The following is a 57,671-nucleotide window of genomic DNA, read 5'->3' on the forward strand; positions in this document are numbered from 1 at the left end:
ATTATTCTTCTCTGATCGAGGCTGCATTAAGGAACGGGCTTGTGGATGAGGAAGAGATGTCACGTCTTGAAAACTGGAAAAAGAGTCCGGAAAGTTGGCTTTGATACTTGATTTTCACCTGTAAATCCTGTAGTATTTGTATAGTGTTGACAGAGTCTGCACGCTGACCTTTACTTGGTTTGTCGTTTCACCAGCGCTTACTCAGTAAATGGAGTCATAAACAGGAAAGAGGTGGAAAACATGGCAGTTTCAAAAGAACAGAAACAACAGATCATTACTGATTACGCTCGTCACGAAGGAGATACTGGTTCTCCGGAAGTACAGATCGCAGTATTGACTGCTGAAATCAACGAGTTGAATGAACACGCAAAGACACACAAGAAAGATTTTCATTCAATGCGCGGACTAATGAAAAAAATTGGTCACCGTCGTAACCTTCTTGCTTATCTACGTAACAAAGACATTACCCGTTACCGTGAATTGATCAAGAGACTTGGTTTACGTCGTTAATTTTGTCCTGTCACATCACGCTGATCTTCATGCTTACGCATAAAGAATGAGCGGGACTACAGACAAATTAATCTTACTAGTTGAAGCGGGATTCTTAGGAATCTCGCTTTATTTACTATAACAAACACTCAGGGGCTTAATTGTCTACTATGCAAATGTGAGCAGATGAAAATGAATCTGATCTGCTGACCTTTGTCTAGTAGGTTAGGCTGCCTGAACAAAGGAGAATATCATGTCAAACAAACAAGTGTTCAAGACAACTATCGGCGGCAGAGAACTGACCGCAGAAATCGGACAAATGGCAAAGCAGGCTAACGGGGCAGTTCTTGTCCGTTACGAAGATACTGTTGTTCTATCCACTGCTGTCGGCAGCAAGAAGCCAAGTAGTATGCCGTTCTTCCCGCTTATGGTTGTATATGAAGAAAAAATGTACTCAGTAGGTAAGATTCCAGGAGGCTTCATCAAACGTGAGGGCCGTCCTTCAGAGAATGCAACATTAACAGCGCGTCTGATCGACCGTCCCCTTCGTCCAATGTTTGCTGACGGATTTAGAAACGATGTTCAAATCTTCAATACAGTTATGTCCGTAAATCCTGATAATTCTCCGGAAATGTCAGCCATGTTCGGATCATCCCTTGCTCTATGCATTTCTGATATTCCATTCAACGGACCAATCGCTGGAGTCACTGTCGGACGAGTAGACGGCAAATTCATCATCAACCCGACTGAAGAGGAAACTGAAAAATCAGATATCGAACTGATCGTAGCCGGTACCAAAGATGCTATCAACATGGTAGAAAGTGGAGCGGATCAAGTTGCTGAAGAAGATATGCTTGAAGCCCTTCTGTTCGGACACGAAGCAATCAAAGAGCTCGTTGCTTTCCAGGAAGAAATCGTTGCTGCAGTCGGACAGGAAAAAATGGATGTCACTCTAATCCTTCCTGATGAAGCAATCAAACAGGAAATCATCAGCAAGTATAACGATCAGATGAAAGAAGCGATCCAGACTTTCGATAAACAGGAACGTGCTGAGAAGACTGGTGCTTTGAAAGACCAGATCATCGAAGTCTACGAAGAAGAGTACCGTGATTCGCCAGATCTTGATTCTATTGTAAAAGATGTCAAGACAATCGTCGACGGCATGGAAAAAGACGAAGTCCGTCGTCTGATTACAGAAGAGAATACCAGACCTGACGGCCGTAAAGTAGACGAGATTCGTCCACTTGAATCCGAAGCAGGCATTCTGCCTCGCGTTCATGGGTCAGGCCTGTTTACTCGTGGTCAGACTCAGGCGTTGTCAGTTGCTACGCTTGGACCATTGAACGAACATCAGATCATTGACGGATTGAGCAGTGAAGACAGCAAGCGATTCATTCACCACTATAATTTCCCTCCATATTCTGTTGGAGAGACGGGGCCTGTCAGAGGACCAGGTCGACGTGAGATCGGTCACGGGGCTTTGGGTGAACGTGCACTGTCTTATATCATCCCTAATGAGGAAGACTTCCCGTACACCATTCGTTTAGTAGCGGAAGTACTTGAATCAAACGGATCCTCTTCTCAGGCAAGTATTTCTGCCGGAACACTCGCGCTGATGGATGCCGGTGTGCCTATTAAAGCACCAGTCGGCGGTATTGCCATGGGCCTAGTTATGGATGGAGAAAACTATACAGTACTAACTGATATCCAGGGACTGGAAGATCACCTTGGCGATATGGACTTTAAAGTTGCCGGTACAAGACAAGGGATCACCGCTCTGCAGATGGATATCAAGATCGAAGGAATTACGAAAGAGATTCTTGAAGAAGCACTTGTACAGGCTAAGAAAGCCCGTCTTGAGATCATCGATAACATCGAAGAAGAAATTTCAGAACCTCGCAAAGAACTGAGCAAGTACGCTCCTAAGATCGAATCAATCAAGATCAAGCCTGATCAGATTAAAGTCGTTATCGGTAAAGGCGGCGAAACGATCAACAGCATTATTGATGAAACGAATGTTAAAATCGATATTGATGAAGAGGGTAATGTTTCTATATACGGTCAGGATGCAGAAGGTATCAAGCGAGCGATCGAACTTATCGAAGAGCTGACAGAAGAAGTGGAAATCGGCAAGGTTTATACTGGAACGATCAAGCGAATCGAGAAATTCGGTGCATTTGTGGAGATTATCAAAGGTACAGATGGTCTGGTTCATGTATCGGAACTGTCTGATAAGTACATTAAGGATGTTGCCAAAGAATTTTCTGTCGGCGATGTGCTTGATGTCAAAGTGACGGAAATCGATGACAGAGGCCGTGTCAACTTGTCCCGAAAAGCTGTACTGAATGGGAACAACGACGAAGCCTGATTGGACTCAGCTTCCATTATTTAAAAGTAAAAAAATAACCCGCATGGCTATCCTTACGAGGCAACTGCTTATCGTAAAGGACAGCCATGTGGGTTTTTACATAATTGCATCAGAGGTAACCGGATTGCCCTCTGACTGAGAAATTCAAAGAATTGAGATGGTCTGTTTCGTTAGTATTCGGATAACGGATGACTAGTTCTCCTTCATCGCTGATGTCCATGACACGGGCAGATTTTGAGATCTGTCCATGATGAACGGTGATTTCCCGACCTATAAGTCCAGACTTTTCTCTGCATACTGAAATGAATGTAGACGCATCCATCGACTCGCTCCATGCTGTATAAAAGGTGTCGAACCAGGATAGAAAGCTGGTGATGATCGGATTAGGATCGATGACTCTATTTTTTTCAATTGCCAGAGAAGTGGCTTTAGCTTTCAACTCTTCAGGGAGTTCTTCTATGGACAGATTCGTGTTTATTCCCGTCCCAATCACGATGCCGGTCAGTTCTGATCCGCTGAAGTGGGATTCGACCAGAATGCCAGCCACTTTACGGCCGTCGATGAGAACGTCATTTGGCCACTTGATAGAAGCAGACCAGTCCGGTTCAAGTGCTTTGACCAGAGCAGCAGCAGTCAGCTGAGTCAGAAGGACAGCCTGCTGATTGTCGAATTTTGGTTTGAGTACGATAGTCAAGGCAACGGATTTTCCTAGATCAGTATGCCAGGAACGGCCCAGCCTGCCTTTTCCTTTGTACTGATAATCAGTCAGGATGACCGACCCATGAGCCAGTTCTTGAAGGTTTTTTAAAGCATAGGTATTTGTCGAATCGATTCTGTCGAAGAACTGGAACGATCGCCCGATAGAATAAGATTGCAGGTTTTCCGCTACAGACTCTTTACTGACTAGAGGGAGTGTCAGTCTGCAAGTGTCCTGTTCAGTCTGAATCGAGTAGCCCTGCATTTCAGCGTCATTTATAAGCTGATTTATCTCTTCTGTCTCTATATGAAGGGTCTTACTGACGAAATCAAAAGAAACGAAAGACGGATAGTCTGCTTTAAGTAAAACAATAAAAGAAGAAATTAGTGACATGAGAGACTCCTTTTTAAAATTAGTTAATTAAGGTCAGTATACCTGATAAGTAGGCATTTGCCTATATCTATGCTATACTGAAATTGTTAAGCACATAACGGGCGAACGTACATAGGTGAAATAAACTATAAAATCAAATGCTGTAACAAGCGTATTAGAGGTGGAAGATTGTGAGTAATATAAAGATTATTCCTCTTGGAGGAGTAAGAGAAAATGGTAAAAATCTGTATGTACTGGAATCTGGAGACGATATTTTCGTCCTGGACTGTGGACTGATGTATCCTGAAGATGAACTGTTCGGAATCGATGCGGTCATTCCTGATTTCAGTTATCTTGAAGAAAACAAAGACAAAATTACCGGAGTCTTTCTGACTCATGGCCATGAAGATGCAATAGGCGCACTGCCTTATTTCCTTGATACATTTAATGTTCCTGTATTCGGTTCAGAGCTGACTATAGCTTTAGCTAAGCTGTTTGTGGGTCAGTCCAATCTGTCGACATCTTTCGATGACTATCATGTGATCGATGAACACACTGAAATCGACTTTAACGGAACAACAGTCAAGTTCTTCCGTACGACCCATACGATTCCAGATTCAATGGGAATCGCCGTTCATACAGAAGAAGGAAACATTGTCTACACCGGGAACTTCAAGTTCGATCAGAGTTCTCAGGACATGTACAGAACAGATCTTTCTCAGATCGCAGACTTAGGTAAAGAAGGCGTTCTGGCCCTGCTGAGTGATTCTGGGGACGCAGAAAGTCAGACTGAAAATGTGTCTGAGAAAAAAGTCCAGGAAGAAGTGCTTGATATCTTTCAGGATACCAGCAGCAGGATTATCGTGGCTGCAGTAGCAAGCAATATTTTAAGGATTCAGCAGGTGTTAAATGCGGCGCACAGTTCAGGTAGAAAAGTGTTCATCACTGGAAAGAACCTGGAAGCTATTCTAGAAACAGCCATGGATCTTGACAAGCTGACACTGCCTGATGAACATCTGATTGAACCTATCAGTAAAATCGATAAATATGATGACGACGAAATTCTGATTCTCGAAACGGGATCAGCGGGTGAGCCGATAAAAACACTCAACCGTATGGCTACATCTAATCATGATCAGGTGAACATTAAAGAAGGGGATCTTGTGTTTATTGCTACCAGCCCATCTACAGCAATGGAAGTCATGGTAGCTGAGACAGAAAACCTGATTTATAGAGCCGGTGGGACAGTAGTCAAGTTATCCGGCAGACTGAAAGCGTCCGGGCATGCGACGCCTATTGATCTGCAGCTGATGATCAACCTGCTGAGACCGACTTATTTCATACCGATTCAGGGTGAATACAGAATGCTTGCTGCCCATGCAGACCTGGCAAATGAGACAGGGATCCCTTATCAGAATATCTTTATTTTGAGTAATGGTGACGTCGTTAGCTATGCTAAAAATAAAATGACACAAAGCGGACAGGTATCTGCAGATAATACACTGATCGACGGGATAGGTATCGGTGATATCGGGAACATTGTCTTGCGTGACAGACGTCTGTTGTCAGAAGATGGTATTTTCGTTGCAGTAGTTACAATCGACCGTAAAAAGCAGCGTATCGTGTCTGATCCTCATATCGTTACGCGCGGATTTGTATTTGTAAAAGAGAGTCAGGATCTGATTAATGAATCGACGGAAATTGTGAAGAGTATAGTCAAAAAGAATCTCAAGCATAACGATTTTGACTGGGGTTCAATCAAACAGGATATTCGTGAAGGCCTGAATAACCACCTGTTCAAGAAAACGAAGAGAAGACCGATCATTCTTCCAGTAATTATGGAAGTCAATCAGAACAGACGCTTTACAAGATAATTATTTTGTATATAATTAAATTCAGATACTGTACTAGGGGAGTCAATATATTGGCTGAGAGTGAACTGTGAGTTCAGACCCTTCGAACCTGTACGTTCATACGTGCGCAGGAAGAGTACTTAACTGAGATCGACAGATCAGAGTAGGCATGAGCGCGCTCTCATAAATGTCATAATCTCCTTCCCTAGTTCAGTAAACTAACTAGAGGAGGAGATTTTTTATGCAGAACAGACAGTTGAGGATCTATCTTGAAGGGACTTTATTTGCCGCACTTGGGATGGTGCTGTCCTGGATTCCCTCAGGAATAGGGTCGTCATTCAGTGTTTCCTTAGGCATGATTCCGTTGACTTTCTACGCTATCAGAAGAGGATTGGGGCCAGGGATATTTGCCGGTTTTTTATGGGGGATCCTTCATTTTGTTACAGGATCGGTATATATGCTGAATGTGTATCAAGTCATTATTGAATACACAATCACCTATGCGAGCATTGGGCTGGCCGGATTCTACTCCAAAGACATTCTTGAGGGGATCAGAAACCAGAAAGGAAAACGGGTAAACATGACTATCGTCGCTGCTGTTCTAGTTGGAGCTGCCGCTCGGTATTTCTGGCACTTTATAGCCGGCTGGATATTCTGGGGAGACTATGCTTTATGGGGACTCAGTGCCTTTACATTTTCACTAGTCATGAACGGTCTGAGTATGATCTCGACCGCCTTAGTGACCATGATCGTATTGCTGATGCTGTATGACCGGTCTCCACTGATTTTTGTCCCTAAAGGGAAATAACTGCTGCCGGCTTAAGATAGTGGACAGGAGGTTACAGGCTAATGTACACTAAGATAAATAACATTACCTTAGTGTATGAAGGAGACCTGTATGACGATTTTAAGCACGATTTTCTGGGGGTTTATTTTTCTGAACTCGGCTTTAGCCATATTTACTGTGTTTAAAGAAAAGGAACGGGACATCGCAGCGATTTGGGCTTGGCTGCTGGTCATTACGATGCTGCCAGGTTTCGGATTTGTAATCTATCTTTTTTTGGGAAGAAAAATATCACAAGAATCCATTTTTGATCTTCGAAGTCAGGATCGTATCGGCATGCATCAGCTGGTCGAGTCACAGAAGAGTCTGATCGAATCAGAGAACCTTGATGTTCCTGAATCAAATTATCAGGATAAGACATTTGAAATGGTCCGTTTATTTCTGGAAAGTAATCAGGCTGTTTTAACGAAAGGCAATAAAGTAAGAATCATAAGTGATGGAGAGGAAAAATTCGACCAGCTCATAAGAGATATTGAGAAAGCAGAGCATCATATTCATGTGACGTATTATATCTTTAGAGGGGATAATATAGGTCTGAGACTCTTGAGGGCTCTAGAAGAAAAAGCGAAACAGGGAGTTGAGGTCAAAGTATTGTACGACCCGGTTGGGGCCCGAGTACTGGGCAAAGATTTCTTCAACAAACTGAGAACATACGGCGGCCATGCTGAACCGTTTTTCGGCTCGAAATTTTTCCTGATCAACTTGCGTCTAAACTATAGAAACCACCGGAAGATTGTCGTAATTGACGGAAAAGTCGGCTACACTGGAGGATTTAACGTTGGCGATGATTATCTGGGGATGTATGAGAAAATGGGCTACTGGAGAGATACCCATCTAAGAATAGAGGGGAACGGTGTCCTTACTCTGCAGACTCGATTTTTAATGGACTGGAACGCATCAGCTAAAGACAAGCAAGTAAACTATGGGGAAGCTTATTTCCCGTTTTCAAGTCTAAAAGGGTCTACAGATATGCAGATCGTTTCCAGTGGTCCGGACAATGAGATGCATGCTATCAAGAAAGGGTTCATCAAAATGATCAGTATGGCTAAAGAATCCGTTTTGATCCAGACACCTTATTTCATTCCTGATGAAGCATTGATGGAAACAATCAAAATAGCCATCCTGTCAGGCATCAAAGTGAAAGTGATGATACCTAACAAGCCGGATCATCCATTTATTTATCGTGCCACTCTAAGCTACGCAGAAGAACTGGTAAAGAGTGGGGCAGAAGTTCATATTTACGACAATGGATTTCTTCATTCCAAAGTTATTGTGATAGACGGTGAGATTTTATCAGTAGGGACTGCAAATTTTGATATAAGAAGTTTCCGTCTGAATTTTGAAGTCAATGCATTTATTTATGATCGTTACCTCGCCAAAAAACAGGTCAGACTTTTTGAAGAGGATGAAAAGAAATCGTATTTACTGACAGAAGACATGATTAATAATTATTCCAGATGGGAAATTTTCAAACAGCAGTTTTCCCGACTTTTTTCACCCATACTATAAATAATATTAACGTCTGTTCATCCTGTTCAGAAGACCGTCCGGTTCTTCCTATGGGTTTGAACAGACGTTATTTCTTGGTAGCTTTACATTTTCTCATTTCATTGTAATTTAACAATCTAAAATTATTTTTTATATGCAAAATTATAAAAAGGCTTTCAATACTGATGAGGAAGCTGAAAAAGCTAATAAACGTATCATTTGCAATTGTATCATCTTTCTGTAATAATTAATAAGGATCTTTTATTTGCAACAAAATGCATGATAGGATGCATATAATTGCTTATGGAAACTAAAATAGCCAGAAGGTAGTCATAATTATTAAAAAATGTGAGAAACCTACTGGTACATAATTAAGTTATGTGTTTGAGTCTGTGTGATGGTGAGGAAGGTCTATTCCTTTGGTGACTTCATACAGTTTTTTTATGGGTTAAACTCAGAGCATAACAGAATAAATGTAGAGGAGATACAATCATGATCGAGTTCAAAAATGTATCAAAAGTATACGGAGATGGAACGAAGGCTGTTGACGATGTATCGTTTACGATCAACGAAGGAGAATTTGTCGTTCTGATCGGAACGTCCGGGAGTGGGAAAACGACGACCATGAGGATGGTCAATCGGATGATTGATTCGACATCCGGAGAGATTCTTATTGACGGAAAAGACATAAAAAAAGAAGATGCCGTTCAGCTGAGGAGAAAAATCGGATATGTTATCCAGCAGACAGGCCTTATGCCTCACATGACAGTATACGAAAATATTGTAATGGTTCCAAAATTATTAAAATGGGAAAAAGAAAAAATGCAGGAGACCGCAGAACGTCTACTGAAGCGAGTCGATATGGGTCCTGAATTTCTTGACCGTTACCCACAGGAACTTTCTGGCGGACAACAGCAGAGAATTGGTGTCATCCGAGCACTTGCCGCCAACCAGGATATTATCTAATGGATGAACCGTTCGGTGCACTGGATCCGATCACTCGAGATGCCTTACAGGAACTGGTCAAGCACCTTCAGGAAGAGATGGGCCGTACAGTCGTATTCGTTACTCATGATATGGACGAAGCACTTAAGCTGGCAGACAAGATTGCGATCATGTCAGAAGGAAAAATCATTCAGTATGACACACCCGACAATATTTTAGCCGAACCTGCAAATGAATTTGTCGAGAGCTTCCTGGGTGAGGACAGACTGCAGCAGCGTTCAACCATGCAGACGGTCGATCAGGTCATGGTGAAGAGACCCATTTCAGTTACATCGGATATTACGCTGGGAGAAGCCATTCGTGTCATGAGAGACAGAAGAGTAGATACGTTATTTGTAACTGATATGGATAATGTCCTTCAGGGGCTGGTCGATTTCGAAGCAATCAACAAAAATAGAAAGACAGCCTCTACAGTGCAGGACATTATGTCTCATGTCTATTACGTAAAATCGGGAACCTTACTGAGCAGTGTGGCAGACAAGATGCTCAAGCGTGGATACAAGAACATTCCTGTTGTCAGCGAAGAAGGGAAACTGGAAGGTCTTGTTACACGGGCATCACTGGTAGATATCGTCTACGATACAATCTGGGGAGATGACGAAGAAGTGGAAAGCATTCCTCTAGAGACGACCCAGTTTTCAGAATCAGAATAGGAGGAGACCTAAGTGATCGATTTTTTTAACAACTATGGTGCTCAGATAATGAGACTGATCTGGGAGCACTTATATATATCAATAATAGCATTAGGTTTAGGGGTGATCGTAGCTGTCCCAGTCGGCATCCTGCTGACACGGACGGATAAGCTGGCAACGTTTTTCATCGGTCTGGCATCCATACTTCAGACTGTCCCGTCACTGGCACTGCTGGCACTGATGATTCCTTTTCTTGGGATCGGTCAGTTTCCGGCTATCATGGCACTGTTCATTTACTCTCTGCTTCCGATCCTCAGAAATACGTATACAGGCATGAAGGGTGTGAATCCGGACCTTGTAGACGCAGCTAGAGGTATGGGAATGACAGAATCACAGCTGGTCAGAAAAGTGGAGCTCCCTCAGGCAGCCCCAGTTATAATGGCGGGGATCAGACTTTCAGGGACATACGTTATTGCCTGGGCAGCTCTTGCTTCATATATCGGAGCAGGCGGACTTGGAGATTTCATTTTCAATGGGTTGAACCTGTATATTCCTGAGCTGATCATAGGAGGGACGATTCCTGTGACCATACTAGCTTTACTCGTAGATTTTGTATTAGGTCGTGTAGAGAAGAAGGTTACACCTAGAAACCAAGTCATAGACTAGAGAAAGGCTGATAATAATGACGTTTAAGAAAAATATGAAACTTGCTGCTTTAAGTTCTGCAGCAGTAATGATGACAGCTTGTTCTCTTCCTGGCCTTGGAGCAGGTCTGACCGAAGAAGGGAATATTACCATTGCTACTCAGTCTTCTACTGAGATGGTAATTTTAGGCTACATTGTTCAGGGGATGGTCAATCATTACTCAGATATCAATGCGGATGTTATTCAGAACCTCGGCTCATCCACAATGGTTACACAGGCTTTAGCCCAGGGTGATGCGGATGTAGCTGCAGCAAGTTACACAGGGACTGCTCTCACAGGTGAATTAGGGATGGACCCGATCACGGACCCTGATGAAGCCAGAGAGGCTGTGACAGAAGGATTTAGAGAACAGTATAATATGAGATATTTTCCATCATATGGATTTGAAAACACCTATGCCTTTCTCGTAACCAGTGAACTGGCAGAAGAGCATGGACTCGAAACAATAAGTGATCTGGAGCCCATTGCTGGAGATCTGACTGCTGGAGTCGATAATTCCTGGATGGAAAGAGAAGGAGACGGGTACCGGGCGTTTCTTGAGACTTATGAATTTGACTTTGACACCGTCTATCCTATGGAAATAGGTTTGGTGTACGATGCGGTTCAATCAGGTAATATGGATATCGTCCTGGGATATTCAACGGACGGACGTATCGCCAGTTACGATCTGGTCTTCCTTGAAGACGACCTCAACTTCTTCCCTCCATATGACGCAAGTCCATCTGCCTTATATGATACGCTTGAAGAATACCCTATGATTGAAGACATTCTTCTAAAACTTGAAGGCATGATTGAAACTGAGCAGATGCAGGAAATGAACTTCATTGCCGATGAATATTTAATCGAGCCAGCAACTGTAGCTGTAGAATTTCTTGAAGCCAATAACTATTTTGAAGACAGAGAACCTTATCTCGAACCAGCAGGAGGGGAATAAGATGCCAAATATAGAAGGATTAGATGAATTATCACAAATGAATATTGTTCAGCAGCTGATTTACTATGTACAGCAGAACGGACCCTATTTATGGGATCAGTTTGTCAGACACTTTCTCATCTCGATTTACGGTGTGCTGTTTGCAGCCCTTGTTGCCATTCCTCTGGGATTTTATATAGCCAGACACAGTAAGCTGGCTGACTGGGTCGTCGGAGCAGCTAACGTCATACAGACAATACCGTCACTGGCGATGCTGTCGATTCTTATGCTAGGATTTGGGATAGGAGTCAATACAGTAATTATTACAGTATTTCTATATTCGCTGCTTCCAATCGTTAAAAACACATATGCGGGTGTGAAGAATGTAGATCATGCGCTGATGGATGCTGCGAAGGGCATGGGCATGACTCGCTGGCAGCAGACTTACAAAGTTGAACTACCTATGGCTTTATCAGTAATCATGGCTGGTCTTAGGAATGCTCTGGTTGTGGCGATCGGGGTAACGGCTATAGGGACATTTGTTGGTGCGGGAGGCCTTGGAGATATCATACAAAGAGGTGTCAATGCTTCTCAAGGAGGAGCTATCATCCTGGCCGGTGCGATCCCAACTGCACTGATGGCTGTTGCGGCCGATTTGGTCCTGGCGTGGCTTGAAAGAAAACTGAATCCTGCAAGTCGGATAAGCAGATAAAGTGAAACAGCTATGGAGATGGATGGACTATCTCTCACAGCTGTTTTTTATTTTGCTAATTTGATATGCCTGATATCTTTGGCATTGATTAAGTAAGTCGTGCGTGATGAAGCGGTTTTTATAATGATTTGAGTTGAGTGAGGTGAAAATACTGGTATCCCCATATACTCGTGGATCTGATCTGAATGAGCAGTAGGATTGACCTGAATGATAATACGCTGCTGCTTTTTAACAGACTGTTTAAGGAATAAGCCCAACTGACCCTTGGGCATCTGTGGCTGTACTTTAGATAAATTGGTCGAAAACAGGGCGCCGTATCCTTTCCTGAAAACCTCTACAATATGCTGTGTTTCGATGGCTAATTTACTCATGATCGTCCTCCCCGAACATATGTTACCTTTAGTATAACGTGCGAACATACATTCGTCAACAGTATCGTGTAGTTTTTTTAAATAATTGTCTGTCTAAAATTCTGGAGCATGATCAAGTCAGATAAAGAGAAACTGAAGATAGATCCGAACTGGGAGGATATTTTAGTGCTTTTGTTTCTATTTAACTAAAAAAAACGTATAATAGAAATGAATACATTATAAGGAGTGGGTATTTTATGGATTATCAGCTGATAACTGATTCCTGTTGTGATCTTCCGCTGGAACTAGTGGAAAGATTCGACTTGGATATTGTCAACTTCACAATTACTATCAGTGGAGAAGAGCTGGTCGATGATATGGGAAAAACGTTTGATAAGACGTCCTTTTTTAATCGGCTTAAAGAAGGAGAGATTGCTTCAACCTCACAAATAAACGTTCATGCCTATCTCGAAAAATTTAGGAAGTATGTAGATGAAGGTAAGCCGGTTATTTACCTAGGGTTTTCTTCTGAACTTAGTGGGTCACTTAATAGTGCCCGTCAGGCTAAACAGATGCTTGAAGAAGAATATGATGATGTGGATCTGACCATTATCGACACAAAGGCAGCCAGCTTGGGAGAAGGTCTACTGGTCTATGAAACTGCATTAAAAAAAGAGGCAGGTATGGGTAAGGAAGATCTGGTCAAGTGGGTCGAGGATAATAAGTTGAACTATCACTCCTGGGTTACCGTAGATGACATTAAACATCTTCAACGTGGGGGAAGAATCTCAGCTACTGCAGCGACAGTAGGTTCACTGCTCAATGTTAAGCCCATCATCATCATGAACCGTGAAGGGAAGCTTGTCCCGTTATCAAAAGTTCGAGGCAGGAAGAAGTCGCTTCAGTTCCTTATCGATCAGACAGTTAAAAACATCAGAGATGAAGTGGATCATGCGGTCTTTATCGGTCATGTTGGAGTACCTGAAGATGCTGACTTTGTCAGAGAGAAACTGCTTGAAAAAGTGAGCCCTAAGGAAGTCATCATATCAAGTTACGGTCCCACAATCGCAGCCCATACAGGATTTGGCTCTTTATCCGTCTTCAGTTATGGAGAAGAACGGTAACCGTTTAGATCCTTCGTCACCGCAGTCATGAATAAAGAGACTGTTGATAAGTTTAAGTTGACACTAATTTTGAGAGTATGCTATTATAAATTTTGTTAGTACAATTTATATCAATGCGGTTGGGCGTGAGCTTTCAAGGTTATTTTCTTCTAGGGCGAGAAGAAGGCCTGTTAGCCGCGCCCTTTTTTTGAAAGGGGGAAGATAAAGTGAACCGTGAAGCAATTAATTACGTTAAAGACGCTGAGGCTAGAGTTGAAGAACTTAGAGCTAATGCGGAAAAAGAGATAAAAGACATCAAGGATGGGACTGCTCTTCGAAAGGATAAAATAACCGAACAGACCGAACACGAGCTGGCCGCTTTTAAAAAAGAGCTGCAAGAACAAGTCGAGTCCAGGCTGGAAGAAGACGAGAAAGTGTTTGAAGAGCAGATCAATGAAGATATCAACCGTTTCAATGGCACCTATGAATCGGAAAAAGACAGATTAGCCAGTCGAATAGCAGAGGAGGTATTGCGTCGATATGGCAATAGCTAAAATGAAAAAACTGACTTTATTAGCAGAACATACTAATAAAGAAGCTGTTTTGAAGAGTGTCCAGGAAATGCAGAGTCTTGAAATCATTCCTGTAGCAGAAGTTCTGGAGGAAAGTCTGCTGAATGACTTCGATACGAGTGCTTCGCGTGATTTGTCTAATGACAGTCAGGCCAGACTGCAGGATATTGAATATGCAATCAATTACTTACAGGACTACGTCGAACAGCCGGGTTTGATTGAGAGCCTTAAAACTAAGAAAGAAGTATTTTCATTAAAAGAACTTGAAAGCATTGTAGAGAGTGCAGACGTTGATGCTCTTCTGGAGCAAGTATCCCTGAAGGAAAAGCAGCTCAACAATCTGGATGAGAAAATGAAAGACCTCAAACAGGAAGAAGAATTCCTGAGAAAGTGGCGGGCACTTAGTTTCAAGGCTGAAGAGGTCAGTCATTTCAAACTGATGGATGTTCTGGTGGGGACCGTTGATAAAGAACAATCAGAAGCACTTGTTGAGGGTTTACGTGATAATGGCAGAATATATTATGACGAAGTATATAGAAGAAGTGATGAAGTCGCCTATCTCATCATTCTTCCTAAAACCGAGAGAAAGCAGTTTGATGATCTTGTCGCTCAATACAGTTACAGAGAACTGACATATACACATGAACTTCTTCCGGAAGATGAGTTATACCGTAATCTTACCGAACAGAAGCAAGTCAGAGGTGATAAAGAAAAGATAATTGCTGAGATGAAGAAATGGACAAGTCTCTACAGGAACCTGGAGCTCGCTGAGGAATATTACTACAATCTGTCTGAACGAGAAAAAGCACACAATCTTCTTATAGACAGCCATCACCTGTTCCTTCTATCTGGATGGATAGAAGAAGAGAAAGTGGATTCTTTAAAGGCTAACATCGATCAGACAATCGGCGAGAGCGAAGTCGCTGTTCTATCCGAAGATATAATGATGAAGGAATACAATGATGTTCCTGTCGTGCTGAAGAATAACAGTTTTGTCCGACCATTCGAGATGATTACAGAGATGTTCAGTTATCCAAAATACAACGAAGTCGACCCCACACCGTTTATGATGCCGTTCTTTATGGTATTCTTCGGCATGATGGCCGCCGACCTTGGCTACGGTATGCTGCTCTTTGGAGTCACATTGTTCGCCTTGAAGGCATTCAATATAGAAGGGTCAATGGGAAACTTCTTAAAGTTTCTTTACACCCTCTCGTTTCCGACGATGGCCTTCGGAGTATTTTTCGGAAGTTTCTTCGGAATGGAGCTGCCCATACAAGTCTTCTCCTTACAGGATGATGTACTTGAAATTATGGCATTTTCAGTTGTGCTCGGACTGATCCAGCTGCTTTACGGGCTCGTCTTGAATGGAATCATCAAAGGAAAGCAGGGACAGAGAGCCTCTTCATACGTCGATGGCTATGCCTGGTTCCTTATGCTGATCGGTTTCATCCTATGGGTCGGTGGGGCTATGCTGCTGAATATGCCGCTGCTTACGCAGATAGGTATCGGACTTGTGGTTCTTAACGCAGTAGGGATCCTTGTCGTATCAGCACTTTCCAGTTCCAACAAAGCACTGGGGATAGGACTCGGGGCTTACAATTTATATGGAATATCTGGTTATGTAGGAGATATCGTCAGTTACACAAGATTGATGGCTCTTGCAGTAGCCAGTGCAAATATTGCGATGGCATTTAATATGATCATCGGCTTCCTTCCGCCTATAGCACGATTTACGGTTGGGGTTCTAATCATTATTGCCCTGCAGGCACTGAACATAGCACTGACATTCTTAAGTGCTTATGTCCATACTTCCAGACTGCAGTATGTTGAGTTTTTCGGCAAGTTCTTCGAAGGCGGAGGCAGACCACTGACTCCACTCAAAATGCTTGAGAAACATGTCTGGATGGAAGACAATAACAACGGTTAAAACTATATTTTATAATAATGGAGGAAAAAATAATGAGTAACTTTGAACTGTTTTTTGGAGATAATTTAGGTTTTGTATTTGGTGCAGTAGGTGTCGCTCTGGCAGTTATTCTTTCTGGTATCGGATCATCAAGAGGAGTAGGATCTGCAGGTGAAGCAGCGGCTGCCTTAACAAAAGAACAGCCGGAAAAATTCGGTCGTGCGCTTGTTCTGCAGATGCTTCCAGCAACGCAGGGACTTTACGGTTTCGTTATCGGACTGCTGATTCTTATCAACTTGTCTACTAACATTGACGTATCAACTGGATGGTACTATCTGATGGTCGGACTTCCTGTAGGATTTACTGGACTGACATCCGGTACGCTTCAGGGTCGTGTATCAGTAGCTGCAATGCAGATCCTAGCTCAAAAACCTGAACACACAACTAAAGGGATCATTTATTCAGCGATGGTTGAAACATATGCAATTTTAGGTTTCGTTATTTCCTTGATGATGATAATCTTCATGTAATAAATGAGAGAAAGGAATTTAGAATTCAGTGATCAGACAGCCATCTGTCACTTAATAAACTGAATTCCTTGTTTCATTTCATTATTATTACTCTGAACAGGAGGGAAATCATGGCAGATTTAAAATTACTGACTGAACGAGTCGTTGAAAAAGAAAAAGCGGCTATCCGAAAGGAAATTGAAGAAGCTAAAAAACAAGCTGAAGATGAGATTCAAGCTGCCGAAGCAGAAGAGGTACAGAAACGCCTACAAGCAAAGGAGCAGATCAAAGCAGATGCCGAACATGATTACACGATTCGAAGAAACACATTGGACATCAGACGGCGCAATGAGGTGCTGGCTGCGAAACAGTCTATTCTGGACAAGATGTTCAAAGAGGCTAAAAACAGACTGGATAATCTGGATGATGAGACATTCAGACAGTTTACTGCGAACGTATTGAAACAGTTCGACAAAGAAGGACAAGTGACGTTGAAATTGGGAGAAAAGTCTGCCCATTCTATTGACGAAACTTGGATAACTTCTAATAAACCTGCTGAGCTTGCTGTTCTGGTATCCAAGGACACTGTAAAAGGACAGTCCGGCTTCCTTATTGAAAAAAATGGCATAGAATACAACTTCTTATTCGATTCTTTAGTGGAAGATGCCAGAACGGACATTTTACCAGATATATCTAACGAATTATTTTAAGGAGGAGAATACAGTTGAAAGATACCGCTTATGGGTCAAGCAATGTTCTCATACGGATTTACGAGAACGATCTCCTCACTCGATCTCATTTCGAACGCATGTTGACTGCCGATTCTTTTGAAGATGCTGTCAACGTGCTGAGAGAAACACCTTACAGGAATGACGTCGATAGAATCAAAGAAGATAAAAGTTATGATGAGATGTTCATGAATGAGCTCCACCAGACATTCGAGGAGCTGTTAAAGATTGTTCCCAACAAGGAACTTATAGAGCTTGCTGGATTGAGGTATGCTTATCACAACCTGAAAGTTCTCTTTAAAGAGGAGTTTACAGATCAGGATCTGGATTATTTATTCATCCCGATCGGCCGTTATCCTGTATCAGAATTGAGACAGGCAGTCAGAACAGGTGAATCTGATGTCCTTCCTGCTGAGTATATGGACAGCATCCATGAACTTCAGGAGGATTACGATCAGTATCAGAACGTTCAGTCTGTCGATATCATACTCGACAGACGGTACTTTACACATCTTCGTCTTCTGGCTGACCAGACAGGTGAAGAGGGCGTGCCTGAACTGATAGAAACGCTTATAGATTATAACAACATATCTACTTTGGTCAGAGGAATGAAACAGAATAGAACACGCAATTTTCTACTGACTGTTCTTTCAAGTTCCGGATCTATTCCTAAAGAAGATCTGCTCGAAATTGCACATAATGGGCAGCAGTATGCGCTACAGTACTTTAAAACAAGTAAATACAGAAAACTAATTGACCAGTCGGTCGATACTGAAACAAATGAATTATCATCTGTCAGGATCGATCATCAGACAGATGATGCGTATATGAATACGATGAGAGATGCCAGACTTCAATCTTTCGGTCCTATGCCGGTGCTCGCTTATCTCTATGCCAAGGAAATAGAAGTCAAAAATCTCAGACTCATTCTATCAGGTAAGGAAAATGGTGTACCTGCTGATGCGATCAGAGAAAGGATGCGATTGAACTATGCCCAATAAAATTGGAGTTGTCGGAGACAAAGATTCCGTTCTGGCATTCAAAATGCTCGGCTTTTCTGTTTACTTCGCATCTGAAGCGAAAGAGACCCGTCGAATCATCGACAATCTGGCAGACAAAGATTATGGTGTGATTTACTTGACAGAACAATTAGCAGAATTAGTCCCTGAAACAATCAGACGCTATGACGCTAAAATGAAACCTGCCATCATTTTGATCCCTAATCATACAGGCTCACGTGGCATCGGTAAGAAACGTGTGCAGGAAAATGTCGAAAAAGCAGTGGGTCAAAATATTTTATAGGAGGGTACGATTTTGAGTAAAGGAACGATTGTAAGTGTTTCTGGCCCTTTGGTCACAGCAAAAGGGATGGAAACAGCTAATATACAGGATATTTGCCGTGTAGGTAAACTAGGCCTCATCGGTGAGATCATTGAAATGAGAAACGACGTTGCCTCTATACAGGTTTATGAAGAAACGTCTATGGTAGGTCCGGGAGAAGTCGTCGAAACAACTGGTGAAGCATTATCTGTTGAGCTTGCTCCAGGTATGATTTCTCAGATGTTTGACGGAATTCAGAGACCGCTGGACGAATTTATGGAAAAGACAAATAGTAACTTTCTTGAACGAGGCATGTCAATCGAGCCGCTGAACCGTGAGAAACAGTGGGAATTCACTCCTTCTCTGGAAGAAGGAACAGAAGTATCTGAAGGAGACATTGTCGGTATTGTTCAGGAAACTAAAGTAATTGAACACCGCATCATGGTGCCTCACGGCGTTAAAGGTAAAATCAAATCTATTTCTTCAGGCTCCTTCACTATAAGCGAGCCAATCTACGTGCTTGAAACTGAAGATGGCGAAAAAGAATTTACTATGATGCAGAAATGGCCAGTCAGAAGAGGCCGTCCGATCAAGACGAAGCTGAACCCGGAAGAACCGCTTATTACCGGTCAGCGAGTTATTGATACATTCTTCCCAGTTGCCAAAGGTGGCGCGGCTGCTGTTCCCGGACCTTTCGGAGCAGGTAAAACTGTCGTTCAGCACCAGATCGCAAAATGGGCAGACGTTGACTTGGTGGTCTATGTAGGCTGCGGAGAACGCGGGAATGAGATGACAGACGTTATCAATGAGTTCCCTGAACTGATCGACCCGAATACTGGAGAATCAATTATGGCGCGGACTGTACTGATTGCCAACACTTCCAACATGCCCGTTGCTGCGCGTGAAGCCTCTATCTACACGGGTATTACAATTGCTGAATATTTCCGTGATATGGGATATTCTGTAGCAATCATGGCAGATTCGACATCAAGATGGGCTGAAGCCTTACGTGAGATGTCAGGTCGTCTGGAAGAAATGCCTGGTGATGAAGGGTATCCAGCCTATCTGGGTTCTCGTCTTGCAGAATACTATGAACGTGCAGGTAAAGTGGTTACGCTTGGATCTGGAGACCGTACTGGAAGCATAACAGCGATCGGTGCTGTGTCCCCTCCAGGAGGAGATACATCTGAACCGGTAACGCAGAATACCTTGCGTGTCGCTAAAGTATTCTGGGGTCTGGACAGTTCCCTTGCACAAAGACGTCATTTCCCGTCGATCAACTGGCTGAATTCCTATTCACTGTATAGCAATGAAATGAATGACTACGTAGGGAAACAGCTTGGAGAAGACTGGAATGGTATGGTAACGAGAGCAAAAGCTTTACTTCAAGATGAATCGGAACTTCAGGAAATCGTCCGACTGGTTGGAGTAGACTCTCTATCGGAACGTGACCGTCTGAAACTGGTTGTTGCCAGAATGGTTCGTGAGGACTTCCTTCAGCAGAATGCCTTCGATGATGTAGATACCTATACATCTAGAAACAAGCAGTATGAAATGCTGTTTACTATCCTTAACTATGAAGATCAGGCTGTTCGTGCAATGGATCTGGGAGCTTATTATGATGAAATAATCAAAGGCACAGACAATGTGCGTGAACGCGTCGGTCGAATGAAATACATCAGTGAAGATGATATCAAGACGATCGAAACGATCCGTACTCAAACGAAAGATGACATTCAGTCAGTATTAGAGAAAGGCGGTGTAGAATCAGATGCTTAAAGAGTATAAAACAGTGTCCGAAGTCGTCGGCCCGCTGATGACAGTCGAAGGCGTCGAAGGCGTCAAGTTTGACGAGCTGGTCGACATCGAACTTCAGACCGGTGAGCGCAGAAGAGGACAGGTCCTTGAAATCAACGGAGACAAAGCAGTTGTTCAGTTGTTTGAAGGATCCACAGGCATCAACTTGGAAGAGACTAAAGTACGCTTCCTGGCTAAACCTCTCTCTCTAGACGTGTCAGAAGACATGATCGGACGAACATTTGATGGTATGGGGCGAGTCAGTGATGGTGGACCGAACCTGATTCCTGAAAAAAGTCTGGACATCAACGGAATTGCGATCAATCCGATTGCAAGAGACTATCCGGATGAGTTTATTCAGACAGGTATTTCTACGATCGATCACCTGAACACGCTTGTTCGTGGACAGAAGCTTCCGGTATTTTCCGGTTCTGGACTTCCGCACAAAGAACTCGCTGCACAGATTGCCCGACAGGCCAGTGTAACGAATGCAGATGAGAAATTTGCCGTTGTATTTGCTGCGATCGGTATCACATTTGAAGAAGCCGAGTACTTTATGAATGACTTCAAGAAAACTGGAGCGATCGACCGGTCCGTTCTGTTCATCAACCTTGCAGATGATCCGGCGATCGAACGTATTGCGACACCAAGAATGGCCCTGACTGCTGCAGAATACCTGGCTTTCGAAAAAGACATGCATGTTCTGGTCATCATGACCGATATGACAAACTATGCCGAAGCGCTGCGTGAAATTTCTGCTGCCCGCCGTGAGGTGCCTGGTCGTCGTGGGTATCCTGGATACCTCTATACCAACCTGGCTACACTTTATGAGCGAGCAGGTCGTCTGGAAGGAACCAAAGGATCTGTAACACAGATTCCGATTCTGACCATGCCTGAGGATGACATTACCCATCCGATTCCCGATCTGACAGGGTATATCACTGAAGGGCAGATCATCCTGTCACGTGACCTGTATAACCAGGGCTATCAGCCTCCAATCAATGTTCTGCCATCTCTGTCCCGACTGAAAGATAAAGGAACGGGAGAAGGAAAGACTAGAGTGGACCATGCGCCTACAATGAACCAGATTTTCTCTGCCTATGCACAGGGTAAAGAGGCTAAGGAACTGTCTGCCGTGTTAGGTGAAGCTGCACTGTCTGAAACAGACAGAAAATATGTCGAGTTTACAAATAAATTCGAAAAAGAGTACGTGAATCAGGGGAACTATACTAACCGTACGATTCAGGAAACGCTGGATCTAGGCTGGGAACTTCTGAAAGTTCTGCCTCGTGCAGAGCTGAAACGTATCAAGGATGATATGCTTGACAAGTATCTGCCAAAAGGAGAGTGAGGTAAATGGCTAAATTAAATGTCAACCCCACTCGTATGGAACTGGCAAATCTGAAAAAAAGATTGAATCTTGCCAGCAGAGGGCACAAGCTTCTGAAAGACAAGCAGGATGAACTGATGCGTCAGTTCATTCAGCTTATCAGAAAGAATAATGAACTTAGAAACCAGGTAGAAGAAAAGCTCGAGAAAGCAATGCAGTCATTCGCATTGGCCAAGTCATTACTTCATGAAAATTATATTGAAGAACTGATGGCTGTACCAAGCCGAAGTGTATCCTTGAATATCGATCGTAAGAACATCATGAGTGTTCGCGTACCACAGATGAACTTCCATTATGATGATCATACGAGCGACGCAGCAGACTTAAGCTATGGATATTTGAATTCCAACGGTGAACTGGATCTGACCTTTGAATACCTGATCGATGTCATGCCAGATATGCTTGAACTCGCTGAAATAGAAAAAACTTGTCAGCTGATGGCAGATGAAATTGAAAAAACACGAAGACGAGTCAATGCTCTGGAATATATGACCATTCCTCAGCTTGAGGAAACGATTTACTTTATTCGTATGAAACTTGATGAGAGTGAACGTTCAGCCATTACCCGACTGATGAAAGTTAAGGATATGGGACAGTAACAGTTGATAATTACAGTGAAAATGGAGGATAAGACATAAGTTCTTATATCTGTTTTCACTGTTTTTACATAGTATGGTAAATACTGAGAGACAGAAGAGCGCTGATATTTCAGCCGGGAGGCTACAGACATGACATCATCCTTTTTCGAAAAGAAGAATATAAAGAGGGCGCTGGTTTTTGGCGGAGGCGGTGCTCGCGGCTCATTTGAAATAGGTGTTTGGAGAGCACTTGATGAGTTGGACTATGTTCCCGATATCATTACAGGAACATCAGTGGGCGCTCTGAACGGGGCGCTTTACATTCTGGGTGATGTGTCTGAGGCAGAAAGCATGTGGAAAGAAATCGAAACAGGTAAGGTTCTGGATCTCGATGCACCACTGTCGATCGACAGTTTTAAAGACTATCGACGTACTCTGACTGGTTTTCTGATCAAGATAATCAGAGAAAAAGGAATAAGTTCAGCTCCACTAAAAGCTCTGATTGATACGTATATTAATGATGAGAGCAGGATAAGAAGTGACGGGACAATTTTCGGTCTGTCGACAACCAACTTGAAGACGAGAGAAATCGAGTATTATTTTCTGGACGATATTGAAGAAGGCAGGCTTAATGACTACCTTCTAGCCAGTGCGTCACTTTATCCAGCCATTCAGAAAAAAATGATCGACGGGACCCCGTACATCGATGGAGGCTACTGGAATAACATTCCGATAAACATGGCACTGGATAAATTGCCCGACCAGATCGTCCTTGTTGATGTCCAGGGCCCTGGACTACTCCATTATGACCATCGGATAGAAGAATGCGAGTCACTGCTGATCCGAACAAAGTGGCCGCTTGGAGATATGCTGCTGTTTGATACGAACAGGACAGAAGTGAATATAGAACTGGGCTACTGTGAGACTATGAAGTTAGCCAGGCCGGATCTCTATAGAGGACTATGGTATACTTATGATACAGACACAGTAGAAACGGACACCTCTGTCTTCTATCTCGCTTTGAATGGCCTTTTGACTGGTAAACGGTCAAAAGGGGTCTATGAATATATCAAAAGGGATGATCAGCAACTGATCCTTTTGAGAGAGATTGAGAAACAATGGGGCAGTGCTGTGGATGAAACCACTGTTTCTCTAGCTTTATGTGAACTGACAGGTAAATTGTTCAACATGATCCCTGATAAAATATACAGTATAGACAAGTTTCAAAATGAGATAATCCATCGTCTGATTAAAATGAGAGATGCAGAACGGAAAAATCCTGTAGATGAATTTGAACCCAGGTTTCTCTTAAGTGGAAAAGAGTGGACCGAAGAATTTCTTGAAGGATTACCGCTGATATCGAACCGGTCACTTGTCATACAGATTCTTGAGAGACTTGAAGATGAGCAGCTGAAGTGGGATACTCCTTTTTATAAGCTGATGATTCGAACCAGACCATTTCCGTTCATTATTGCTTTATACTGTAAATATCTTTTGAACAAAAATTTAGGTTTGTATAGGTAAAATCAAAATTAACTTTCAATTCTACAGTCTGATATGGTAGAATTGGGGATAAGTTTTCATGGAGAATTTGTGTTGGGAAGGACTTGTAAATGAAAGATAGAGGATTGTTAATCGTTCTGTCCGGCCCGTCCGGGGTGGGAAAAGGAACAGTGAGAAAAGCTATTTTCGATAATTATTCAAATGAATTTGATTATTCCATATCAATGACCACACGCAAGAGACGTGAGGGTGAAAAAGAAGGCATTGACTACTATTTCAGAACTAAAGAAGAATTCGAACAGCTGATAGCTGAAGATGGTCTGCTGGAGTATGCTGAATATGTTGGAAACTACTATGGAACCCCATTGGAGTACGTGAATCAGACGCTGGATGAAGGTCGGGATGTCTTTCTGGAAATCGAGGTCCAGGGAGCTTTGAAAGTCCGAGAAAAAATGCCTGAGGGAATCTTTATATTTCTATCGCCACCGGATCTGGATGAACTTAAGTCAAGAATCGTCAACCGTGGAACAGACAGTGATGAAATGATTGAGAGACGAATGCATAAAGCTGTAGAAGAACTTAAGCTGATTCAGTATTACGACTATGTGGTAGAAAACGATACAGTTAAAAATGCAGCAAGAAAAATCAGAAACATCATAGAAAGTGAACACCTCAAAGTGACAAGGAATTTAAGAGAGTACGCAGAAATTATAGAGGAGATGGAATAAATGCTGTTATACCCTTCATTGGATGATTTACTTAAAAAGATCGATTCGAAATATTCATTGGTGATACTGGCTGCCAAGAGAGCCAAACAACTTCACGACAATCCGTCAGCTGCTATGCTGGAAACGTACCAGAGTGATAAAAATGTCGGGAAGGCTCTAGAAGAAATCAAATCCGGTGATCTGGTCATCGATCCGGATAGTCGTTCAAATTAAATCAATGAAACCTCTGATCGTCTGTTCATCAAAGATTTTTCTTTGCTGGACAAGTTCAGAGGTTTTTTCTAGTGTATAAACTGGGAAAGTATTATGAGGACACATAGGCTGAAAATTGGTAAACTAATAAAAACAGCACCGAGGTGACGTAATGATCAATGGAAAAAAGATAGCCCTGTATGTAACGGGAGGAATAGCTGTATACAAAGCAGTGGACTTGTTGAGAGAACTGATAAAAAATGGAGCAGAAGTAAGGGTGGCTATGACAAAAGGAGCAGCAGAGTTCGTCACACCCCTGACCTTTCAGATTCTGAGCAAACATACTGTTTATATTGATACATTTTCTGAAGACGACCCTAGTATAGTCAATCATATCAATTTGGCTGACTGGGCGGACTACTCTATAGTAGCGCCCCTTACTGCCAATACATTGGCAAAGATGGCACATGGGTTAGCTGATAATTTCGTGACATCAGCTCTTCTTGCAGTGACCCATCCAGTATTCACTGTACCTGCGATGAATGGAAATATGTACAGAAATACCGTGACTCAGGAAAATATTGAGAAGCTTTCAGCTAGAGGAATAGTTGTCATGAGCCCTGATACTGGGTTTCTGGCTGAAGGGTACAGTGGAGAAGGACGTTTTCCTGAAAAATCCAGAATAATAGACGAGCTGGAAGCTTTTATCCGAGATCACTCTGAGAAGCTTCCTCTAAGAGGCAAAAAAATCATTGTGACTGCCGGTGGAACAAAGGAACGGATCGATCCGGTCAGGTATATTACAAATGACTCGTCAGGAAAAATGGGCCATGCATTGGCAGTGGAAGCCTGGAAGAGAGGAGCCGAAGTGGTATTGATCAGTGCAAGTCAGCTGGCTACACCAGATTATATTACGCGTGTCCCTGTTGAATCTGCTGAAGAGATGCTGAAATCTGTGACTGATGAATTTGACGATGCGGATGCAGTGATCATGGCTGCTGCTGTATCCGATTATGCGCCCGCTACCGTTGAAAAACAGAAGATGAAGAAAAAAGATAGCCTCACATTATCATTCAGGAAAAACCCGGATATACTAAAAAGTCTAGGAGAAAAGAAAAAACCAGATCAGTTGCTCATCGGTTTTGCAGCTGAAACGGAAGATCTGATTCGATACGCTGAAAAGAAGCTGAATGATAAAAATGCTGACTTGATTATTGCCAATGATGTCGGGAAAAAAGACAGAGGCTTCAATGTGGATGAAAATGAAGTAACCATGCTGTCGAGAAAGTCGGAACCTGTTACGATAAGTTTGAGGAGCAAATCAGATGTTTCAGTCGAGGTCATAGACTGGTTGGTCACTAATATGAACTGAAAGGAAGAATCAGATGGCATTATTTGCTGAAGTTATAGTGGACGTGCCTACGTTACAGACAAATCAGCCTTATTCCTATAAAATCCCAGAGCGTTTTGAAGCGTTTATTCAGAAAGGCATGAGAGTGATCGTACCTTTTGGTAAGGGAAGCCGAACGGTCCAGGGCTTTGTCGTCGGCTTCAGTGATCAGACGACTTTTTCGGGCGATATAAAAGAAATCCAGTCCCTCATGGATAACTCGCCGGTACTGAGTGAAGAAATGATTACTCTTGGCAGAGACCTGGCTTATCAGACTTTCAGTTTTCAGATCAAATGCTATCAGACAATGCTTCCTGCTGTACTAAAAGCGCGTTATGTCAGAGTAATACGTGTTATCGATGAAATTGATGAAGACCTGCTGTTCGATTTGTTTAAAGGTAAAGATAGAATAAGTTGGGAAGAGGCTGAGAAAGCTGACAGCCTGGATATTGTCCTTAAACTGGAAAAAGAAAATAAAGTGCATATCGATTACCTCGTTACAGACAAGAGTACAGTCAAAAAAGAAAAATACGTCAGACCGTTATTGTCATATGAGCACCTGGAAGAAATGAAGATGGGGATTCCTTCAAATGCGCACAAGCAGCTGATCCTTTTAAACCTGCTGCAGCAGATGGAAAAACAAGAGGAGCAGCCTGTCACAGCATTTAAAGAACACGGTCTAACCTTGTCTCATATTCGGACGGGAGAAGGGAAAGGCTGGTGTGAAATTGTCGAGAAGGAAGTCCTGAGAGATCCTTTTTCAGATATAACTTTTGAACAGAGTCAGCCGCTTTCTCTGACAGCCGATCAGAAAGTGGCTTTCGACACGATCGATCGGGCTGTAAAGACTGAACAGCATGAAGTTTTTCTGCTTCAGGGGGTGACAGGAAGCGGCAAGACGGAAGTTTATCTTCAGACGATTTCTGAAGTTCTAGAAAAGGATAAAGGGGCTCTCATGCTTGTACCTGAAATTGCCCTGACCCCACAGATGGTCGAACGATTCAAAGGACGTTTCGGAGACCGTGTAGCTGTCCTGCACAGCGGCTTGTCTGATGGCGAAAAGTATGATGAATGGAGAAAGATCGAGAGAGGACAGGCTCAAGTAGTGGTAGGCGCCCGTTCCAGTATTTTTGCGCCACTAAAAAAAATCGGGCTGATTATCATTGACGAAGAACACGAAACGACCTACAAGCAGGAAGAGTTTCCTAAATACCATGCCCGTGATGTAGCAGTCTGGCGAGGACAGTATCATAACTGTCCTGTCCTGCTGGGAAGTGCAACGCCTTCTCTGGAATCAAGGGCGCGGGCGATGAAAGGAGTATATACCCTTCTGGAACTGAGTGAGCGGGCTAACCAGGCTGCCATGCCGCAAGTTAAGGTTATCGATATGCGTGAGGAAGCTAAAAACGGTAACCGGTCCACTTTTTCAGACGTGCTCCTGAGTGAGCTGGACAAGCGCATCCATCAGAATGAACAGGCTGTCCTGCTTTTGAACAGAAGAGGCTACTCATCTTTTGTCCTCTGTCGGGACTGCGGATACGTACTGGAATGTCCCAATTGTGACATATCTCAGACCCTTCATATGGATACTAAGACAATGAAGTGTCACTACTGCGGCCATGAAGAAGGGATTCCAAGAAACTGTCCGAAATGTACAAGCCCTGCGATCCGTTACTACGGTACCGGGACTCAAAAAGTTGAAGAGGAACTGCAGGAGTATCTTCCAGACGCCCGCATCATTCGTATGGATGTTGATACTACAAGAAAAAAAGGGGCACATCAGAAACTGTTCAAGCGGTTTGAACAGAAACAGGCTGATATCTTGCTCGGGACTCAGATGATAGCCAAAGGTCTGGATTTTCCGGATGTCACTCTAGTTGGGGTCATTAATGCAGACACATCTCTTGGACTACCGGATTTCCGGTCTGCAGAAAAAACCTTTCAACTGCTTACTCAGGTGAGTGGGCGATCCGGACGTGGACAGAAGACTGGAGAGGTCATTGTCCAGTCTTACAATCCTGATCATTACGCCATTCAGAAAGCAAAGCATCACGATTATGATTCATTTTTCAAAAAAGAGATGAATCTGAGACGGCTCAGTGAATACAGTCCTTATTATTTTCTGCTTAAGCTGTCAGTCAGTCATGAGAACGAAATGACTGCATCTAAGAAAATTCATGAATTCATAGAGTATTTGAAACCGTCCTTAAGTGAACAGGCTATTATATTAGGACCGACTCCAAAGTCCATTGCCAGAACACATAACCGCTATCATTTCCAGACGATCATTAAATATAAAAAAGAAGAGAAACTGAAAGAAAAGTGCCATGAGCTGCTGATGAATACCCAGAAAGAACAGGCTAAAGGTCTGTATATATCCTTGGACTATCATCCACTCGACTTTATTTAAGAGGAAAGGGGTTTATCCTATGTATAAAATAGTATTTATGGGAACACCTGAATTTTCAGTACCGATACTGGAAGGACTTATACAGGAAGAAAATTACGAGGTGATTGGAGTTGTCACTCAGCCGGACCGTAAAGTGGGACGTAAAAAGGTGGTGACTCCGCCACCTGTTAAAAAGAAAGCCGTTGAACATGGCATTGCTGTTTTCCAACCGGAAAAACTGTCAGGATCCGAAGAGATGAATCAGGTGCTTGCGCTTGATCCGGATATCATCGTTACCGCTGCCTATGGACAGTATGTGCCGACGAAAATGCTTAAAGCGCCAAAGTATAAGGCAGTCAATGTGCACGCATCTCTGCTTCCAAAGTACAGAGGTGCGGCGCCTATTCATTATGCACTAATCAATGGGGATAGAGAAACAGGTGTAACCATCATGTACATGGAAAAGGAAATGGATGCAGGGGACATCATTTCCCAAAGGTCTCTGAGAATTGATCCGGAAGATACTGTTGGAACGCTTTTCGGTAAATTAAGTTTGATCGGCAGAGACCTCCTTCTGGACACCCTTCCGGATATCTTTTCCGGGACTCACACACCTGCAAGTCAGGATTTGTCTGAAGTGACCTATTCACCGATGATTTCCAGAGAAGAAGAAAAAATCGACTGGACTAAGCGAGCAGAGACCATCGCTTTTAAAGTACGTGGAATGAATCCATTTCCCGGAGCATATACCTTGCTGAAAGGTCAGAGATTCAAGATCTGGCGGGCAGAGGCAAGCAGTCAATCATCTGATAAAGAGCCTGGAACGATAGTCAGACTTACAAATAAGGACATGCAGATTCAGTGCGGAGAACAGACTGTCTTGTCCCTTAAGGAAGTTCAGTCATTCGGTAAGCCTAAAATGACGATAGAAGACTTTCTGTCCGGAGCAGTCAACCACTTAGAAGAAGGGGAACGATTTGAGTAATCAGAAGATAAAGCAAAGCAGCCGTTACCTGGCTGTTGAAATTTTAGACAAGGTTGAAGCCAGTCAGGCATTCAGTAATATTGTACTGAACGATGTCCTCAGACAGAATCAGCTGTCTCCAGAAGATACACGTTTTCTGACTGAGCTGGTATATGGTGTCATTCAGAATAAGCTGAAGCTGGATTATCAACTGGATCCATTTATCAGAAAACAGAAGAAAATAGATGGATGGGTCATGCAGCTGCTGCGTGTATCCTTATACCAAATCACACTTCTCGATAAAATACCTATGCATGCGATAGTCAATGAAGCTGTTAATATTGCTAAGGTCAGAGGAAACAGAGGGATATCAGGGTTTGTCAACGGCGTGCTCCGTGCCATTGAGCGAAAAGGCGTACGCTCAGCAGATGACATCAGTGAACCGATAAAAAAATTGTCCATTATGTACAGTTACCCTGAGTGGATCGTTACGCTTCTATCAGAAGAAGTTGGAATGGCAGAGGCAGAACAAATACTCGATTCCTTATCTGACAAGGCCCGCTTAAGTTTAAGGGTCAACACGACACTCAAGTCTGTGGAAGACGTTCAGAGGCAGCTGGAACTGGAAGGATTTGAAACTGAAAAGAGCAAAGTGTCCGCAAACGGACTGATTTGTCTGCGAGGTCTGCCTGTGCACTCGTCATTATTTAAGGATGGAGTCATCACGATTCAGGACGAAAGTTCCATGCTTGTTGCTGAAGCACTGCAAATTGAAGCTGGGGATGCGGTTCTGGACGCCTGTGCAGCACCAGGGGGGAAAACCACCCACATTGCCACTTATCTGGATAAAACCAAAGGCGGACAGGTGACCGCTCTTGATCTTCATGAGAAAAAAATAAGAAAAATAAGAGAAAATGCGGATCGACTGGGATTTGCTGATATAATAATAACGAATGCCATGGATGCGAGAAAAGCCGCTGAAACATTTGAACACGAGTCATTCGACAAGATACTTATTGATGCCCCGTGTTCAGGCTTAGGTCTTATGAGAAGGAAACCAGATATCCGCTACCAGAAAAGACTGTCAGATATAAATGCTCTGCAGAAAGTCCAGCTGGATATTCTGACTTCTGTCGCTCCGCTGCTGAAAAAAGGTGGACGACTTGTTTACAGTACCTGCACAATCACCAGAAAAGAAAATGATGACGTGGTAGAAGCTTTCCTCTCAGAACAGCCTTCATACGAAATCGAACCGGTTTATAGAAATAACTCGAGCATCAAGCTATCTGAAAATGGCTTTCTTCATCTGTACCCGCATCGGTACCATACGGACGGTTTTTTCATAGCTTCTTTGAGAAAGACATAGTCAGTTTAATTCTGTTCACTGATCATAGACTTATGGTCGGTGATTTACATAGGAAAATATGGAGTGATACAAACTGAATACTTATAAGAAAACACATATTGGAATGAGAACGACTAATCAGGATTTTGTCGAACTCTTTTATAATCAGGCCGATCAGCTGTTGGCTATTTTATGTGACGGCATGGGTGGACACAAGGCTGGAGATATTGCAAGCGAGATGGCTGTCATGCAGTTGGGTCATAGATGGCAGGAAACAGCTTTTGCCACTTCAGCAGATGTTAAGGAATGGCTTGACAGGCAGATCAATATAGAGAATCAGCGGATCTACAGAGTAGCCAGAACTTACAATCATCTTCAGGGAATGGGAACCACCCTTGTTACTGCAGCGTTTATTAATGAAGCGATCGTAATAGGAAACGTCGGGGACAGCAGAGCATACCAGCTGAATGCTGACAATGATATGCGTTTGATCACAGTCGATCATTCGTTTGCCAACGAACTCCACCTGAGCGGTGAAATTACTGAGGAAGAAGCGAAAAATCATCATCAGAGGCACACCCTCACACGCTCGCTAGGAGTGTTTGACAAAGTGATGATTGACTTTTTTGAACTGAATAAAGAAGAGACACAGTTGATCCTGCTCTGCTCCGATGGGCTGTCGAATGGGATCGACAGGAAAGAGATGAACAACATCGTGCAGAGTGAACTAAATTTAAGCAGCAAAGCTGAAGCCTTGATTGATGCTTCATTAAAAAATGGATCGACAGACAATATAACCGTCTGTCTGATCGATCTGACTGAACAGTCGCAGAATGTTAGGAGGGGAGCGTAAGTGATTCCCGGAGAAAGAATTAGCAACAGATATAAGATAATAAGAGAAATAGGATCCGGAGGTATGGCACAAGTTTACCTGGCAGAAGATCTTATCCTTGAAAGAAATGTGGCCGTTAAACTGATGGCCTATAATTTTCATAATGATGAGGCCAGTATCAGACGCTTCAAGAGAGAGGCCCTTTCAACAACTGAGCTGATACATCCGAATATAGTCAATGTGGTCGATGTAGGGGAAGATGATACACCTTACATCGTCATGGAATACGTGGAGGGATACGATCTTAAGGAATTTATTCGTCAGAACCATCCGATTCCCTATAAAAAAACAATCGAAATCATGTCTCAGATTTTAGCTGCTGTAGAATATGCACATAATCACAATATTATCCATAGAGACCTTAAACCGCAGAATATTCTTATCGATCATAGTGAAAAAGTAAAAATAACGGACTTTGGGATTGCAGTAGCATTGTCAGAAAATTCCATTACTCAAACTAACTCGCTGCTGGGATCCGTTCACTATATTTCGCCCGAGCAAGCGAGAGGAAGTATGGCAACGAAGCAATCAGATATCTATTCACTGGGTATCCTTCTTTACGAACTGCTCGCGGGCCGTGTGCCATTCGATGGGGAGTCCCCAGTATCGATTGCCTTGAAGCATTTCCAGAACGACATGCCTTCACTAAAAGAAAACGATTCTTCACTTCCGCAGGCTCTCGAAAATGTTGTTCTGAAAGCCACAGCTAAAGAACCGGGTGATCGTTACCGGTCTGTCACAGAGATGAAGAAGGATCTTGAAACATCATTGTCAGAATCACGGGCAGAAGAAATGAAATTTATGCCTGTATCGACACACGATGATGAAACACGTATGATTGAACCGGTAAAAATCAGACCGGATAAAACTGAAGCACCTTCAGCTGAGCAAAAACCAGTTGAAGAGCCGGGTAAAACTGCACCTGAACCTAATAAAGAAAAGAAGAGAAAACGGCGGAGGAAAGGCTTGCTTTTCATCATTCTTCTTCTTCTTTTGATGCTGATTGGCACTCTTCTGGTCTTCAGTATGACACGACCAAGAGAGGTGAGTGTGCCGGATCTATCAGACCTTACGCTTGAGGAGGCCGAAGAAGAACTGGAAGAACTGAATTTGCAGGTGGGAGATATCATTGAGCAGAACAGCATTGATGTGGAAGCAGGTAGAATAATCCGTACAAATCCGTCACCTGATGCAGTACTCCGGGAATTTGCTTCAGTTAACCTGTTTGTCAGCCTGGGGGAAGAGATGATCACCCTTGAAGATTATGAAAATGTCTCATATGAGGATGCGAGGGCTGAACTGACAGATATGGGCTTCACGGTAGAAAGAGAAGACGTATTCAGTAATGATATATCTGAAGGGAATGTCGTCTCCCAAAGTATATCTGCCGGCGAAGAAGTAGTGCCAAGTGAATCGACGATAACCCTTGAAGTAAGCAGTGGTCCGGAAGGTTTTACTCTAAGGCGTCTTGTCGGATATTCTTCTGTAGGAGTAGAAGACTATGCCGATGATCTGAACCTTTCAGTAACTATTACCAATGAACCGCACGATACTATTCCTGAAGGACAGGTTGCCCGACAGTCTCCTGAACCGGGAACAACGGTATATCCGGGATCGAGAATCTCAGTTGTCTTCTCAACTGGGCCTGAAGAACCCGAATATGTAACGTTTGACAGAGGTATCATCATTGAGTACCTAAGTGAGACAGGAGAAGATGCAGAAAATGATGGAGATGAAGAAAATGAAGAAGATGATGAAAACGGAGAATCAGACGAAGGGCTGACACCCAATGCCATTGAGATTTATGTCGAAGATGCTGAGCACTCGTTTGACGATGTCTACCGAGCCTTTGACATCTATGAGGACACTCCGGAAATCATTACATTCGTAGTGGAAGAAGGGCAGACAGCCAGTTTCAGAATCGTTAGAGACGGGGAAGTCATCAGAGAAGAAACAGGGATAAGCCCGAACGACTAGAAGGAGGAAGGTACTTGCACGAAGGACGAATAATAAAAGCCCTCAGCGGTTTCTACTATATCCAGACACCTGAAAAAGATGTGTATCAGACCCGTCCGAGAGGGATTTTCAGAAAGAGAAATGAAACACCTCTCGTCGGTGATAAAGTGAAGTTTACATTCGAGACAGACAAAGAAGGAACACTGGAAGAAATAATGCCGAGAGAAAATGAACTGTCCCGTCCATCCGTTGCCAATGTGGATCTGGGCTTTGTCATCATGTCGGTCAAGGACCCGGATTTTTCTACTTCACTTCTTGACCGTTATCTTGTGTCTCTTGAGCAGCATCATATCAGACCGGTCATCTACATTACCAAGACAGACCTGACGACAGATGAAGAATACGCTGCTGCAGAGGATCTTGCCGATATTTATACTTCTATCGGATACAAAGTGATATTACCGGATCAAAATGAGCAGGTGAATCCAGTGACACTGCAGGAGAGATTTGGCGATCTTGTCAAAGATAAGCTGGCAGTGTTCATGGGGCAGTCCGGAGCTGGCAAGTCAACCCTGCTGAACAGTCTTGACCCGGAACTTAAACTGAAGATTGGGGAAACCTCCAAATCACTTGGAAGAGGAAGACATACGACAAGACACGTTGAGCTTGTGCCTTTACTCGGAGGACTGGTTGCAGATACGCCTGGTTTCAGTGCGATTGAGTTTGAAGAGCTGGATGCACAGGATCTGTCAGCCTGTTTTCCGGAAATCTGGGAAAAAGGAAAAGACTGTCGGTTCAGCGGATGTATACATCAGAATGAACCAAATTGTGCCGTCAAGAAGGCTGTAGAAGAACAGGTGATAGCATCATTTAGATACAACAACTATCTCTCTCTTATCGAAGAGATACAGAACAGAAAACCACGTTATGGAAAGAAGAGGGGAAAATAATGGTTAAAATTGCGCCATCTATTCTTAGTGCGGATTTTGCGGAACTGAAGAAAGAGATTCAGAAGGTCGAGGATGGGGGAGCAGACTGGATCCATATCGATACGATGGATGGTCATTTTGTACCCAATCTGTCCTTTGGTGTGCCGATAGTCAAATCCGTTAGACCACACACTCAGTTGCCTCTTGATTGTCATCTGATGGTAGAAAACCCTGAAAATTATATCAATGACTTTGCTGAGGCAGGGGCAGATATTATTTCGATTCACGCTGAAAGCACGGTCCATCTGCACCGTGCACTCCAGATGATTCGGTCAGCTGAAGTTAAAGCAGGTCTGGTAATCAATCCGGCCACTCCCGTCTCCATGATAGCTGATAGTCTGCACATGACAGATCTCGTCCTAGTCATGACAGTCAATCCTGGATTTGGAGGGCAGTCGTTCATTAAAGAGACGGTCAGTAAGATAGAGCAGCTGGCTGCTCTGAAACAAGAGCACGGGTACTCTTATGAAATAGAAGTTGACGGTGGAATAAATGATGAGACTGCAAAAGTCTGTATAGAAGCAGGCGCTACAGTACTGGTAGCCGGTTCATACGTCTATGGTGCAAGTGATGCTGGACAGCAGATCACCAATCTGAAACAGTCGGTGAAGTAGATGAGTACGGTCCATATTATGCTGGGAAGCCCGGATGAGCAAAGAGCCTGGCCACCAAAGAAACAGCAGGATCACTACATCGGAGTGGACAGAGGGGCGTTTTACCTAACTGAAAATGGCTACAGTCCTGACCTGGCTCTTGGCGATTTCGATTCGATTTCAGAGATGGAAAAGCAGAAGATAAAAGAACATGTTGGGACATTTATTGAAGTAGATCCTGATAAAGAAGATACGGATGCAGAGCTAAGTCTGGTCTATGCCATGAAGCAGTTTGACTCAGAGAAGTTGATTGTCTATGGCTGGTCAGGTGGGCGGCTGGATCATCTGATGAGCATTCTTATGATTCCATTGCAGCCTAGATTCCACAATATCCAAGGAAAAATAGAGTTTGTCAATCAGACTAACAGTATAAAGTATTATCAGCCCGGCGTACACAAAGTGGTTAAAGAGCATAATAAAACTTACTGCTCTGTTATCGGGATGACTCCGGTCAAGCACCTGTCTCTTGGTCAGGGGTTCAAGTATCAGCTCGATGGAGTTGATTATGACTACCCAGCAGCTCTGATCAGTAATGAGTTCGTGGCAGCAACTGCAAACCTGACCTTTAAGTCTGGTATAATAGCTTTTGTTCAAAGTAGAGACTGAATACATTTATATCAGAATATGATTTCAGGAATGATAAGAAATCCAGATCACTAAACTTTGACTGAACAAAAAGCAATGAGACCTCTCCAAAAGTGGTGAGAGCACTCATTGCTTTTTTAATCAGAAGAATCAGGTGAGCGAAAGGATAATAGTGAAAATACTATCCCATCTTAAAATTTAGTTGTCTGAACACCATACTGAAGACAGCCGGTGATATGCCTAAAGTTAAAATTTATAGTATAGACCGCTCTAAGATATGTTAATATAGAAATATAATAATTGATACCATAACAAATTAAGCTTTTACATAGCGAATAGAGGTATGCAGATGATTAGTAATAGAAGGAAGTTCTTCCGCTGCCGGATCAGTGGGTTCAAAGAAGCCACGATGATCCTACCGGCAAAAGAAGATAGAATTTATACAGTAACACTCAGCAATATTAGTGGTAATGGATTGTCCTTTGTAAGCAGAGAAACATTCAAGGTCACCGAGTTTCTGACATATACATTTAAATTTGAACTGGAAGAAGAATGGTTTGAACTGGAGGGATGCATTATCCGCAAGAGCGGAGAGGAGAACCGGTACATTAAGTACGGCGTAAAACTAGCTCCTTTATCAGTAAAAGAAGAGTCAAGACTAATAGGAGTGATAAATAAGTATCAGATCAAACAGAATAAATCTGATCTTTTTTCATAAGACTGAACTTTATATATGTTTGCTGAGATCCTTTAACGTAATTCCGAAAGAAGTCTCCCACTTCTAAGCGTATGGGTGCGAAGCACCAGTGAAAGTGGGAGATGAATTTCGGTCAAGCGATAGCTTGAAGTGGTTAATGTCATTCTCATTTGGTATACTTTATATATAGACGATAACCAAGTCTATATAGGCGACAACCAAGCCTACTGAGTATTCCTTGGCGTTAGCCAAGTAAAAGAAAACCTATGAGGCAGGGACTGCCTTTTGAGCCTACCCATATCCGATTCCTCTGTCTGCATGAAACCTGTGCAGACAAGAATGGAGTTCGTAGGAAGCCCCCACTTCAAAATCCGGAGGATTTAAGTGGTGGGTAGTTCACGTGCTATTCCATTAAAACAACCCGACTGTCCATGACTAGTTTGTCCTGGGCTGTAGGGTTGTTTTGCTGATTGTCTTAGGTAACCCATTTTAAAAAAAAATAAAATATCAAAAAAAACCTGCATATGCTAAATTACTTAACATCTGCAGGCTCTATGATTTTATTATTATACGCGTTCAACTTTTCCTGATTTTAAAGCGCGGGCAGAAACCCATACTTTTTTAGGTTTTCCATCAACCATGATACGAACTTTTTGTAAATTCGCAGCGAAGCGACGTTTTGATTTGTTGTTAGCGTGTGAGCGGTTGTTTCCGCTTCTAGCTTTACGTCCAGTTACAAAACATTCTTTAGCCATTTTTTCTCCTCCTTCGTGCATAGCTTTAACAAACAAAGCTAACTCATACTTATATAAAGTATCACATATCAGTGAATGAAGCAAGTCTTTTTTTGCAATCGTTCAAGGATTATTACTTTACAGCCGACGGTATACATTTTTTTCTGAAAGTCATTATGAATACTAAGTTTTATCTACAAAAGTAGGCTGGAACAGTGTATACTGGAGGATATAACATAAAGGGTTTATTCATCTCATCCCCAGAGGCAAGGTCCGTATTATCTTGTCTTTTTTTATGGGATGCGATATGCTAAAATGTGTTTGAATATCAAAAGAAACCTTTAAAAAACTCTGTATATATATAGTAGGAGAAAGGGGAAAAAGGATGAGTGTTCAGTTGAACAATGAATTTGGAACGATCGAAATGTCAAATGATGTCATATCGACTGTAGTGGGTGGAGCAGCTACGGAGATTTTTGGAATCGTAGGTATGGCCAGCCGTAAACATGTGAGAGATGGGATCAATGAAATCCTAAATAGAGACAACTACTCAAGAGGTGTAGAGGTCAGACAGGAAGATCAGGGTATTGTTGTAGATGTCTACATCGTAGTCAGTTACGGCACGAAAATAACTGAAGTATCTAAAAATGTTCAGGAGCGAGTGAGATACCAGCTGGAACATGACCTGGGTATTGTCGCCAGTTCAGTGAATGTATATGTTCAGGGCGTAAGAGTTCAAAATGACATGTAAGCCATAGTCACTGTTCTAAAAGTGACAAAGGAGGAAATTGCAAAAGTGGATGTTAAGAGTTTAAAATCAAAAAAGTTTAAAGAAATGGTGGCCATGGGTAGAAAACGTCTGGACGAACAGACTGAATATGTCAACTCATTGAATGTATTCCCGGTACCGGATGGTGATACAGGGACAAATATGAATTTATCATTTACCAGCGGAGCGAATGCTGTTAAAGATTCAACCAGTGACAACATGGGAGACACTGCCCAGGCACTGGCCAAGGGTCTGCTTATGGGTGCCCGTGGAAATTCCGGTGTTATTCTTTCCCAGCTTTTCAGAGGCTTCTCTAAAGCGATCGAAGGCAAAGAAGAAATCAATGCACAGGAATTAGCTGCAGCTTTTCAAGGTGGAGTAGACACAGCCTACAACGCAGTGATGAAACCTGTAGAAGGGACAATACTGACAGTTGCAAGACAGTCAGCAAAAGCCGGATTGAAAAAGGCTGAGGAAACTGACGACGTTATCGAGATAATGGAAACTGTCCTCACTGCTGCTAAAAAATCACTTAAAAAGACTCCTGATCTTCTGCCGGTTCTTAAAGAAGTAGGCGTGGTTGACAGTGGCGGACAAGGTCTAGTCTATATTTATGAAGGCTTTCTTTCTTCACTGACTGGAGAAGAGCTTGTTGAAGAAGAACATGAACTGGATGAACTGGTTCGTGCAGAACACCATAGAGGAGGCGTGCATGAGCATGTATCAACTGAAGACATCACGTTTGGATACTGTACTGAAATTATGGTTCGTATCGGCGAAGGGGAAACAGTTGAGCAGGAATTTGACTACGAAGAGTTCAGAAATTACTTAGATAAACTCGGAGATTCTCTTCTAGTCGTAGCAGATGAAGAAGTCATCAAAGTGCACGTGCATACCGAAAAACCGGGCGAAGTCATGAACTACGGTCAGAAATTCGGCTCACTGATGAAGATCAAAGTCGATAATATGCGTGAGCAGCACTCTGAGCTGTCTCATTCTGACGATTCTACTCCGCAGACTACTAAGAAAAAAGATTTTGCTGTTGTAGCTATAGCTCCTGGAGAAGGGCTTAAAGTCCTGTTTGAAAGTCTGGGTGTTGACTATGTGCTTCAAGGTGGACAGACGATGAATCCAAGTACTGAAGATATCGTCAAAGCCATGGAGAGCGTACCGGCTGACAACTACATTATTCTGCCTAACAATAAGAATATCTTCATGGCTGCTGAGCAGGCTGCACAAGTCGTCGAAGCAAGTGCAGCTGTCGTTGAGACACGTACGATTCAGCAAGGGCTGACAGCTATGCTGGGATACAATCCGGCACATGATCTGGAAACAAACAAAGAGACAATGACTGAAGAACTGGATCTTGTAAAATCCGGTCAAATCACTTTTGCAGTTAGAGACACCGAAATCAACGGCCTGGCGATCCGCAAGGACGATTTCATGGGTCTGATCGATGGAGAAATCAAAGTAACAGAACCTGATATGTTTGATGTAGCGGTCAAGACAATAGAGCTGATGATTGATGAAGACAGCGAGATCGTCACACTGCTTATCGGTGAAGATGGAACTGAAGAAGAAGCTGAAAAAATCTCTGAGTATATCAATGATCACTTCCCTGATTTGGAAGTTGAAATTCATGCTGGAGATCAGCCCGTTTATCCGTATCTGATTTCTGTAGAATAATTATTAAGAGGAATAGGAGAAACGACTTGTGATTCTGTTGTTTCCTCTATTCCTGTTTTTTTAGAAAGGAGAGAGTTTGTGAATCAGTCTATTCAAGACCCGGTATCAGTACTCTTAGGCGTTGGAGAAAAAAGAATCGATGCTCTGAACGATTTGGGGATTTACACCATTTACGATCTTCTGACCCATTATCCCTTTCGCTATGAAGACCTGACTGTGAGAGCTATCGATGAAATTGAAGATAACGAAAAAGTGGTGCTGGAAGGCATTGCACTGTCAGATAGTGTATTAAGTCACTTCGGGAGAAGAAAGAATCGACTGACTTTCCGTATCAACTGCGATCATGTGATAGTTAGCGTGACTTTCTTTAATCAGCCTTTCCTTCAGAAACAGGTACAGGCCGGTAACCTTTTAAAGATATACGGGCGCTGGGATATCAATAGAAAACAGCTTAACGGCATAAAAATCCTTTCTACAGGAAATGAGAATCAGAATACCGAGGCCATTTACCATACTACGAAAAAAATCAGACAGTCTACTTTGCTCAAACTGATAAAACAAGCATGGGACATCTATCATCCTTTTATAGAGGATAATATGCCACTGACTCTACTGGAAGAGTTTAAGCTGTCGAGCATGAAAGAGACGATATTCAATATGCATTTTCCGGAAAGTGATGAGCAGCTTGAAAAGGCCCGGTACTCAGTTGTATTCAGAGAGTTTTTTTACTATCAGATGAAACTGATCTGGCGCAAGAAACAGCTGAAGAACAGCCAGTTTGGTAATCGTATCGAATATAATGTTGATAGACTGAAGTCATTTTTCAGGAGTCTGCCATACGAACTGACGGAGGCTCAGAAAAGAGTAGTCAATGAAGTCTGTAAAGATCTTCTGTCTTCCCGCCAGATGTTCAGACTGGTGCAGGGGGACGTTGGGAGCGGAAAGACAGTGGTAGCCGCTGCAGCGATATTAGCTGCCCAAACAGATGGCAGGCAGACGGCATTCATGGCACCTACTGAAATTCTTGCCGCTCAGCACAAAGAGTCTCTTGATGAGATGTTCCTTGATATTGACATTACAGTTGCTCTGCTGACGGGATCTACTCGTAAGAAAGAAAGAGATGCCATCCTTGAAGGTCTGGAAAATGGATCGATTGATTGTGTCGTTGGAACCCATGCTTTGATACAGGAAGGGGTCAATTACAAGTCTCTCGCTCTCGTCATCACTGATGAGCAGCATCGGTTCGGAGTGAACCAGAGAAAAGCTTTGAGAGAAAAGGGCTATCACCCTGACGTGCTCTTCATGACGGCCACCCCTATACCTAGAACGTTATCGATTACGGCATATGGAGAGATGGATGTATCGATCATCGATGAAATGCCTAAGGGAAGGAAACCGGTGTCGACTTACTGGATCCGTCCGGCTCATTTTGACAGACTCATTGGCTTTGTACAGAAAGAGCTGCGTAAAGGCCATCAGGTATATGTCATCAGCCCGCTGATTGAAGAGTCGGAAACCATGGATCTTGAAAACGTAACTGCGCTGCAGGCCACCTACCAGGAAGCTCTAGGAAGTCAGGCGTCAGTCGGGCTGCTTCATGGTAAAATGACACCTTCAGAAAAAGAAGAAGTTATGACAGCATTTCAGGCAAACGAACTGAATGTGCTCGTCTCGACAACAGTCATCGAAGTAGGCGTAAATGTCCCGAACGCTACATTAATGGTCATTCACGACGCAGACCGGTTCGGCCTGGCTCAGCTGCATCAGCTGAGAGGCAGAGTAGGGCGTGGAGCAGATGAATCTTACTGTGTTCTGATCGCTGATCCCAAAGGAGAAAAAGGAGCAGAGCGAATGAAAATCGTCACCGAAACGAGTGACGGCTTTGTCCTCAGTGAGAAGGATCTGGAAATGCGTGGGTCCGGAGATATGTTCGGGTTGAAGCAGTCGGGGATGCCTGAATTCAAACTTGCTGATATCAATGAAGATGCAGTAATTTTAGAAGACGCTCGTAAGCAGGCTATACTTCTACTGAATTCAGAACAGTTTTATCAGGAAGAAGCGTATGCTGGACTCAGAAATGAGATAGGAATCATCCTCGATCAGCAGCCGATCCTTGACTAACATTAGAAAGTAACAGGAGGAAATTAAAGTGAGAATTGCTGTAGATGCTATGGGCGGAGATAACGCCCCTAAAGAAATCGTTAAAGGTTGTTTAAGGGCAGCCAGAGAATTTTCAGACGTGACACTTGTCTTATATGGGAAGGAAGAAGCCATCAGAAATGAATTGAGCGAAGATCTTCCTAACATCGAGATCGTTCACTCTGAAGAAGTGGTCAAAAGTGATGACGATCCAGTCAGATCAATTCGAAGAAAAAAAGAATCATCGATGGTCAAAGCTGCTTACTCTGTAAAAAATGGTGAAAACCATGCCTTGTTCTCTGCAGGGAACACCGGCGCGCTTCTTGCTGCAGGAACATTGATTATTGGTCGTATGAAAGGGATCGATCGTCCCGGACTTCTGGCGACATTTCCTGCATTATCAGATAAACGCGCAGTTTTCAATATGATCGATGTAGGGGCAAATGCAGATTCGAAACCCCTGAATATCAATCAGTATGCCACTTTAGGGACCTATTACTCAAAGCATGTCCACGGCATAGTTAAGCCGACTGTTGGGCTGCTGAATAACGGAACAGAAGAAAACAAAGGAAATGACCTGTCCAAATCATCGTATGCCTTATTAAAAGAGAACGATGCAATCAATTTTATCGGTAATGTAGAAGCAAGAGACCTTTTGGATGGAGTTGCTGATGTCGTTGTTACTGATGGATTTACAGGGAATGCGGTGCTTAAAACAATTGAAGGGACCGCGATCTCTCTGATGAGCGTCATTAAGGGTGCGATCATGGACAACGGGATCAAAGCCAAACTTGGCGGGCTGATGCTTAAAGACAGTCTTAAAGAAGTGAAAGATCTGCTAGATTATTCCAAGTATGGAGGAGCAGTCCTGTTTGGTCTTAAAGCACCGGTTATAAAGACGCATGGATCAGCAACAGAAGAGCCCGTTTATCATACGATCAGACAGATAAGAGAAATGCTCGAATCTAGTCTCCTCGAAGATCTAATCAGGCATTTCGAAAATCAGTAAGTACAGGCTCATCTGTAATATATGACGTTTTTTTGTAATTCTTTTTAAATATATGGAAATTACAATGAGGATGTTATACAATTATCCTTATGAATCAAATGATATTTTAATAATAGATTAATAGAAATAATAGAATCTGATCAATTATCAGTGAGGGAGTAGAGTAGAATGAGTGAACAGGAAGTATTTGATAAAGTTAAAAACATTATTGTTGAGCGTTTAGGTGTAGATGAAGAAAAAATTACACGCGACACTACTTTTAAAGATGATCTGGGAGCAGACTCCCTGGATATAGTGGAACTGGTCATGGAAATGGAAGACACATTTGGTAAAGAAATATCAGATGAAGACGCTGAACAGATCACAACTGTCGGAAAAGCAGTCGATTACATCAAGAGTAACGCATAGTTTATTTTGAACAAAATATGACTCCTTGAGTTTGATTAGAATAAAGTTAGAAAAAAAGCTTGAAAATTTAACTTATTGTTATAAAATTAAAAAAAGAGTATTGATATTATAATAAATCAGGTGTATAATTCGATTTATATTATTAAGCTTTTAATGAAAATCAAATGAAAGTTTAATAATCTTCTCTGACTTACAGGGAAGTAGAGTATAGGAGGTTAAGTAGTGGCCGTCGAACGAAGTTTGTTAGAGGTTAACAACTTAGAAACAGGATTCAGATTTGGAGATGTTTACCACAACGCTGTAGATGGCGTGTCATTGACGCTGAAGAAAAATGAGATACTTGCAATAGTCGGTGAGTCCGGCTGCGGGAAATCTACTTTGGCTACATCGATAATGGGACTTCACGATCATAAGAACACCCAAATTAAAGGAGAAGTATTATATAAAGATTTAAACCTTCTCGACTTGAATGAAAAGTTGTATAACCGAATTAGAGGTAATGACATAGGTATGATTTTTCAGGATCCATTGGGGTCTCTAAATCCACTTATGACTATTTTTAATCAAATATCAGAATCACTTGAATACCATTCTGATTTAAATGAACAGCAGCGTAAAGACCGAGTGCTTGAACTGCTGAACCAGGTTGGGATCCCCCGCCCTGAACAGATAATGAAAGCTTATCCTCATGAGTTGTCAGGTGGAATGAGACAGAGGGTCGTCATTGCGATCGCACTGGCTAACAAGCCACCTATCATCATTGCAGATGAACCGACTACCGCATTGGATGTTACCATTCAGGCTCAGATTCTTGACCTGATGAATGACATACAGGACGAAACAGGTTCAGGAATTATCCTGATCACTCACGACCTGGGCGTTGTAGCAGAAACAGCGGATAGAGTAGCTGTCATGTATGCAGGACAAATTGTGGAAGAAGCACCGGTTGAAGAACTGTTTGCCAATCCCAAGCACCCATACACACGTTCTTTACTTAACTCCATTCCTCATGAACTGGAAAGTGATGATGATGAGCTTCATGTTATACATGGAACTGTTCCTTCTCTTCAGAAACTGCCAAGAAAAGGGTGCCGTTTTGCTCCGCGTATTCCATGGATTCCTGAAAGTGCACATGAAGAAAATCCAGTTCTGCATGAAGTGAGTCCAAACCACAAAGTGAGATGTACATGCTGGAAGCATTTCCACTTTGAAGGGGAGGAAAAATAATAATGGGATTTATTGAAGTTAAAGATTTAAAAGTACATTATCCGATACGAGGCGGCGTGCTGAACACGATTCAGAGCTATGTAAAAGCCGTCGATGGTGTCAACCTGACGATTGAAGGCGGGAAGACATACGGTCTGGTTGGAGAATCAGGATCAGGAAAGACGACGATCGGAAAGACGATCATTGGTCTTGAGAAAGCGACTTCAGGACAGATCATGTATGAGGGACAGAATGTAACTAATAAAGCTAGAAGCCGCAAAGAAAAATATGCAGCGTATAACAAAGACGTTCAGATGATTTTCCAGGATGCAACATCATCCATGAATCCGAAGAAGCGTATTCTAGATGTTATTGCAGAACCTATGCGTAATTACTTTGATTATACTCCAGATGAAATCAAGCGTAGAGTTGTGGATCTACTTGAGATCGTTGGGATGAATGCAGAGGCTATGTACAAATACCCTCATGAATTCTCCGGTGGACAGAGACAGAGAATAGGTGTTGCCCGTGCCGTTGCCAGTGATCCGAAACTGATCATTGCTGATGAACCGACATCTGCTTTGGACCTTTCCGTCCAGGCTCAGGTTCTTAACTTTATGAGACGTATTCAGAAAGAGTATAACTTAAGTTACCTTTTCATTTCACATGACCTTGGTGTGGTTCAGCACATGTCAGACGACATTGCGATCATGCACAGAGGACGTTTCGTTGAACAAGGGTCAAAAAAGGAAATCTACAGCAACCCGCAGCATATTTACACTAAACGTCTCCTGTCAGCGATTCCAGATATGGATCCGACTACCAGAGCTGCTCATAAAGTTGAAAGACAGCGCGTAGAAGCCGAGTACGATGCACAGGAAACAGAATACTATGATCCTGACGGGCGAGTATATGATCTGCAGGAATTCAAAAAAGATCACCTTGTTGCTCTTCAGCCGGAAGCACCTAATGCTTCTCTGCAAAATGAGAAAGTGAAAACAGGAGGGGAACGTTAGACATGTGGAAGACGATTTTTAGACGAATACTTTTAATGATTCCTCAAATTATTATTTTAAGTATCCTGATTTTTATTATTGCTGATTTCATGCCTGGAGACCCATTCCGAGGACTGGTCGATCCTAACTTGGACCCGGCTCATCTTGAGGCTCAGCGTGAAGCGTTTGGATTGAACGATCCTCTGCCTGTCAGATATGTCAGATGGGTTGGAGATGCTCTTCAAGGTGATTTCGGACGAAGTTTCACCTATCAGCAGCCAGTGGTGGCTGTAATAGGTGCAAGACTAGGAAATACTTTAAGGCTGTCCTTGTTATCAGTTATTCTGACGTATCTTATCGGTCTGCCTTTGGGAATACTGGCTGGAAGATATAATGAGTCTGTACTGGATAAAACAGTACTGGTCTATAACTTTGTCAGTTTCGCCGTTCCGATATTCGTATTGGCCCTGCTGATGGTCTGGATATTCGGGTACAACCTTAACTGGTTCCCATCCAGAGGGTCGGTCAGCATCAATGCTAGTACCCCTTGGGAAGTTTGGACAAGTCGATTATATCACTTGATACTTCCGTCTATTACAACCGCGATTTTAGGTACCACGTCTATTATTCAGTATCTAAGAAGTGAAATAATTGATGCCAAAGTATCAGACTATGTGAAGACAGCACGATCTAAAGGTGTGCCAATATCCAAGGTCTATACTAAACACATCTTCAGAAATGCATCACTTCCAATCGCATCAGGATTTGGATTTACGATTGTAAGTCTATTTACCGGATCAATCTTTATCGAACAGATCTTTAATTTCCGCGGTATGGGATATTTATTCCTCCAGTCAATCAACACGCGAGATTACAGTGTCATTTTTGTCCTTGTGTTGTTCTACGGATTCTTAGGGTTGATAGGGACATTACTTTCAGATTTGATCTTGATGGCTGTAGATCCACGTATTAGAATTGATTAGATTATTTTCAACTGGAAAGGAATGAATAAATCTTATGGCTACAAACCAAGACGCGGAAGCAGCAGTCCTTTCGGATGATATGGCCGCTTCTTCCCCACCAATGGGTATGAAAGTAATTGTTCGCGAATTTATGAGAGATAAGCTGGCCCTGGCTTCTCTAATATTGCTGGTTGGACTTCTGGTCACCATATTCATCTGGTCTTTCCTTATTGATCAGGACCAGGTTACCAACGTCAGCTTGTGGGATTCGTACTTGAGACCTATGTCTTTCAGTGAAGATCCGGCAAGAGAAGGCATGCGCTTTATACTCGGAACAGATTCAGCGGGAAGAGATATTTTTGGTCTTCTGCTAATAGGAGCAAGAAATTCACTGCTTCTTGGATGGTCAGTGACTGTTGTCACCAGTATTATTGGTATTGTTATCGGAATTCTTGCCGCATATTATGCCGGACTTATCGATAACATCATCATGCGGATCATAGACTTCATCATGATTTTGCCTCAGCTAATGATCATTATCATCTTTATTACGATTGTTCCGACTTATAATGTATTTACATTTGCATTGATACTTATAGTTTTCAACTGGCATGGCCAGGCAAGGTTTATCAGGGGACGTGCACTGACAGTCGGACGACTGGATTTTATCAGTGCATCGAAGACAATGGGAACACCGTCACTCGTGATCATGCTTCGTGAAATGATGCCTAACATCAGTTCACTGATCATCGTCAACCTGACACTGAACTTTGCAGGAAGTATCGGCTTAGAAACAGGGTTATCCTACTTAGGATTCGGGCTTCCGCCTGGAACACCAAGTTTAGGAACCTTAGTTGCTCATGCCACCAATCCAGATATTCTGGAGAATAGAGCTTGGGTTTGGTTACCGGCTTCAACACTCATCCTAGTGTTGGTGCTATGTATAAACTACGTCGGTCGTGCGCTCCAACGTGCTGCAGACGCTAAACAAAGATTAGGATAAGAGAAGGGGAGAAAAAATATGTCAAACAAGAAAAGATATAGCATGCTTGCAAGTACTGCTGCTGTAGCATTCATCTTGGCTGCCTGCGGTAACGGCGATACTGCCGATACTAACGATAACGGCGTAGATGAGAACGGCGCTACTGAGGAAGAAGTAGAAGACGATGCCAACGGTGAAACTGCCAATGAAGGTCCTGCACCGATTGAATTCGAGACGAGAGTCGAGAATGAAGGGGAAGCAATCGAAGGCGGAACATTAAACGTTGGATTTGTAACTGACTCACCATTTACAGGTATTTTCAGTTATGAGCTATACACATCTGCCCCTGATGCAACCGTCATGCAGTATGCAATGGGTACACTTGTCGGAACAGACGAGAACTACCGGTTTGATGATTCTGGAGCAGCTACTGTTGATGTTGACCGGGATACTAACTTAGTAACGATTACTTTACGTGATGATGTTTACTGGCACGATGGCGAACAAGTAACTGCCGGAGACATTGCCTTTGCACATGAAATCATTGGTCACCCGGACTACACAGGCGTTCGTTACAGTTCTGACATGCAGAGCATCGTTGGTATGGAAGCATACAAAAATGGTGAAGCTGACAGCATTGAAGGGATCACTGTTGTAGATGACCAGACTCTTGAAATTCAATACGAATCTGTAGGGGTACAGATGCTTCAAGCCGGTGGTGGAGTCTGGACTTCTGCAGCACCTCGTCACTATCTGGAACATATTCCAGTGGCTGAACTTGAATCTGCACCAGAAATCCGTGAAAACCCAATTGGATTTGGTCCGTTCAAGGTCGAGAACATCGTTCCAGGTGAATCAGTATCGTATACTCGTTTTGACGATTACTTCCGAGGAACTCCAAACATTGAAAGAATCGAACTTGAAACAGTTCCAACTTCAACTGCTGTAGCAGCTATGCAAAATCACCAGTTTGATTTGTTCCTGAGCATGCCTACAGACCAGTTTGAGAACTTTAAAGATATCCCAGGCTATACTATACTAGGTCGTCAGGAAAATGCCTACACTTATATCGGATTTAAACTAGGTGAATGGCAGGAAGCACAAGAAGATGATGAAGGCAACGTAATAGAGCCTGCTCAAAACGTTCCGGATCCAGATGCTAAAATGGCCGATGTCAACTTGAGACAGGCGATGGCATATGCGATCGATAACGATGCTGTTGGTGCCCGTTTCTACCAGGGACTACGCAGCCGTGCAACATCTCCGATCATCCCTAACTTTGCTGACTACCACAATGATGATCTTGAAGGCTATCCTTATAATCCAGATCGTGCTAACGAGCTGCTTGATGAAGCAGGATATGAAGATATAGATGGCGATGGATTCCGTGAAACTCCAGATGGAGAAGAACTGGTGATCAACTTTGCATCAATGGCTGGTGGAGAAGTGGCAGAACCAATTGCCGAGTACTACATGCAGTCTTGGAGAAACATCGGATTGAACGTTCAACTACTTGACGGACGTCTACATGAGTTCAACTCATTCTACGACCGTGTTGAAGCCGACGATCCAAACATCGATATCTTCCAAGCTGCTTGGGGAACTGGAACAGATCCTACTCCAGACGGACTTTACGGCCGTTATGCACCGTTCAACTACACACGTTGGGCTACTGAAGAAAATGACGCCTTCATGGAAGATATGCTCAGCGAGCAGGGCTTCGATGTTGAATGGCGTGCAGAAGTATTCAGAGAATGGCAGGAGTACTTCATGGAAGAGTTACCAATCATCCCGACTCTATTCCGTAATGAAGTCTTCCCAGTCAACAACCGTTTAGGTGCTTACGACATTACTGTAGGAGTAGATCCAGACACACCAGGTGCTGGAATCCACACTTGGTACTTTATCGACGAAGATCGTGCAACAGAATAATTAAAAACACTGATAGACTATCTATCTAGTATCGCTCAAAAATCGCTCAATCACCTGAAAAGACATTGATCTTTTCAGGTGATTTTTTTAGTTTAAATAATTGTAGTTATTTATAAAATGATGTATGATAGTAGTTAATCGGTGTAAGTTTATTCACAATTTACTTCGAATTCAAATTAATATTTTTAGGAGTAATGCATATGTTTTTAGCATGGAAAGAAATAAAGTATTCTAAAACCAGGTTTGCTCTAATTATCGGAGTGGTTGTTCTCGTGTCATATCTTGTTTTTTTTCTGACTGGCTTGGCTTACGGTCTAGCACAGGAAAATAGAACCAGCATTGATAAGTGGGAGGCGACTGGAATCGTTCTTGCAGATGAATCAAACCTTAATATCAACATGTCGATGTTTCCAAAAGAACTGGTCGATGAGGTCGATGCTTCGGAGACTGCTTCTCTGGGTGTAACCTCAAGTGTAGTTCAGCTAGTTGAAGATTCGGAAGATGACGATGATTCAAAGGTCAATGTCACGTTTTTTGGAGTTAATGAAGATGAATTCATCTTTCCTGAGATTCTGGAAGGGGAATCTCTTCAGAATGACAATGAAGTGATAGCGGATATCAGTTTGAAAGAAGAAGAAGGATATGAACTGAATGATGAACTGTCGCTTGCGGGTATCGATACAACCGTAACAATCGTCGGGTTCACGGATAATGCAAAATTTAATGTCGCTCCAGTATTATACACAGCCCAGTCAACCTATCAGCATATCAGAGCAAGTGGATTCGGCGAAAGAGACGATGAGATCATCAGTGCTGTTGTAGTTCAGACGGATAGTGGTGAACTGGAAGGAGTGGAACTGGGGACTGATGACCTGGAAATATTTGAAATCGACGAGTTTATCAGTAACTTACCCGGATATAATGCACAGGTACTCACTTTCGGACTCATGATCGGTTTCCTGGTGCTTATTGCGGCTATGATCGTAGGTATATTCATCTATGTCCTGACACTTCAGAAAACTTCAATCTTAGGTGTTATGAAAGCACAAGGGATTTCGTCCGGATATATAGGTAAATCCGTAGTTGGACAGACACTGCTGCTGACCCTCTTCGGAGTGCTGACTGGTCTTTTGCTGACTTTAATTACAGGTCTTCTTCTGCCAAATGAAGTTCCCTATATGAATAATATTCTGTTTTTTGCTGGTATAACAACTTTATTAATTGTTGTAGCTTTAATGGGGGCATTCTTCTCAGTGAGAACGGTAGTAAAAATCGACCCTCTGGAAGCTATAAGTTAGGAGATCATCTTGAAACTTATTGAATTGAAACAAGTTACAAAAACATTTGATGATGGACGAAAAAAAATAGAAGCATTAAAAGAAACAAACTTTTCAGTTGAAGAAGGTGAATTTGTGGCCGTTATTGGCCCGAGTGGCTCTGGAAAAAGTACATTTCTGACTATAATTGGTGGTCTGCAGACCCCTACTGAAGGTCAAGTTTATATCAACGAAGAAAAGTTCAGTGAGCTTGAAGAAAAGAAACGTGCTAAAAAAAGATTTGATGAAATAGGATTTATTCTACAGGCATCAAATCTGATTCCTTTTCTGACAGTTAAAGATCAGCTTCGTCTGGTCAACAAGATCAATCGTTCCAATTTTGATAAAAATAATGCGAAAGCATTGCTGGACGAGTTGAAAATCAACGAGTTAAGTGATAAATTCCCAAGCGATCTTTCAGGCGGTGAAAGACAGCGTGCGGCAATTGCCCGTGCATTGTACCATGATCCGTCCGTTATTCTCGCAGATGAACCGACGGCCAGTCTCGATACAGACCGAGCTTTTGAAGTGGTTGAAATATTAGGAAGAGAAACGAAGAAAAAGAAAAAAGCAACCATCATGGTTACTCATGACGAAAGACTGACGGATTACTGCGATACAGTATATGTAATGAAAGATGGCGTTTTGAGCAGAAAATAATAGAGGAAAGTTGGATAGGCATGTCAAAAACAGTTAGTGTCATAGGTGCCGGAGTAGCAGGTTTAGCTAGTGCAATCCGCCTGCAGCATGCAGGTTACGATGTAACGATATATGAAAAATCCGAAATGGCTGGGGGGAAGATGCATCAGCTTAAAAAAGATGGCTTCACATTTGATGTAGGACCTAGTATTGTGATGATGCCCGAACTTTATAGAGAAGTATTTGAGCTGGCAGGACGGAATCCGGATGATTATATCCCGATGCAGCGGCTTGATCCCATGTATTCAGCATTCTTTGAAGATGAGAAGATAGATGTCTCGTCAGATCTTGTGAAACTTGTTGAGCACCTTGAGGGGATTGGGGAAGAAGATGTAATAGGATTTCTTGGTTATTTGAAAGATATTTATGAACGGTTTACGATTGCGAAGGAGTATTTTATTCAAAGACCATTTAGAAAGTCCTCTGACTTCTATAACCCATTCATGATCAAGCAGGCAATGAAGCTCAAGACGTTTGACAGTGCAAATCATTCAATAGGGAAGTTTGTCAAAGATAAGCGCCTTCAGCAGATACTAAGTTTTCAGACTTTGTATATAGGGATATCTCCTATGAATGGTCCATCTCTTTACACAATTATTCCTATGATTGAGTACTTATACGGCATCTGGTTCATAAAAGGTGGCATGTATACGATGGCCAGTTCAATGGAAAAACTGTTTTTTGAACTTGGCGGTCAGGTAAAGTATGGAGCAGAAGTTGATGAAATTGTCATTGAAAATAAGCAGGCTACAGGAATAAAGCTGAATGGAGAAAAAATCCTTTCCGACTATGTCATGTGCAATGCCGATTTTCCATACGCTATGAAAAACCTTGTAAAAAATACGAAAGCAAAAGGGAAATACACAGACAAAAAAATCGACAGTATGAAATATTCCTGCTCATGTTTCGTCATGTATCTGGGGATGGACAAGAAATACGATAAGGTAGATAATATCCATAATTTTGTATTTTCAAAGGATTTGGATGAAAACCTGGAGGATATTTTTGAAGGGAAGCTACTTGATCAGGCTTCTTTCTATGTTTACATTGCATCCAAACTGGATGAAGATCTGGCTCCTGAAGGAAAGGATGGACTCTATGTTCTGGTGCCTGTTTCCGATCTCTCTACAGCCAAGTATGAGTGGACAAATAATACAATTGCCCATTATAGAAACCAGGTAATCAATAAACTTAAGACGATTGAAGGCTTTGAAACAATAGAAGATGATATTATTTCTGAAAGCTATACCACACCTAAAGACTTTGAGTCCAAGTTTAATGCTTATAACGGAGCGACCTTTGGCCTGAGACCTACTTTAACTCAAAGTAATCATTTTAGGCCTCAGGCTAAGTCAAAAACAGTCGAGAACCTCTATTTTACTGGGAGCAGCACTCATCCAGGAGCCGGAGTTCCAATCGTTTTGACATCTGCAAAAATAGCAACGGAAGAACTTATTTTAGACGACAAATAAATGAAATAAAGACCCGTTGAATCTGATTTGAATAGATTCAGCGGGTCTTAGATGTCTATTTATATTGCAAAGTAAGATTCCAGATAACGCGCGACCCCATCATCATGATTAGAAAAGGAAGTAATATCTCCGGCAATGGCTTTAAGCCTGTCAATACCATTGGACATAACAACACCCAGTCCGGCGTACTGAATCATTTCATAGTCATTTTCCTGATCCCCAAAAGCAAGTATATCTTTGCGGTCGATATTGTAGTATGCAGCAATCCGTTCGAGGCCAAGTGCTTTCTGTACACCGGCTGCCACTACTTCAAGGCAAGGCGTGTCCCCGCCCCACATTCTTACTTCAACAGCATCTCTATACTGTTCGATAATCTTTTCTTCGATGTAAGGCTGGTACTGACGAGTAGAAGTAAATACACCGACAGAAGTAGGATCTTCAAGAAGCGTTTCAGCAGTCAGCTGTTTACTGACTTCAATACCTTCAGGGAAAAAATCAGGATAAGGAATGTATTCACCTTCTATATAGATAGATTGTTTAGACTCTGCGGCAATCAGCTGGACTTCCGGATTTTCTCTCAAAGAGAGCATAGAGATGGCCAAATCTTTACTCAAAGTCTTATGATAAGCGTATGACCAATTCTGCTCAGAAGGGTTATGACACCAGGCACCATTAAAGTTTACTATGGGTGTGGTCATTTCAAGTTCTTGGTAATAATAATAGCTGTTTCGATAAGGCCGGCCGGTCACGATGGATACGATATGTCCATCCTTGCGCAATCGATTCAGTACATCCTTAGTGCGTACACTCAGCATGGACTCATCGTTTAATGTCGTTCCGTCCAGATCGAGTGCAATCAGTTTTCTTTTCATCACTATCTCTCCTCGTTGACCGTTTAATCATCTTTATCCAGTATATCAAAGCCTAAATGAAAAGTATATTTGAATTGAAAAAGGATAAGTCACATCGTCTAAGAAAGTTTTATTTTAAGGTGAACACACGCTTTGCAATATGTTAAAATGAAAGTGAGAAACAAGGAGGAGAGCGTATGACTAAAGAGACTGAAGTATGGACTGATGAACAGATTCAGGATGTAAAAAATCGGATCATGCAGGCAATGGAACAAGTGATCGATCCTGAATTAGGAATCGATATTGTCAACTTGGGCCTTATATATGAAGTTAATGTGTTTAATGGTGGATACTGCGAGATGAAAATAACACTGACCACAATGGGATGTCCGCTGGCAGATGTCATAACTGAGGATATTCTTAATGCAATGAAAAATGTACCCGAAATTACAGAAACTGACGTTAAACTGGTCTGGTATCCAGCATGGGATACGACTCGTATGAGCAGATATGCTAGAATTGCGTTAGGAATCAGATAAAGGCAGCTCTCAATGACACTATAACAGGCATGCATGTGCCTAATACGCTGCATTGAGGGCTTTATTCTGTTCAAAATGCTGGAGGAATGTCAAAGGTGGAAGGTGATGGAATGGAATTTACTCCTCTTCAAGTGTTCAGTTCATACACATTATTAAAAAGCACACTGTCGGTGCCTTCTATAATCAGTCAGGCTAAAAAGCTTGGCTATACATCCATTGCACTTACAGATAAGCATGTCATGTACGGAGCAGTGGAATTTTATAAAGAAGCAGTCAGACAGAAGATGAAACCTCTTATTGGTTTGACTATTGATTTGACCGCCAGCAATGTTTGGGATGGAGAAACTGAGATAGTTCTGATCGCAAATAATAATAGTGGTTATCAGGAACTTATGTCTCTTTCTACCGATATTATGCTTCGTCATCAAACCCTTGACATCAATCGATTATCTTCGATCAGTCAGAATGTGAGTATCGTTTTACCTGCCACCAGTATTATGTTGGAAGGTCTGAAGCAGGACGCTGAAGCTGTTCGGTCGTTTATACGTACACTTTCCGAGCACTGTCCGGCAATAAGTATAGGGATCAGCTGGGACGATGCTTATCAGTCGGAAATAAGGAGTCTGCAGGAGATGGCTGATGCTGTAGACGTTACATTAGTAATTAGTGAATCTGTTTATCTGAATGATGAAAGCGATTGGTCTGCGATAAAAGTTCTTCATGCGATCGAAAACGGCTTAACTATTGAAGAAGATGAATTTATGCAGCGCAATGGATCAGGTTATCTAAAAAATAAAAGCGAGCAATTAAGCTACTATGCTTCTGTAGGGCTGACTGAAGCTCTTGACAATACTCACAATCTTATTGATAAATGTGAGCTGTCATTTGAATGGGAAACAAGACTTCCGGAATTTAATACACCAGATAACCTAAATTCAGTGCAGTATCTTGAGAATATTTCTTTTGAATGGCTGTCGAAGCGAGTACCTGATTATGACGACAGGTATAAGAGACGACTGACAAAAGAATTGACGGTAATCAGCAAAATGGGCTTTGCGGATTATTTTCTGATAGTCTGGGATCTGATGAAGTTTGCTCATGATAATCAGATCGTAACAGGATCAGGAAGGGGATCTGCTGCAGGCTCTCTAGTTTCTTATGTCCTTAAGATTACAGATGTGGACCCTATAAAGTATGATTTGCTTTTCGACAGATTTCTGAATGAGGAGCGCTTTACTTTACCGGATATCGATCTTGATTTCCCTGACAATAAACGAGAAATGATTTTATCGTATGTATTTGAAAAATATGGGAGTGATCATGTAGCTCAAATAGCGACATTCGGCACATTTGCTGCAAAGATGGCGGTCAGAGACAGCGGAAGAGTTTTTGGATTGACAACAGACAATCTTAAGAATTGGTCTAACGCCATTCCGTCACGACCGGGAGTTACGTTAAAAGAAGCCTATAACGAATCGGATAAACTAAAGGAATTAGTAAATGAATCTGAGAGGAATTTGATGCTGTTTAAAACAGCTGTAAAACTTGAAGGACTCCCCAGACATGTATCCACGCATGCTGCAGGAGTTGTTATCTCCAAGGACCCTCTTACTTTGTCAACACCGCTCCAGGAAGGCAGTGGGGTCATGCCATTGACGCAGTTTACGATGGGTGATGTCGAGACTGTGGGTCTTTTGAAGATGGACTTTCTTGGATTGAAGAACCTGACGATACTAGCTGATTGCCTTTCACTTTCAGGTCTGAACAGACGGTCTATAGACGATAGCCTTGCAGCAATATCTTTAGACGATCCAAAGACTTTAGACTTGTTTAGAACAGCTGATACAAATGGTATTTTTCAGTTTGAGTCTGCCGGGATACAAAGAGTACTTAAAAAACTTGGGCCAACTGAATTTGAAGATATAGTCGCTGTCAATGCATTGTACAGACCAGGTCCTATGGAGCAGATCGATCATTTCATTGCCCGAAAAAAAGGCAAAGAACCGGTTGAATACATTCATGATGATCTGAAAGAAATTTTGTCAGTCACGTATGGCGTTATAGTTTATCAGGAACAAGTAATGAAAGTTGCTTCAAAAATCGCAGGATACACCTTGTCAGAAGCTGATATACTGAGAAGAGCGATTTCAAAGAAGATAAAAGATGAAATAGATGTAGGGCGCAACCAATTTGTTGCTGGTGCCAAGGAAAGAGGGTATCAGGAAGAAGATGCCGAGGCGATATACACTCATATAGAAAGGTTCGCCAATTATGGCTTCAACCGATCTCACGCAGTATCTTATTCAAAACTGGCTTTCCAGTTAGCTTATTTCAAGGCACATTATCCCGCAGCATTTTATGTTGCGCTTATGCGCTCCACTTCCAATAGTAGAGAAAAGGTCAGAAAGTATTTAATGGAAGCTAAGCAGCGGGGGCTGCCGCTCGTGAAACCCTCTATTAATTCCAGCTGGTATTCCTTTACTGTCAGCAGTGGATCGATTATTTTTGGGCTGGATACGGTGAAAGGTTTGAGAAGAGAGTTCATTAGTCATATAATGAATGAGAGAAAAGCTAATGGCCCATTTAAGGATCTGATGTCTTTCGTTAGTAGGATGGATGATAAGTGGCGCAAAGAGCAGATGATCCTGCCGCTAATCAAGGCAGGGTGTTTTGATGAGCTGGGAACGAACAGAAATACACTTATTAATGCATTAGCATCTGTTATTGACAGTATCAAGATGAGTAATGGGAATGCAGAACTTTTCGAATCACTTGCTCCTAGAATGGAACAGTTGCCTGATCTTTCTTTCAAAGAAAAGCTACAGCAGGAGTTTGAGGTGACTGGTTTTTACCTGTCTGGGCATCCTGCAGAACAATACGCTCAGAGTACCACTGATTTTCTTACTGTATCTGAAGCCGGACGTTTTTCTGCCTATGCTGTTCAGGTTGAAGCCATGAAAAAAATACAGACAAAACGTGGAGAACCGATGGCTTTCATGGATGTGTCGGATTCCTCCGGTGAAGGCACGGTCATTCTGTTTCCTGATGTTTATAGAAGGGTCTCCCGTTTATGCAAGGAAGGTGCGCTTCTCCAAGTAAGAGGAAAAGCAGAGTGGAAAGGCGGTCGAATCAACGTCATTGCTAGCACAGTTGAAATGCTGACAGAAAAAGAATCAGCGCACAAAGGGCTGTTCTTAAGAATCAGGGATATTGACCAGAACAGAAACAGACTTCAGGAGATCTTAGCTATAGTGTCAAAAAGAACTGGGTCAGTACCCGTGATCATTTATGATCCTGCTACAGAGAGAAAAGAAAAGCTTAAAAGCAAATTCAATGTGCAGCCTGACGAAGAGCT

The 57,671-nt window shown here is 42.5% G+C and carries 50 protein-coding genes, 1 pseudogene, 1 riboswitch and 1 other annotated feature (1 of these 53 running past the window's edge); of the genes and pseudogenes, 47 read left to right on the plus strand and 4 right to left on the minus strand.

Going from position 1 to position 57,671, the window contains the following annotated elements; translation table 11 throughout:
* Nucleotides 1-240 precede the first annotated feature (240 nt).
* Complete coding sequence (gene rpsO / locus ACYQ4S_RS01045) at nt 241-510, plus strand: 30S ribosomal protein S15 (RefSeq protein ID WP_091264966.1); 270 nt, start codon at nt 241-243, stop codon at nt 508-510.
* A gap of 232 nt (nt 511-742) precedes the next feature.
* The gene (pnp, locus tag ACYQ4S_RS01050; RefSeq protein WP_459768794.1) at nt 743-2,857 is read left to right on the plus strand and encodes a polyribonucleotide nucleotidyltransferase; all 2,115 of its coding nucleotides are present in this window, start codon (nt 743-745) and stop codon (nt 2,855-2,857) included.
* A gap of 109 nt (nt 2,858-2,966) precedes the next feature.
* On the opposite strand, the gene ACYQ4S_RS01055 is transcribed toward pnp, so the two are convergent.
* Nucleotides 2,967-3,947, minus strand: coding sequence for a biotin--[acetyl-CoA-carboxylase] ligase (locus ACYQ4S_RS01055; protein ID WP_459768796.1), 981 nt, complete (start codon nt 3,945-3,947; stop codon nt 2,967-2,969).
* A gap of 170 nt (nt 3,948-4,117) precedes the next feature.
* Here ACYQ4S_RS01055 and ACYQ4S_RS01060 point away from each other — a divergent pair, with 170 nt between their 5' ends.
* From ACYQ4S_RS01060 to ACYQ4S_RS01090, 7 genes and pseudogenes are all read left to right on the plus strand, one after another.
* Nucleotides 4,118-5,800 carry a ribonuclease J gene (locus tag ACYQ4S_RS01060; protein ID WP_459768798.1) on the plus strand — a complete coding sequence of 561 codons (1,683 nt, stop codon included), beginning with the start codon at nt 4,118-4,120 and terminating at the stop codon, nt 5,798-5,800.
* A 25-nt stretch (nt 5,801-5,825) separates the two neighbouring features.
* Nucleotides 5,826-5,931, plus strand: a riboswitch (TPP riboswitch).
* A gap of 89 nt (nt 5,932-6,020) precedes the next feature.
* A complete protein-coding gene (gene thiT / locus ACYQ4S_RS01065; RefSeq protein WP_346024380.1) occupies nt 6,021-6,587 on the plus strand; it encodes an energy-coupled thiamine transporter ThiT in 567 nt (188 codons plus the stop codon).
* Between the two features lie 90 nt (nt 6,588-6,677).
* Complete coding sequence (gene cls / locus ACYQ4S_RS01070) at nt 6,678-8,132, plus strand: cardiolipin synthase (protein ID WP_091264978.1); 1,455 nt, start codon at nt 6,678-6,680, stop codon at nt 8,130-8,132.
* 471 nt (nt 8,133-8,603) lie between these two features.
* A pseudogene (locus ACYQ4S_RS01075) lies at nt 8,604-9,769 on the plus strand (betaine/proline/choline family ABC transporter ATP-binding protein).
* Between the two features lie 48 nt (nt 9,770-9,817).
* On the plus strand, nt 9,818-10,414 hold the full coding sequence (locus tag ACYQ4S_RS01080) for an ABC transporter permease (RefSeq protein ID WP_459768862.1): 597 nt from the start codon (nt 9,818-9,820) through the stop codon (nt 10,412-10,414).
* Between the two features lie 16 nt (nt 10,415-10,430).
* Complete coding sequence (locus ACYQ4S_RS01085) at nt 10,431-11,387, plus strand: osmoprotectant ABC transporter substrate-binding protein (protein WP_459768800.1); 957 nt, start codon at nt 10,431-10,433, stop codon at nt 11,385-11,387.
* A 1-nt stretch (nt 11,388) separates the two neighbouring features.
* Nucleotides 11,389-12,078, plus strand: a complete 690-nt coding sequence (locus tag ACYQ4S_RS01090; RefSeq protein ID WP_459768802.1) for an ABC transporter permease — start codon at nt 11,389-11,391, stop codon at nt 12,076-12,078.
* A 47-nt stretch (nt 12,079-12,125) separates the two neighbouring features.
* On the opposite strand, the gene ACYQ4S_RS01095 is transcribed toward ACYQ4S_RS01090, so the two are convergent.
* Nucleotides 12,126-12,449, minus strand: coding sequence for a hypothetical protein (locus ACYQ4S_RS01095; protein ID WP_459768804.1), 324 nt, complete (start codon nt 12,447-12,449; stop codon nt 12,126-12,128).
* 236 nt (nt 12,450-12,685) lie between these two features.
* On the opposite strand from ACYQ4S_RS01095, the gene ACYQ4S_RS01100 reads away from it, so the two are divergent.
* The 23 genes from ACYQ4S_RS01100 (at nt 12,686) to ACYQ4S_RS01210 (ending at nt 36,638) form a co-directional block, all read left to right on the plus strand.
* Nucleotides 12,686-13,552, plus strand: a complete 867-nt coding sequence (locus ACYQ4S_RS01100) for a DegV family protein (RefSeq protein ID WP_459768805.1) — start codon at nt 12,686-12,688, stop codon at nt 13,550-13,552.
* 117 nt (nt 13,553-13,669) lie between these two features.
* Nucleotides 13,670-13,716, plus strand: a sequence feature (sodium ion sensor (DUF1646 type); this cis-regulatory element may regulate processes involved in with the transportation of sodium ions).
* A 42-nt stretch (nt 13,717-13,758) separates the two neighbouring features.
* Nucleotides 13,759-14,085 carry a hypothetical protein gene (locus ACYQ4S_RS01105; RefSeq protein ID WP_459768807.1) on the plus strand — a complete coding sequence of 109 codons (327 nt, stop codon included), beginning with the start codon at nt 13,759-13,761 and terminating at the stop codon, nt 14,083-14,085.
* On the plus strand, nt 14,072-16,033 hold the full coding sequence (locus tag ACYQ4S_RS01110; protein ID WP_459768808.1) for a V-type ATP synthase subunit I: 1,962 nt from the start codon (nt 14,072-14,074) through the stop codon (nt 16,031-16,033). The genes ACYQ4S_RS01105 and ACYQ4S_RS01110 overlap by 14 nt, the downstream gene beginning before the upstream one ends.
* Before the next feature lie 32 nt (nt 16,034-16,065).
* On the plus strand, nt 16,066-16,542 hold the full coding sequence (locus ACYQ4S_RS01115) for a V-type ATP synthase subunit K (RefSeq protein ID WP_459768810.1): 477 nt from the start codon (nt 16,066-16,068) through the stop codon (nt 16,540-16,542).
* A gap of 110 nt (nt 16,543-16,652) precedes the next feature.
* Nucleotides 16,653-17,231: a V-type ATP synthase subunit E gene (locus ACYQ4S_RS01120; RefSeq protein WP_459768812.1), complete on the plus strand. Its 579-nt coding sequence runs from the start codon at nt 16,653-16,655 to the stop codon at nt 17,229-17,231.
* Nucleotides 17,232-17,245: 14 nt separating this feature from the next.
* The gene (locus tag ACYQ4S_RS01125) at nt 17,246-18,250 is read left to right on the plus strand and encodes a V-type ATP synthase subunit C (protein ID WP_459768814.1); all 1,005 of its coding nucleotides are present in this window, start codon (nt 17,246-17,248) and stop codon (nt 18,248-18,250) included.
* Nucleotides 18,240-18,551, plus strand: coding sequence for a V-type ATP synthase subunit F (locus tag ACYQ4S_RS01130; RefSeq protein WP_346024668.1), 312 nt, complete (start codon nt 18,240-18,242; stop codon nt 18,549-18,551). Before ACYQ4S_RS01125 ends, ACYQ4S_RS01130 begins: the two co-directional genes overlap by 11 nt.
* Nucleotides 18,552-18,617: 66 nt before the next feature.
* Nucleotides 18,618-20,348: a V-type ATP synthase subunit A gene (locus tag ACYQ4S_RS01135; protein ID WP_459768864.1), complete on the plus strand. Its 1,731-nt coding sequence runs from the start codon at nt 18,618-18,620 to the stop codon at nt 20,346-20,348.
* On the plus strand, nt 20,341-21,717 hold the full coding sequence (locus ACYQ4S_RS01140; RefSeq protein WP_459768816.1) for a V-type ATP synthase subunit B: 1,377 nt from the start codon (nt 20,341-20,343) through the stop codon (nt 21,715-21,717). Before ACYQ4S_RS01135 ends, ACYQ4S_RS01140 begins: the two co-directional genes overlap by 8 nt.
* 5 nt (nt 21,718-21,722) lie before the next feature.
* Nucleotides 21,723-22,355 (plus strand): V-type ATP synthase subunit D, encoded by a 633-nt coding sequence (locus ACYQ4S_RS01145; RefSeq protein ID WP_459768818.1) that lies wholly within the window; start codon nt 21,723-21,725, stop codon nt 22,353-22,355.
* 129 nt (nt 22,356-22,484) lie between these two features.
* The gene (locus tag ACYQ4S_RS01150) at nt 22,485-23,858 is read left to right on the plus strand and encodes a patatin-like phospholipase family protein (protein WP_459768820.1); all 1,374 of its coding nucleotides are present in this window, start codon (nt 22,485-22,487) and stop codon (nt 23,856-23,858) included.
* 89 nt (nt 23,859-23,947) lie between these two features.
* Nucleotides 23,948-24,565, plus strand: coding sequence for a guanylate kinase (gene gmk, locus ACYQ4S_RS01155; RefSeq protein ID WP_091265014.1), 618 nt, complete (start codon nt 23,948-23,950; stop codon nt 24,563-24,565).
* A complete protein-coding gene (rpoZ, locus tag ACYQ4S_RS01160; protein WP_459768821.1) occupies nt 24,566-24,778 on the plus strand; it encodes a DNA-directed RNA polymerase subunit omega in 213 nt (70 codons plus the stop codon). It abuts the gene before it with no gap.
* Nucleotides 24,779-24,929: 151 nt separating this feature from the next.
* Nucleotides 24,930-26,129 (plus strand): bifunctional phosphopantothenoylcysteine decarboxylase/phosphopantothenate--cysteine ligase CoaBC, encoded by a 1,200-nt coding sequence (gene coaBC / locus ACYQ4S_RS01165; protein WP_459768823.1) that lies wholly within the window; start codon nt 24,930-24,932, stop codon nt 26,127-26,129.
* A 13-nt stretch (nt 26,130-26,142) separates the two neighbouring features.
* Nucleotides 26,143-28,557, plus strand: coding sequence for a primosomal protein N' (gene priA, locus ACYQ4S_RS01170; RefSeq protein WP_459768825.1), 2,415 nt, complete (start codon nt 26,143-26,145; stop codon nt 28,555-28,557).
* Nucleotides 28,558-28,576: 19 nt separating this feature from the next.
* A complete protein-coding gene (fmt, locus tag ACYQ4S_RS01175; protein WP_459768827.1) occupies nt 28,577-29,521 on the plus strand; it encodes a methionyl-tRNA formyltransferase in 945 nt (314 codons plus the stop codon).
* Nucleotides 29,514-30,866, plus strand: coding sequence for a 16S rRNA (cytosine(967)-C(5))-methyltransferase RsmB (rsmB, locus tag ACYQ4S_RS01180; RefSeq protein WP_459768829.1), 1,353 nt, complete (start codon nt 29,514-29,516; stop codon nt 30,864-30,866). Before fmt ends, rsmB begins: the two co-directional genes overlap by 8 nt.
* Before the next feature lie 103 nt (nt 30,867-30,969).
* The gene (locus tag ACYQ4S_RS01185; RefSeq protein ID WP_459768830.1) at nt 30,970-31,698 is read left to right on the plus strand and encodes a Stp1/IreP family PP2C-type Ser/Thr phosphatase; all 729 of its coding nucleotides are present in this window, start codon (nt 30,970-30,972) and stop codon (nt 31,696-31,698) included.
* Entirely contained in the window at nt 31,699-33,714 is a 2,016-nt protein-coding gene (gene pknB / locus ACYQ4S_RS01190) for a Stk1 family PASTA domain-containing Ser/Thr kinase (RefSeq protein ID WP_459768832.1), read from the plus strand.
* A gap of 14 nt (nt 33,715-33,728) precedes the next feature.
* Complete coding sequence (gene rsgA, locus ACYQ4S_RS01195; RefSeq protein ID WP_459768834.1) at nt 33,729-34,643, plus strand: ribosome small subunit-dependent GTPase A; 915 nt, start codon at nt 33,729-33,731, stop codon at nt 34,641-34,643.
* On the plus strand, nt 34,643-35,296 hold the full coding sequence (gene rpe / locus ACYQ4S_RS01200; RefSeq protein WP_459768836.1) for a ribulose-phosphate 3-epimerase: 654 nt from the start codon (nt 34,643-34,645) through the stop codon (nt 35,294-35,296). Before rsgA ends, rpe begins: the two co-directional genes overlap by 1 nt.
* Nucleotides 35,297-35,941 carry a thiamine diphosphokinase gene (locus ACYQ4S_RS01205; protein ID WP_459768838.1) on the plus strand — a complete coding sequence of 215 codons (645 nt, stop codon included), beginning with the start codon at nt 35,297-35,299 and terminating at the stop codon, nt 35,939-35,941.
* A gap of 328 nt (nt 35,942-36,269) precedes the next feature.
* Nucleotides 36,270-36,638, plus strand: a complete 369-nt coding sequence (locus tag ACYQ4S_RS01210) for a PilZ domain-containing protein (protein WP_459768840.1) — start codon at nt 36,270-36,272, stop codon at nt 36,636-36,638.
* A 545-nt stretch (nt 36,639-37,183) separates the two neighbouring features.
* Here ACYQ4S_RS01210 and rpmB read toward each other — a convergent pair.
* The gene (gene rpmB, locus ACYQ4S_RS01215; protein WP_034299399.1) at nt 37,184-37,372 is read right to left on the minus strand and encodes a 50S ribosomal protein L28; all 189 of its coding nucleotides are present in this window, start codon (nt 37,370-37,372) and stop codon (nt 37,184-37,186) included.
* Between the two features lie 364 nt (nt 37,373-37,736).
* On the opposite strand from rpmB, the gene ACYQ4S_RS01220 reads away from it, so the two are divergent.
* The 13 genes from ACYQ4S_RS01220 (at nt 37,737) to ACYQ4S_RS01280 (ending at nt 52,926) form a co-directional block, all read left to right on the plus strand.
* Entirely contained in the window at nt 37,737-38,102 is a 366-nt protein-coding gene (locus ACYQ4S_RS01220; protein ID WP_091265043.1) for an Asp23/Gls24 family envelope stress response protein, read from the plus strand.
* Between the two features lie 45 nt (nt 38,103-38,147).
* On the plus strand, nt 38,148-39,806 hold the full coding sequence (locus ACYQ4S_RS01225) for a DAK2 domain-containing protein (protein ID WP_459768841.1): 1,659 nt from the start codon (nt 38,148-38,150) through the stop codon (nt 39,804-39,806).
* 78 nt (nt 39,807-39,884) lie between these two features.
* The gene (gene recG / locus ACYQ4S_RS01230) at nt 39,885-41,927 is read left to right on the plus strand and encodes an ATP-dependent DNA helicase RecG (RefSeq protein WP_459768843.1); all 2,043 of its coding nucleotides are present in this window, start codon (nt 39,885-39,887) and stop codon (nt 41,925-41,927) included.
* A gap of 28 nt (nt 41,928-41,955) precedes the next feature.
* Complete coding sequence (gene plsX, locus ACYQ4S_RS01235; protein WP_346024687.1) at nt 41,956-42,954, plus strand: phosphate acyltransferase PlsX; 999 nt, start codon at nt 41,956-41,958, stop codon at nt 42,952-42,954.
* A gap of 168 nt (nt 42,955-43,122) precedes the next feature.
* Nucleotides 43,123-43,362, plus strand: a complete 240-nt coding sequence (acpP, locus tag ACYQ4S_RS01240; protein ID WP_346024688.1) for an acyl carrier protein — start codon at nt 43,123-43,125, stop codon at nt 43,360-43,362.
* A 222-nt stretch (nt 43,363-43,584) separates the two neighbouring features.
* Nucleotides 43,585-44,589 (plus strand): ABC transporter ATP-binding protein, encoded by a 1,005-nt coding sequence (locus ACYQ4S_RS01245; protein ID WP_091478800.1) that lies wholly within the window; start codon nt 43,585-43,587, stop codon nt 44,587-44,589.
* 2 nt (nt 44,590-44,591) lie between these two features.
* A complete protein-coding gene (locus tag ACYQ4S_RS01250; protein WP_346024689.1) occupies nt 44,592-45,584 on the plus strand; it encodes an ATP-binding cassette domain-containing protein in 993 nt (330 codons plus the stop codon).
* A gap of 2 nt (nt 45,585-45,586) precedes the next feature.
* On the plus strand, nt 45,587-46,546 hold the full coding sequence (locus tag ACYQ4S_RS01255) for an ABC transporter permease (protein WP_459768845.1): 960 nt from the start codon (nt 45,587-45,589) through the stop codon (nt 46,544-46,546).
* 34 nt (nt 46,547-46,580) lie between these two features.
* Nucleotides 46,581-47,528 (plus strand): ABC transporter permease, encoded by a 948-nt coding sequence (locus ACYQ4S_RS01260; RefSeq protein WP_346024691.1) that lies wholly within the window; start codon nt 46,581-46,583, stop codon nt 47,526-47,528.
* A gap of 18 nt (nt 47,529-47,546) precedes the next feature.
* Nucleotides 47,547-49,439, plus strand: coding sequence for an oligopeptide ABC transporter substrate-binding protein (locus tag ACYQ4S_RS01265; RefSeq protein ID WP_459768847.1), 1,893 nt, complete (start codon nt 47,547-47,549; stop codon nt 49,437-49,439).
* 200 nt (nt 49,440-49,639) lie between these two features.
* Nucleotides 49,640-50,737 (plus strand): ABC transporter permease, encoded by a 1,098-nt coding sequence (locus ACYQ4S_RS01270; protein WP_459768849.1) that lies wholly within the window; start codon nt 49,640-49,642, stop codon nt 50,735-50,737.
* A 9-nt stretch (nt 50,738-50,746) separates the two neighbouring features.
* On the plus strand, nt 50,747-51,415 hold the full coding sequence (locus tag ACYQ4S_RS01275; protein ID WP_346024694.1) for an ABC transporter ATP-binding protein: 669 nt from the start codon (nt 50,747-50,749) through the stop codon (nt 51,413-51,415).
* Nucleotides 51,416-51,435: 20 nt separating this feature from the next.
* Nucleotides 51,436-52,926, plus strand: coding sequence for a phytoene desaturase family protein (locus ACYQ4S_RS01280; RefSeq protein WP_459768851.1), 1,491 nt, complete (start codon nt 51,436-51,438; stop codon nt 52,924-52,926).
* Nucleotides 52,927-52,985: 59 nt separating this feature from the next.
* Here ACYQ4S_RS01280 and ACYQ4S_RS01285 read toward each other — a convergent pair whose 3' ends face one another.
* Complete coding sequence (locus tag ACYQ4S_RS01285; RefSeq protein ID WP_346024696.1) at nt 52,986-53,798, minus strand: Cof-type HAD-IIB family hydrolase; 813 nt, start codon at nt 53,796-53,798, stop codon at nt 52,986-52,988.
* A gap of 176 nt (nt 53,799-53,974) precedes the next feature.
* On the opposite strand from ACYQ4S_RS01285, the gene ACYQ4S_RS01290 reads away from it, so the two are divergent.
* Both ACYQ4S_RS01290 and dnaE read left to right on the plus strand, forming a co-directional pair.
* The gene (locus ACYQ4S_RS01290) at nt 53,975-54,316 is read left to right on the plus strand and encodes a metal-sulfur cluster assembly factor (RefSeq protein WP_459768853.1); all 342 of its coding nucleotides are present in this window, start codon (nt 53,975-53,977) and stop codon (nt 54,314-54,316) included.
* 86 nt (nt 54,317-54,402) lie between these two features.
* Nucleotides 54,403-57,671, plus strand: partial view of a DNA polymerase III subunit alpha gene (dnaE, locus tag ACYQ4S_RS01295; protein ID WP_459768855.1) — the 5' portion only. 52 nt of this gene lie beyond the right edge of the window; 3,269 of the gene's 3,321 nt are visible here — the first part of the coding sequence; the start codon lies at nt 54,403-54,405; the stop codon falls past the right edge of the window.

The organism is Alkalibacterium sp. s-m-28 (assembly GCF_054658175.1).

Bases quoted from the DNA above. Each gene is read 5' to 3' on its own strand.
- pnp (WP_459768794.1), top strand. From the start codon at position 743: ATGTCAAACAAACAAGTGTTCAAGACAACTATCGGCGGCAGAGAACTG.
- ACYQ4S_RS01120 (WP_459768812.1), top strand. From the start codon at position 16,653: ATGGCAGATTTAAAATTACTGACTGAACGAGTCGTTGAAAAAGAAAAA.
- ACYQ4S_RS01265 (WP_459768847.1), top strand. From the start codon at position 47,547: ATGTCAAACAAGAAAAGATATAGCATGCTTGCAAGTACTGCTGCTGTA.
- ACYQ4S_RS01115 (WP_459768810.1), top strand. From the start codon at position 16,066: ATGAGTAACTTTGAACTGTTTTTTGGAGATAATTTAGGTTTTGTATTT.
- rpmB (WP_034299399.1), bottom strand. From the start codon at position 37,372: ATGGCTAAAGAATGTTTTGTAACTGGACGTAAAGCTAGAAGCGGAAAC.
- ACYQ4S_RS01250 (WP_346024689.1), top strand. From the start codon at position 44,592: ATGGGATTTATTGAAGTTAAAGATTTAAAAGTACATTATCCGATACGA.
- coaBC (WP_459768823.1), top strand. From the start codon at position 24,930: ATGATCAATGGAAAAAAGATAGCCCTGTATGTAACGGGAGGAATAGCT.
- ACYQ4S_RS01260 (WP_346024691.1), top strand. From the start codon at position 46,581: ATGGCTACAAACCAAGACGCGGAAGCAGCAGTCCTTTCGGATGATATG.
- ACYQ4S_RS01110 (WP_459768808.1), top strand. From the start codon at position 14,072: ATGGCAATAGCTAAAATGAAAAAACTGACTTTATTAGCAGAACATACT.
- ACYQ4S_RS01270 (WP_459768849.1), top strand. From the start codon at position 49,640: ATGTTTTTAGCATGGAAAGAAATAAAGTATTCTAAAACCAGGTTTGCT.
- ACYQ4S_RS01205 (WP_459768838.1), top strand. From the start codon at position 35,297: ATGAGTACGGTCCATATTATGCTGGGAAGCCCGGATGAGCAAAGAGCC.
- ACYQ4S_RS01185 (WP_459768830.1), top strand. From the start codon at position 30,970: ATGAGAACGACTAATCAGGATTTTGTCGAACTCTTTTATAATCAGGCC.
- ACYQ4S_RS01290 (WP_459768853.1), top strand. From the start codon at position 53,975: ATGACTAAAGAGACTGAAGTATGGACTGATGAACAGATTCAGGATGTA.
- ACYQ4S_RS01055 (WP_459768796.1), bottom strand. From the start codon at position 3,947: ATGTCACTAATTTCTTCTTTTATTGTTTTACTTAAAGCAGACTATCCG.
- gmk (WP_091265014.1), top strand. From the start codon at position 23,948: ATGAAAGATAGAGGATTGTTAATCGTTCTGTCCGGCCCGTCCGGGGTG.
- ACYQ4S_RS01140 (WP_459768816.1), top strand. From the start codon at position 20,341: ATGCTTAAAGAGTATAAAACAGTGTCCGAAGTCGTCGGCCCGCTGATG.
- ACYQ4S_RS01280 (WP_459768851.1), top strand. From the start codon at position 51,436: ATGTCAAAAACAGTTAGTGTCATAGGTGCCGGAGTAGCAGGTTTAGCT.
- priA (WP_459768825.1), top strand. From the start codon at position 26,143: ATGGCATTATTTGCTGAAGTTATAGTGGACGTGCCTACGTTACAGACA.
- rpsO (WP_091264966.1), top strand. From the start codon at position 241: ATGGCAGTTTCAAAAGAACAGAAACAACAGATCATTACTGATTACGCT.
- ACYQ4S_RS01100 (WP_459768805.1), top strand. From the start codon at position 12,686: ATGGATTATCAGCTGATAACTGATTCCTGTTGTGATCTTCCGCTGGAA.
- ACYQ4S_RS01090 (WP_459768802.1), top strand. From the start codon at position 11,389: ATGCCAAATATAGAAGGATTAGATGAATTATCACAAATGAATATTGTT.
- cls (WP_091264978.1), top strand. From the start codon at position 6,678: ATGACGATTTTAAGCACGATTTTCTGGGGGTTTATTTTTCTGAACTCG.
- ACYQ4S_RS01095 (WP_459768804.1), bottom strand. From the start codon at position 12,449: ATGAGTAAATTAGCCATCGAAACACAGCATATTGTAGAGGTTTTCAGG.
- fmt (WP_459768827.1), top strand. From the start codon at position 28,577: ATGTATAAAATAGTATTTATGGGAACACCTGAATTTTCAGTACCGATA.
- rpe (WP_459768836.1), top strand. From the start codon at position 34,643: ATGGTTAAAATTGCGCCATCTATTCTTAGTGCGGATTTTGCGGAACTG.
- ACYQ4S_RS01085 (WP_459768800.1), top strand. From the start codon at position 10,431: ATGACGTTTAAGAAAAATATGAAACTTGCTGCTTTAAGTTCTGCAGCA.
- ACYQ4S_RS01145 (WP_459768818.1), top strand. From the start codon at position 21,723: ATGGCTAAATTAAATGTCAACCCCACTCGTATGGAACTGGCAAATCTG.
- ACYQ4S_RS01150 (WP_459768820.1), top strand. From the start codon at position 22,485: ATGACATCATCCTTTTTCGAAAAGAAGAATATAAAGAGGGCGCTGGTT.
- thiT (WP_346024380.1), top strand. From the start codon at position 6,021: ATGCAGAACAGACAGTTGAGGATCTATCTTGAAGGGACTTTATTTGCC.
- ACYQ4S_RS01210 (WP_459768840.1), top strand. From the start codon at position 36,270: ATGATTAGTAATAGAAGGAAGTTCTTCCGCTGCCGGATCAGTGGGTTC.
- ACYQ4S_RS01285 (WP_346024696.1), bottom strand. From the start codon at position 53,798: ATGAAAAGAAAACTGATTGCACTCGATCTGGACGGAACGACATTAAAC.
- ACYQ4S_RS01080 (WP_459768862.1), top strand. From the start codon at position 9,818: ATGAGACTGATCTGGGAGCACTTATATATATCAATAATAGCATTAGGT.
- ACYQ4S_RS01220 (WP_091265043.1), top strand. From the start codon at position 37,737: ATGAGTGTTCAGTTGAACAATGAATTTGGAACGATCGAAATGTCAAAT.
- acpP (WP_346024688.1), top strand. From the start codon at position 43,123: ATGAGTGAACAGGAAGTATTTGATAAAGTTAAAAACATTATTGTTGAG.
- ACYQ4S_RS01130 (WP_346024668.1), top strand. From the start codon at position 18,240: ATGCCCAATAAAATTGGAGTTGTCGGAGACAAAGATTCCGTTCTGGCA.
- ACYQ4S_RS01135 (WP_459768864.1), top strand. From the start codon at position 18,618: ATGGAAACAGCTAATATACAGGATATTTGCCGTGTAGGTAAACTAGGC.
- ACYQ4S_RS01255 (WP_459768845.1), top strand. From the start codon at position 45,587: ATGTGGAAGACGATTTTTAGACGAATACTTTTAATGATTCCTCAAATT.
- rpoZ (WP_459768821.1), top strand. From the start codon at position 24,566: ATGCTGTTATACCCTTCATTGGATGATTTACTTAAAAAGATCGATTCG.